At 32.6% G+C, this 57,671-nt stretch carries 46 protein-coding genes and 2 pseudogenes (2 of these 48 cut by a window edge); 23 read left to right on the top strand and 25 right to left on the bottom strand.

Annotated elements, in window-relative coordinates; all coding sequences use genetic code 11:
* The 5 genes from BLQ00_RS13045 to BLQ00_RS13025 form a co-directional block, all read left to right on the top strand.
* Window positions 1-615, top strand: the 3' portion of a protein-coding gene (locus BLQ00_RS13045) for a tetratricopeptide repeat protein (protein ID WP_093144760.1). It extends 366 nt beyond the left edge of the window; the window shows 615 of its 981 coding nt (coding positions 367-981); its start codon lies off the left edge, out of view; it ends in the stop codon at window positions 613-615.
* A complete protein-coding gene (locus BLQ00_RS13040) occupies window positions 608-1,183 on the top strand; it encodes a hypothetical protein (RefSeq protein ID WP_093144759.1) in 576 nt (191 codons plus the stop codon). Before BLQ00_RS13045 ends, BLQ00_RS13040 begins: the two co-directional genes overlap by 8 nt.
* 159 nt (window positions 1,184-1,342) lie before the next feature.
* The gene (locus tag BLQ00_RS13035; protein ID WP_093144758.1) at window positions 1,343-2,167 is read left to right on the top strand and encodes a peptidoglycan-binding protein; all 825 of its coding nucleotides are present in this window, start codon (window positions 1,343-1,345) and stop codon (window positions 2,165-2,167) included.
* 75 nt (window positions 2,168-2,242) lie between these two features.
* Window positions 2,243-4,849: a hypothetical protein gene (locus BLQ00_RS13030; protein ID WP_093144757.1), complete on the top strand. Its 2,607-nt coding sequence runs from the start codon at window positions 2,243-2,245 to the stop codon at window positions 4,847-4,849.
* A 17-nt stretch (window positions 4,850-4,866) separates the two neighbouring features.
* Entirely contained in the window at window positions 4,867-6,198 is a 1,332-nt protein-coding gene (locus BLQ00_RS13025; RefSeq protein WP_093144756.1) for an ATP-binding protein, read from the top strand.
* A gap of 131 nt (window positions 6,199-6,329) precedes the next feature.
* On the opposite strand, the gene BLQ00_RS13020 is transcribed toward BLQ00_RS13025, so the two are convergent.
* Both BLQ00_RS13020 and BLQ00_RS13015 read right to left on the bottom strand, forming a co-directional pair.
* Entirely contained in the window at window positions 6,330-9,200 is a 2,871-nt protein-coding gene (locus tag BLQ00_RS13020; RefSeq protein ID WP_093144755.1) for a M16 family metallopeptidase, read from the bottom strand.
* A 126-nt stretch (window positions 9,201-9,326) separates the two neighbouring features.
* Complete coding sequence (locus tag BLQ00_RS13015) at window positions 9,327-9,821, bottom strand: CAP domain-containing protein (protein WP_093144754.1); 495 nt, start codon at window positions 9,819-9,821, stop codon at window positions 9,327-9,329.
* Window positions 9,822-10,151: 330 nt separating this feature from the next.
* Between BLQ00_RS13015 and BLQ00_RS13010 the strand changes: the two genes are divergently transcribed.
* The 3 genes from BLQ00_RS13010 to BLQ00_RS13000 all read left to right on the top strand — a co-directional run bounded on the left by BLQ00_RS13010 (window position 10,152) and on the right by BLQ00_RS13000 (window position 12,465).
* A complete protein-coding gene (locus BLQ00_RS13010) occupies window positions 10,152-10,928 on the top strand; it encodes a DUF6345 domain-containing protein (protein WP_093144753.1) in 777 nt (258 codons plus the stop codon).
* A gap of 46 nt (window positions 10,929-10,974) precedes the next feature.
* On the top strand, window positions 10,975-12,009 hold the full coding sequence (locus BLQ00_RS13005) for a hypothetical protein (RefSeq protein WP_139149414.1): 1,035 nt from the start codon (window positions 10,975-10,977) through the stop codon (window positions 12,007-12,009).
* Between the two features lie 102 nt (window positions 12,010-12,111).
* Window positions 12,112-12,465 carry a Kazal-type serine protease inhibitor family protein gene (locus BLQ00_RS13000; protein ID WP_093144751.1) on the top strand — a complete coding sequence of 118 codons (354 nt, stop codon included), beginning with the start codon at window positions 12,112-12,114 and terminating at the stop codon, window positions 12,463-12,465.
* A gap of 72 nt (window positions 12,466-12,537) precedes the next feature.
* Here the strand turns inward: BLQ00_RS13000 and BLQ00_RS12995 are convergent, their stop codons facing one another.
* The 5 genes from BLQ00_RS12995 to BLQ00_RS12975 form a co-directional block, all read right to left on the bottom strand.
* A complete protein-coding gene (locus BLQ00_RS12995; RefSeq protein WP_175445452.1) occupies window positions 12,538-13,665 on the bottom strand; it encodes a tryptophan 7-halogenase in 1,128 nt (375 codons plus the stop codon).
* Window positions 13,666-13,667: 2 nt separating this feature from the next.
* A complete protein-coding gene (locus BLQ00_RS12990) occupies window positions 13,668-15,818 on the bottom strand; it encodes a LodA/GoxA family CTQ-dependent oxidase (protein ID WP_093144749.1) in 2,151 nt (716 codons plus the stop codon).
* Between the two features lie 29 nt (window positions 15,819-15,847).
* Window positions 15,848-17,170 (bottom strand): hypothetical protein, encoded by a 1,323-nt coding sequence (locus BLQ00_RS12985; protein WP_139149413.1) that lies wholly within the window; start codon window positions 17,168-17,170, stop codon window positions 15,848-15,850.
* A 338-nt stretch (window positions 17,171-17,508) separates the two neighbouring features.
* Window positions 17,509-18,189 carry a LytR/AlgR family response regulator transcription factor gene (locus tag BLQ00_RS12980; RefSeq protein WP_093144747.1) on the bottom strand — a complete coding sequence of 227 codons (681 nt, stop codon included), beginning with the start codon at window positions 18,187-18,189 and terminating at the stop codon, window positions 17,509-17,511.
* Window positions 18,182-19,189, bottom strand: coding sequence for a sensor histidine kinase (locus BLQ00_RS12975; protein WP_093144746.1), 1,008 nt, complete (start codon window positions 19,187-19,189; stop codon window positions 18,182-18,184). Before BLQ00_RS12975 ends, BLQ00_RS12980 begins: the two co-directional genes overlap by 8 nt.
* 191 nt (window positions 19,190-19,380) lie before the next feature.
* Between BLQ00_RS12975 and BLQ00_RS12970 the strand changes: the two genes are divergently transcribed.
* Window positions 19,381-19,677, top strand: coding sequence for an EF-hand domain-containing protein (locus BLQ00_RS12970; RefSeq protein ID WP_093144745.1), 297 nt, complete (start codon window positions 19,381-19,383; stop codon window positions 19,675-19,677).
* Between the two features lie 91 nt (window positions 19,678-19,768).
* Here the strand turns inward: BLQ00_RS12970 and BLQ00_RS12965 are convergent, their stop codons facing one another.
* The 3 genes and pseudogenes from BLQ00_RS12965 to BLQ00_RS12955 all read right to left on the bottom strand — a co-directional run.
* Window positions 19,769-21,166, bottom strand: a complete 1,398-nt coding sequence (locus BLQ00_RS12965; protein ID WP_175445451.1) for a cytochrome c peroxidase — start codon at window positions 21,164-21,166, stop codon at window positions 19,769-19,771.
* A gap of 220 nt (window positions 21,167-21,386) precedes the next feature.
* A complete protein-coding gene (locus BLQ00_RS12960; protein ID WP_093144744.1) occupies window positions 21,387-21,629 on the bottom strand; it encodes a hypothetical protein in 243 nt (80 codons plus the stop codon).
* A 455-nt stretch (window positions 21,630-22,084) separates the two neighbouring features.
* Window positions 22,085-22,795, bottom strand: a pseudogene (locus tag BLQ00_RS12955) (YifB family Mg chelatase-like AAA ATPase); the annotation flags it as partial.
* Between the two features lie 648 nt (window positions 22,796-23,443).
* Between BLQ00_RS12955 and BLQ00_RS17875 the strand changes: the two are divergent.
* Window positions 23,444-23,575 carry a hypothetical protein gene (locus tag BLQ00_RS17875; protein ID WP_262891372.1) on the top strand — a complete coding sequence of 44 codons (132 nt, stop codon included), beginning with the start codon at window positions 23,444-23,446 and terminating at the stop codon, window positions 23,573-23,575.
* Between the two features lie 171 nt (window positions 23,576-23,746).
* Here BLQ00_RS17875 and BLQ00_RS12950 read toward each other — a convergent pair whose 3' ends face one another.
* A complete protein-coding gene (locus BLQ00_RS12950) occupies window positions 23,747-23,998 on the bottom strand; it encodes a hypothetical protein (RefSeq protein ID WP_093144743.1) in 252 nt (83 codons plus the stop codon).
* Between the two features lie 205 nt (window positions 23,999-24,203).
* Here BLQ00_RS12950 and BLQ00_RS12945 point away from each other — a divergent pair, with 205 nt between their 5' ends.
* Together BLQ00_RS12945 and BLQ00_RS12940 are read left to right on the top strand one after the other, a co-directional pair.
* Window positions 24,204-24,383 carry a hypothetical protein gene (locus BLQ00_RS12945; protein ID WP_139149412.1) on the top strand — a complete coding sequence of 60 codons (180 nt, stop codon included), beginning with the start codon at window positions 24,204-24,206 and terminating at the stop codon, window positions 24,381-24,383.
* Window positions 24,384-24,386: 3 nt separating this feature from the next.
* Window positions 24,387-25,109 carry an SOS response-associated peptidase gene (locus BLQ00_RS12940; RefSeq protein ID WP_093144741.1) on the top strand — a complete coding sequence of 241 codons (723 nt, stop codon included), beginning with the start codon at window positions 24,387-24,389 and terminating at the stop codon, window positions 25,107-25,109.
* Window positions 25,110-26,284: 1,175 nt separating this feature from the next.
* On the opposite strand, the gene BLQ00_RS12930 is transcribed toward BLQ00_RS12940, so the two are convergent.
* Window positions 26,285-26,833, bottom strand: a complete 549-nt coding sequence (locus BLQ00_RS12930; protein WP_093144739.1) for a DUF4468 domain-containing protein — start codon at window positions 26,831-26,833, stop codon at window positions 26,285-26,287.
* A gap of 754 nt (window positions 26,834-27,587) precedes the next feature.
* On the opposite strand from BLQ00_RS12930, the gene BLQ00_RS12925 reads away from it, so the two are divergent.
* Entirely contained in the window at window positions 27,588-29,288 is a 1,701-nt protein-coding gene (locus BLQ00_RS12925) for a recombinase family protein (protein ID WP_093144738.1), read from the top strand.
* 76 nt (window positions 29,289-29,364) lie between these two features.
* Here the strand turns inward: BLQ00_RS12925 and BLQ00_RS12920 are convergent, their stop codons facing one another.
* The 7 genes from BLQ00_RS12920 to BLQ00_RS12885 all read right to left on the bottom strand — a co-directional run bounded on the left by BLQ00_RS12920 (window position 29,365) and on the right by BLQ00_RS12885 (window position 39,694).
* Window positions 29,365-29,964 (bottom strand): recombinase family protein, encoded by a 600-nt coding sequence (locus BLQ00_RS12920; RefSeq protein ID WP_093144737.1) that lies wholly within the window; start codon window positions 29,962-29,964, stop codon window positions 29,365-29,367.
* A 354-nt stretch (window positions 29,965-30,318) separates the two neighbouring features.
* Window positions 30,319-34,548, bottom strand: a complete 4,230-nt coding sequence (locus BLQ00_RS12915; protein ID WP_093144736.1) for a DEAD/DEAH box helicase family protein — start codon at window positions 34,546-34,548, stop codon at window positions 30,319-30,321.
* Between the two features lie 444 nt (window positions 34,549-34,992).
* Window positions 34,993-35,325 carry a hypothetical protein gene (locus tag BLQ00_RS12910; protein ID WP_093144735.1) on the bottom strand — a complete coding sequence of 111 codons (333 nt, stop codon included), beginning with the start codon at window positions 35,323-35,325 and terminating at the stop codon, window positions 34,993-34,995.
* Window positions 35,322-35,795, bottom strand: coding sequence for a 5' nucleotidase, NT5C type (locus BLQ00_RS12905; protein ID WP_229792629.1), 474 nt, complete (start codon window positions 35,793-35,795; stop codon window positions 35,322-35,324). Before BLQ00_RS12905 ends, BLQ00_RS12910 begins: the two co-directional genes overlap by 4 nt.
* Window positions 35,796-35,952: 157 nt before the next feature.
* Window positions 35,953-36,879: a hypothetical protein gene (locus BLQ00_RS12900; RefSeq protein ID WP_093144734.1), complete on the bottom strand. Its 927-nt coding sequence runs from the start codon at window positions 36,877-36,879 to the stop codon at window positions 35,953-35,955.
* A 743-nt stretch (window positions 36,880-37,622) separates the two neighbouring features.
* Complete coding sequence (locus BLQ00_RS12890) at window positions 37,623-38,528, bottom strand: DNA-processing protein DprA (protein WP_093144732.1); 906 nt, start codon at window positions 38,526-38,528, stop codon at window positions 37,623-37,625.
* The gene (locus BLQ00_RS12885) at window positions 38,525-39,694 is read right to left on the bottom strand and encodes a hypothetical protein (RefSeq protein WP_093144731.1); all 1,170 of its coding nucleotides are present in this window, start codon (window positions 39,692-39,694) and stop codon (window positions 38,525-38,527) included. The genes BLQ00_RS12890 and BLQ00_RS12885 overlap by 4 nt, the downstream gene beginning before the upstream one ends.
* 390 nt (window positions 39,695-40,084) lie before the next feature.
* On the opposite strand from BLQ00_RS12885, the gene BLQ00_RS12880 reads away from it, so the two are divergent.
* Window positions 40,085-41,143: an adenine-specific methyltransferase EcoRI family protein gene (locus tag BLQ00_RS12880; protein ID WP_093144730.1), complete on the top strand. Its 1,059-nt coding sequence runs from the start codon at window positions 40,085-40,087 to the stop codon at window positions 41,141-41,143.
* Window positions 41,140-42,243 carry an HNH endonuclease family protein gene (locus tag BLQ00_RS12875; RefSeq protein ID WP_093144729.1) on the top strand — a complete coding sequence of 368 codons (1,104 nt, stop codon included), beginning with the start codon at window positions 41,140-41,142 and terminating at the stop codon, window positions 42,241-42,243. The genes BLQ00_RS12880 and BLQ00_RS12875 overlap by 4 nt, the downstream gene beginning before the upstream one ends.
* A gap of 150 nt (window positions 42,244-42,393) precedes the next feature.
* Here BLQ00_RS12875 and BLQ00_RS12870 read toward each other — a convergent pair.
* The 6 genes and pseudogenes from BLQ00_RS12870 to BLQ00_RS12845 form a co-directional block, all read right to left on the bottom strand.
* Window positions 42,394-43,260: pseudogene (locus tag BLQ00_RS12870) on the bottom strand (YifB family Mg chelatase-like AAA ATPase); the annotation flags it as partial.
* A gap of 131 nt (window positions 43,261-43,391) precedes the next feature.
* Window positions 43,392-43,889: a type VI secretion system TssO gene (tssO, locus tag BLQ00_RS12865; RefSeq protein ID WP_093144728.1), complete on the bottom strand. Its 498-nt coding sequence runs from the start codon at window positions 43,887-43,889 to the stop codon at window positions 43,392-43,394.
* Window positions 43,890-43,942: 53 nt separating this feature from the next.
* Complete coding sequence (locus tag BLQ00_RS12860; RefSeq protein WP_093144727.1) at window positions 43,943-45,103, bottom strand: hypothetical protein; 1,161 nt, start codon at window positions 45,101-45,103, stop codon at window positions 43,943-43,945.
* Window positions 45,104-45,122: 19 nt separating this feature from the next.
* On the bottom strand, window positions 45,123-46,130 hold the full coding sequence (locus BLQ00_RS12855; protein ID WP_093144726.1) for a PKD domain-containing protein: 1,008 nt from the start codon (window positions 46,128-46,130) through the stop codon (window positions 45,123-45,125).
* A 65-nt stretch (window positions 46,131-46,195) separates the two neighbouring features.
* A complete protein-coding gene (locus BLQ00_RS12850) occupies window positions 46,196-47,992 on the bottom strand; it encodes a type VI secretion system baseplate subunit TssF (protein ID WP_229792628.1) in 1,797 nt (598 codons plus the stop codon).
* 39 nt (window positions 47,993-48,031) lie between these two features.
* On the bottom strand, window positions 48,032-48,463 hold the full coding sequence (locus BLQ00_RS12845) for a GPW/gp25 family protein (RefSeq protein WP_093144724.1): 432 nt from the start codon (window positions 48,461-48,463) through the stop codon (window positions 48,032-48,034).
* 233 nt (window positions 48,464-48,696) lie between these two features.
* On the opposite strand from BLQ00_RS12845, the gene BLQ00_RS12840 reads away from it, so the two are divergent.
* The 8 genes from BLQ00_RS12840 to BLQ00_RS12805 form a co-directional block, all read left to right on the top strand.
* Complete coding sequence (locus tag BLQ00_RS12840; protein WP_093144723.1) at window positions 48,697-49,716, top strand: NlpC/P60 family protein; 1,020 nt, start codon at window positions 48,697-48,699, stop codon at window positions 49,714-49,716.
* A 7-nt stretch (window positions 49,717-49,723) separates the two neighbouring features.
* Window positions 49,724-50,656 (top strand): hypothetical protein, encoded by a 933-nt coding sequence (locus BLQ00_RS12835; protein WP_093144722.1) that lies wholly within the window; start codon window positions 49,724-49,726, stop codon window positions 50,654-50,656.
* 11 nt (window positions 50,657-50,667) lie between these two features.
* On the top strand, window positions 50,668-51,546 hold the full coding sequence (locus tag BLQ00_RS12830; RefSeq protein WP_093144721.1) for a TssN family type VI secretion system protein: 879 nt from the start codon (window positions 50,668-50,670) through the stop codon (window positions 51,544-51,546).
* 337 nt (window positions 51,547-51,883) lie between these two features.
* On the top strand, window positions 51,884-52,270 hold the full coding sequence (gene tssD / locus BLQ00_RS12825) for a type VI secretion system tube protein TssD (RefSeq protein ID WP_093144720.1): 387 nt from the start codon (window positions 51,884-51,886) through the stop codon (window positions 52,268-52,270).
* Window positions 52,271-52,359: 89 nt separating this feature from the next.
* Window positions 52,360-52,752: a type VI secretion system tube protein TssD gene (tssD, locus tag BLQ00_RS12820; protein WP_093144719.1), complete on the top strand. Its 393-nt coding sequence runs from the start codon at window positions 52,360-52,362 to the stop codon at window positions 52,750-52,752.
* Window positions 52,753-52,765: 13 nt separating this feature from the next.
* Complete coding sequence (locus tag BLQ00_RS12815; protein WP_093144718.1) at window positions 52,766-54,511, top strand: type VI secretion system Vgr family protein; 1,746 nt, start codon at window positions 52,766-52,768, stop codon at window positions 54,509-54,511.
* Between the two features lie 21 nt (window positions 54,512-54,532).
* On the top strand, window positions 54,533-55,894 hold the full coding sequence (locus tag BLQ00_RS12810) for a hypothetical protein (protein ID WP_093144717.1): 1,362 nt from the start codon (window positions 54,533-54,535) through the stop codon (window positions 55,892-55,894).
* Window positions 55,895-55,917: 23 nt separating this feature from the next.
* Window positions 55,918-57,671 carry the 5' end (the start) of a DUF6531 domain-containing protein gene (locus tag BLQ00_RS12805; protein WP_189342871.1) on the top strand. 2,371 nt of this gene lie beyond the right edge of the window, so the window shows 1,754 of its 4,125 coding nt (coding positions 1-1,754); the start codon lies at window positions 55,918-55,920; its stop codon lies beyond the right edge, outside the window.

The raw sequence follows: 57,671 nt of genomic DNA, 5'->3' as shown, positions 1-57,671 counted from the left end.
CAGAAATCGGCGCATACTTGGGAGTATATCCTACAATCTTTAAGTACCGACGCATATTTTAAAATTCAATTAGTTAAAGATTATATCGAATTACAAAAATATCAAGAAGCATTAGGCGTATTGGAGGAAACTTCAAAAGATGAAAAGCTTTCAGAGTACGTTTGGTATTACACAGCTTTAATTCATTTCAATTTTAAAAACTTCGGATTGGCAGAAATAGCAATTAATAAAAGTATTTTGATTTCGCCCAATTCTGAAACCTTTAGAACCCTCGCAGCTTCTATTTATCTAGGACTTTCCAAAGTTGATAAGGCAATTACACAATGGAATATTATTTTAAAACAGAATCAAAACAATCATAAAATTAGGATAGACAAAGGTGTTACTCTTCTAGCAAATAGGAAGTATACAGAAGCATTAGAGGCATTCAATTTTGTTCTTTCAAAAACGAACAACAGCAAAGCCTTATTTTATAAAGCTTTGGTCTTACTTGAAATGAATTCAAATGCTAAAGAAGCAATTACCCTACTCAGAAAAGTAGTTAAAATGAATGATGATTATACCGAACAAGCTAAAGAATTAATTACACGTATAACAACAAACTCAAATGAATAACAAAGCTACAAACGAATTATACCAAGCCATTATTAAAACAGATGGTATAAATTTTAGAGGTGTTTCTATTGGCGATTCGTTAGAAACTGTTATTGAAAAAGAAGGTAACGATTTTGACAACAGAGGAGGCACTTTACCTAATTACAAATACTTTTTTGAATTAGGCGAAATGGAAGAACTCATCTTGGTATATGCCTATTACGAAGAAACCAAAGCAATATATAATCTTGAAACAACCTTAAAAACCTATCCAAAATATTATTGGGAAGAAGCTGGTGGAACGGACGAAACTGAATTTTATGAAAAAACCAAAAACAATACATTACTTCAGTATGTATCACATTTTACCGCTTGTAAAGAAAAGATAATTGCTCATTTTGAAAAGGAGTTGGGAGCAGCAGAAATAGATTTTAAACACGTTGTATATAACAAACCGTACCATAACTTTTCAAAACACACATGGATTTCAGGCAGATTTAGATTGGTTCTTATGAGTTATTTAAACGACGAAAAAGAACCGCAAGGCGCCACAACAATGGAGCTAAAGTTAATTTTAACAGCGACCTAATTCATTATTACACTTCAGCTTCAGGCGTATGTATACTTCGGAAAGAACCATTTTCAAGTACTTTATTTTCAGAAAAGTAAAAACCCCTTTTATTCATAGGCAATCACCTCTTGCACAACTATTTAACATACTGTAAATTAGTACTTTAAATTATTCATCATGAAAAAAACATCCTATTTAAAAGAGTTAACGATCAAATCCACTCAAAAAAGACGCGGCACCTCAAACAACCGAAAAGATGTTATGAAAATTCAATCATGGTTGTCATTGTATGCCATTCAGCATCCTTCTAGCGGAACTGTAACAGCTATTGATGGAGACTTTGGACCTGCAACCGAGAAGGCGGTAAAAAACTACCAAATCGAAATGAATTTGCCTGTTTCAGGAATTGTAAATCAAGAAGTTTTTTCCAAATTATGCGGCACTATGGAACGCGCTTTCACACTTTCTACTGCCGAAACTGATGTTAGAACTTTGGTCGTAAAAGCTGCCGAAAACCATTTAGCTAGTTTTCCGTATGAATTACAAATTAAAGGAGCCTCCAATTCTGGACCTTGGGTACGTGCGTACATGGACGGACATGAAGGTTCTAGTTGGTATTGGTGTATGGGGTTTGCACAAACAATTATTGATCAAGCGGCAAGTACGGTAGGTAAAAACTTTAAAACCTTATTTCCGTTAACCTACAGTTGCGATACGGTGGGAACAAAAGGACTTGAAAAGGGGTTGTTACATAGATATCAAAAAATTAGAAAAGATCCATCATTAATGAAGCCTGGAGATCTTTTTTTATTGCAAAAATCAACCTACGATTGGACACACACTGGAATCATTACTGCGATTAAAGACGATGTTATTGAAACGATTGAAGGCAACACTAACGAAGCAGGTTCTAGAAATGGAATTGCAGTTATGAAACGGACTCGAAATTTTCAGCGTTCCAAATTAGACGTGTTCTCTATTGATCCGTTAACTTTAGGGTAAATCCCCCTACGATTACAGGACAATCGATTGCGCTACATTTATTTTTATCTGTAAATTAGATGTTTATATGTATTTATGGAAACTGTCAAGACTGAAACAACTGCTTTTGAAAAATTTATAACAGCTTTAAACCATTTTATACGGTCTATAAAAAACTTTGTACGATCGTCCTTTTTAAGTCTTGTTGTGATTTGTATCATTTTATTGTTACTTACGCAAATGGATCAGGCATTTACAATGCTTGTCGATTTAATGGAAGGCAATTGGGTCTCTTTATTTTTATCATTTTTATTTATAAACGCATTGGCTATTGCGCTTTCTCACTTCCCTATTTATACCTATTATGCTGCCGATTTAAATAACTCTGGCGATTATACTGAATGGCATAAGGTTCATCCTATCAAGTTTTGGTTTTTAAAAAAGTTTCCAGTTTTTGTTTTTACCACAAAAAAAGATACGGGTTATGTGCCCGATAATTGGGCGAACTATCTTCGCTATTTCACAGGGATATTAATTCACGGCGTTTGGATTCATTTTATCATGAGCAGCTTTAAACCAAACTTAATCTTTGAAACGTTTCCGTTTAGTGCCGTAAAAATCACTGTCTATATTTTAATACTCATTCCTTTTATACTTTACATTTATTTAAAAGAGAAAATATCAAAACTCAGTATTGAAAAACATGCAGATGGAACTAAATTAGGAGCCATTGAACGCCAAAGAAATATTGATATTCTAAATGGCTTTTACAAACGTCTTGGGATTTGGTATTTGGTAATTGTTATTATAAGTATTTTACTTCTTATCGCTACATTGAGTGTGGGAAATTTTAGCCCTGGCGGATTTGTTTTATTGCTATTAACCAGTTATTCTTTTTTATTCAATTATTTCTTTTTCCGTCTTTTAAGAACAAAACTTTCCGTAGTGAACAAAACTCTTTCAGGATCGTTACATATTGGTTACAGCGTTTTTATAAACAGTATTCGATTTTTCGAAAAATCGGAAAACTACATTTTACTTTTTGCTGTTAATTTTGTGGGTGCCTTTGTCTTCTTATTCTACTGTACGTTAGCTAGTATCTATGATTGGGGACTTTTTAATGGAATTCCTATTTTACTCGCTTTTTTTTACCTGTATTACTATTTAATAGCCAATTTTGGAAAGTACTTTTTTGTAGCAAAACGCATCAATTTATTCGGAAGTCAAACCTACCGTATTATTTTTGGCGCCATAATAACTATACTTCTCTTGGTCTGTATTTCTAACTTTGCAAACGTAGAAGTTCGAGTACACGAATTAGACCTCGTAGAAAACACTAAAAATGAAATTCCGGAAGCTGTATTTATTGATAGCCTGCAAGCCAAAAAAGACAACACTTTATTTTTCATTGCTTCTCACGGAGGAGGTTTAAAAGCAAACGTTTGGACGCTAAATGTATTAAACACCCTTCAGCAAGAAACGAACGGAAAATTATTAAACCAAAGTATTGCTTTATCGGGTGCTTCAGGTGGTTCGTTAGGACTGGCGTTGTACACAGGTTTGTACAAAGAAGATGGTAACAATACACAACGCATTCAGCATAAAATAGACACCTTAGCTCATCAAAACTACACCTCTCTTGACTTAACACTAACCTTCGGATTGGATAGTTATCGGAAGCTTTGGCCGTTTAACCAACGTATAGGATTACGCGATAGGCCTTATTATGCGATGGTAAAATATCAAAATAACATTCAGAATATAAAAAACTCAAAACTCTCTGAGACTTCTTTTAGAGATTATTGGAAGGAAGCTTTTAATAGAAATGGGTATTTCCCATCATTAATTATGAATACGGCTGCAACCAACGGTAGTAGAGGTATTTTATGGTCGGTGAAACAACATAATTTCAATGATATTTTCCCGTATTCTGAAAATCTAGCCGATTTGTCTAACAATAAAACATTGCCTTTTTACCAAGCTGTTTCTACAACAAATCGTTTTCCCATGCTTAGTCCCGCTGCAAAAATACCAGGTTACGGTCATTACATAGACGCTGGCGCTATAGACAATAGTGGTTTATTGGGCTGTTTAGACTTACATAATTATTTACTACGAGATCAGCGTGTTTTGGGTGACAAACAAATAGCCTATATCGAAATCATAAATAGTAAAACATTGTACGTAAATTATTTAATTGAAAAATTTAAACGCGAAAACAAGCTCACACATATTGACAAAAGGGAGAATGAAGCCGATAATATCATGGTCGATTTAGAAACAGGCTTGAACCTTGATAAAATTCCGGGCTACCTAAGTGATTATCTAACCAATTGGGAAAAAACATCGAATGGTGGTGTTCGTTATTTCAAAATATTTATGCCGCATAAGGTTTCGTTAAGTGATGTTGAAAGCTTTTTTAGCGGTGAAATTTCAGATGAAACAATTGAAAATAAACTAGTTGATTTTCTAGCGATTGAAAATACATTAATTTTAACCCTTACTGAAAAGCCCGATAAAGACTTTTTTGACCCTTGGGAATATTACGAGCCAACGCTTTCTAGACACCTCAGCAAAAGCAGTGTAAATTACATCAAAGCGATTTTGAAGCATCCTTTGTTGCGAGAACAATTTACAGAAATTGAAGGATTGATAAATACGCATAAAATTGAGAAAAATGAAAATCCTGAAATAACCTTTTAATACAAAGCAAACCTCACATGAATACAAAACTCATAAACACAGAATTAACGCTTCTTTTTTCTTTTCTGAAAGAACTAATTGCGTGGCGTATTAAAAATCCAAATGGAGACATTACTACTGACGCCCCTGTCCTACCTATTGAAAAACTAGGAAAGTCTGTTACAGGTCAATTTATAAAAGATTCAAAACTATCGCAGTTAGAAACAATTGTTTTTTTGGTAGCGTTAACACCACATGTGCTGCCCCAATTTCTATTGAACTGCATTGCGGAAGCGTATCCGTCTGGAACCGATTTACCACAATTTGGTGGCGTGAAAGGAAAACAACACCGCGGAATTTTACCAACAGGTGAAACCGTTCAATTTATACTTGCAGGGAATAATTTACACCAACGATTAACATGTATTCAATTATTTTCTGAAAGTAACGTCCTAGAAAAAAATAAAATCCTTTACTTAGAAACAGCTCCTGCTGGAGAACCTATTTTTGCAGGAAAAATAGCGCTGTATTCTGAAACTTTTTATTTGGTCACTACTGGTGAGGTTCCGACACCAAAAATGAGCGCGCAGTTTCCTGCTGAAAAGTTAGAAACCGCTTTAGAGTGGGAAGATTTAGTATTAAACCCTCGAACAAAAGAAGACATTAAAGATCTTGAAATCTGGTTGCTTCACAATCCGACATTTCTTGAAAGCTGGGGAATGAAAGACCGTGTAAAAGCAGGGTATCGTGTATTGTTTCACGGACCTCCAGGTACCGGAAAAACACTTACCGCTTCCTTATTGGGAAAATACACCAATCGCCCAGTGTACCGAATAGATTTGTCTACAGTCGTTTCAAAATACATTGGAGAAACAGAGAAAAATCTTTCCAGCTTGTTTGACAAAGCGGCACATAAAGATTGGATTCTCTTTTTTGATGAAGCCGATGCTATTTTTGGAAAACGTACCAACGTTCGAGACGCACACGATAAATATGCAAATCAGGAAGTTTCCTATTTATTACAACGCGTAGAGTCGCATCCAGGTTTGGTGATTTTAGCTTCCAACTTTAAAGATAATATAGACGATTCTTTTTTAAGACGGTTTCAGTCAGTGTGTGAGTTTCAGTTACCTTCCGCCAAAGAACGCTTGCAATTATGGAAAACTAATTTGCCTAAAAAGCTGAAATTAAGTCCAGAAATAAACTTGGAAGAGATTTCAGAAAAGTATGAACTAAGTGGTTCTAATATTATAAATATCATTCAGTATTGCAGTTTGAAAGTACTGAGTAAAAAGAGTAAAATACTTCCGCTAGACCTTTTTACAGAAGGCATTCGTAAAGAAATTATTAAGGAAAACAAACTCTTCTAAACCGTAAACCTTTCCGAAGAAAACAAAAAAAAGAGATTGTCAAAAAAGTAGATGTTATTCGATTTGTCAGGTCGAATAGACATTAAGTATTACTTTTTAAACAATCTCTTTTGTAAGCTATTTGAAAACAATTACATCTTCACATTTTCAAGTTTAACCTCTTCCCCATCTTTATCGACTAAGAGTACTTCATCAAAATCCATTTTCTTGAATTGTGAAAATTGGGTCGCCGCATCACCAACTACTACATACGCCATTTTAGAGGCATCTAAGTATTTATTTGCAAGTTCTTTGTGACGTTCTAAGGTCATTTCGTTAATTACTTTCTCTTCACCTTCAATGTAATTCGCTGGTAAATCGTACGCGCTCATTTCTTGCAACATACGTAACAAATTAAATTGTGTCTCGAAACGACGTGCATTCGATTTAACCATTGCGTTTTTAGTAAATTCTAAATCCTCTTCAGAAATACCATTTTTATAGGCTTCTATTTGCTCCTTGAAAATTTTTACAGATTCGCCCGTTGTATTGGTACGAACACTAGACGATGCTGTAAACTTTCCTGGAATTTTACTTCCGCTAAATCCAGTTCTAGCGCCGTAGGTATAACCTTTCTCTTCACGCAAAATAAGATTTACATTGCCAGAAAAAGAACCCCCTAATTTGTAATTCATCACTTCTGCAGGATAGAAATCGGCGTCTGTTCTTGGCATTGCGATGTATCCAATATTAATAACTGATTGTTTAGCTCCTGGAATATCTACAAAGTAAAGAGATGCTTTGTCTCTCGTATTTGCGATTGGATATTCTGGAATCACAACTTCTTTGGCTGCCCAACGCTCTTCTAGATCATGCAGACTTCGCAATGCTTTTTCTTGATTGATTTTTCCTACTACTTGAAAAGTACTTACTGAAGGAGAAAAATTCTTAGTATAAAATGCTTTTAAGTCATTAATTGTAATTGCTTCTACAGACGCTTCAGTACCGCTCGCTGGCAGACTAAATATGTGATCTTCTCCGTATAATAATTTATTATAAACACGTCCAGCAACAGCATTTGGATCTGCTTCAGAACGTTTTATCTGATTGATTGTTTTTGTTTTAATACGTGCAAACTCTTCTTCATCCCATCGAGGTTCTAATAAGATTTCCTCAATTAATTTGATGGTTTTATCAAAATTTCGAACTAAGGTATTTCCACGAATAGTAATAGATTCGTTTGTTGTGTACATATTGATAGAAGCGCCTAACAATTCGATTTCTTCTTCTAACTGCTCAGGGGTTTTATTAGCAGTTCCTTCCATCATAATGTCGGTCATTAAGTTGGCAACTCCATTTTTATTTTTATCATCTAACAAGTGACCTCCTTCAATAACCAAGCTAAAATTAACGGTCGGAATCTCATTTTGTTCAATTCCATATACTTTTATGCCATTTTTAAGTTCCGACTTCCAACTTGTAGGTATATTCAAAGCTGGAGACGCTCCTTGTGCAGGTTCAATAGATCTGTCGAATGACGAAGGTGTTTTTACTATTTCAGTAGTAGCATCTTCCACTTTCGTTTCAACATTTTCTTTAATTTCTTCTTCAACAACAGGTGCTTTTATAGAGTTGTCTGCAATTAACGCTACTTGTCCTTTAGGCACAAAACTGGTCATTACATAAGGTTTTCCTTTTATGTAGGTTTCGTATACACGAACGACATCTTCCTTAGTTACCTTTTTAATATTTTCGATATCTGTTTCAATAAAACCTGGATCTCCAGCAAACACATTGTATTGTGCTAATTGAAATGATTTCCCTAACACGCTACTAATTCCGTTGTAAAATTGTGTTTCCAAACCAGCTTTAATACGTTCAATATCGCGATCGGTTACGCCTTCTTTTTCAAAAAGAGCAAAAGCTTCAAAAATGGCTGCTTCTACATCTTTCAGACTTTTACCATTATTCGCTGTAATTGAAATTTGAAATTCGCCGGCAAGTTCTTGTGCATTTCCATAGGCAACCGTTCTAGACGTTAAATCTTTCTCTTTTACCAGGACTTTATATAGCGGTGCTTTTTTTCCGCTAGATAAAATTTCGGCTAAAAAATCCAGCGCATACGCATCATCCGTATATTGCTCAATTGTTGGCCAAACCATATTTAATTGCGGTGCTGTTGCAAAGTTATCTTCGTGATAAAAACGTTTTGTTTCAGAAAGAGAAACCGGTTGTGGTTTCATTGGAAGTACTTCTTGACGACGTTTAATTTCGCCAAAATACTTCTCAATTAATGCCTTCGCTTCTGCCGTTTCAAAATCACCTGCCAATACTAATGTTGCATTATTAGGACCATAAAACTTATCGTAAAACTCTTTTACATCATCTACAGTCGCATTTTGAAGATCGACCAATTCACCAATTACTTGCCAATTGTAAGGATGCCCTTCTGGATATAAATTTTTATCCAACACCCAACTTGTATGTCCGTATGGATTATTATCTACGCGTTGTCTTTTCTCGTTTTGAACTACTTCTTGCTGATTGGTAAATGCAGACTCGGTAACAGTATTAATTAAAAAGCCCATACGGTCACTTTCCATCCATAAAACCGTTTCTAGCGCATTATTAGGAACAATTTCATAATATACCGTACCATCTTTCCAAGTACCTCCATTTAGGGTTCCACCAGCATCTTGTATTTTTTTGAAGAATTGATCTTGTGGTACATTTTCAGATTCTTGAAACAACATGTGCTCAAATAAATGGGCAAATCCAGTTCTTCCTGTTTTTTCTCTATTTGAACCAACTCCATATTGAATGGCTACGGAAACTATGGGGTCACTCTTATCTTGATGTAGAATAACATCCAATCCGTTTGCGAGTTCATATTTTTCAAATTCTACGGAAAGTTTCGCAGAATCCTCAACTTTCGTGGTCGCTTTGTCTTTACAAGATGTAAAACAAAAAGCTAAAATGGCAGCCCCTATTACGGAAGCTCTTAAAGTAGTTCCTAATTTCATTGATTATAGTTTTTTTCAAATCTAAAGATACAATTGACAGTATTCCAATATCTTAAAATGCTGTTAAATGTAGTTGCTTCTTTTTTAAAAGTATGCAGCAATTCTACGGTAATACATTCCCTTTAGTTAATATGGAAACGTACCGTACATATTCCCCGAAGGAGCATAATTAGCTACAATGATATAGCTCCCATCTTCACACACTCCTACTCCAACACCAACTTCTGTGGTTTTTTTCCATACCATTTGCGTGTAATGATTATAGTCGGTATCGCTATAGGTATAATCTGCTAGTTCTGAATACCAACTCTTAGAAGCATCAAGCGCGGTATAAACAGTTCCATTGCCCATAAAAACATTTTCTCCATAATTTTCATTTCCACTATGCTTGAAAGAACAATTGTCTGCCGCTAGAAAGTTAGCAAATTCCTGAGCAACTTTAGCAATGGAAGCATTCCATGAAAGATTGGATACTCCCACTTCACTTCTTGCCATATTATGGTGTTTTAAAAATTCTGTGGCTTCCTCTACCGTCACATCACTTCCTGTTTCGGTGATGTCCTGTCCTATTGACAATTGACAAAGTAACACGGCTACAATAAATAGATAACTGGTTTTCATAATCGTAAGGTTTTAATTTTTTTATAGGTAATTAAAGATACATGAAGTTTGTTTAATAAAAATTACGTAGTAACACGTAAATTACTACTAAACAGATTATTAAACACGAACCCGTAAAATTAATTATTGAACATAAATCTTACACCAATAGTAGAAAAACCCTTGCAGAAGTTTAGGGTAATAACCCCTTTGATTTGGGTTTTTAGACTTCAAAAAAAAATGAACCTCAATCTTATATTTGCATTGTAATTAATTGTCTATCAAAAAATTACATAAAAACAAACTTATTGGAAACACCAATAATATTTAACAACCTTAATATTTTTTATTATGATTAACAATCTCACAAAAAATTCAAAATGGGTGCTAAGTTTAGCATTTATTTGCATTTTCAGTTTTACATCCTTTACAGGGAATCGTGAAATTGGAGGCTATGTAGATCAGGCAGAAAGCCGATTCGTACGAAACGTATGGAATTTTATTAAAAATTTCAAAACCTATCAAAATGTTGGTGCTCATAGCTACAAATACACACAGTATTTCTGGGCAGAACCTTTCCAATTTACAGGAAACTCTCATGATGATTATGTAGATTCAGTAGATCTTGCATATGTCGCAGGTCATGGAAACTACCATTACATTCAAACAAATCAAAGTCAAGGATTAGGAGTTAATTTAAAAAATGTTCCTGCCTATGGTGATACCGGTGACGATTTAGAATGGCTTGTAATTGAATCTTGCTATACTGTATCGTCAAGACCCGAAAAATCCAATTGGTGGAGTGATTACTCCGGAATGTTTGGAGGATTACACCAATTAGTAGGGTTCCACACTTTAAGTTGGTCGGACAATGGAATTCCTAACAATTTTGCAGGAAAATTAAAAAGTAATGGTGCTATTTGGCAATCTTGGTTTGACGCTGTAAATGAAGAGCGTTATTGGATATTTAATCCAAATATTTGGGATCCACAATACGGTAGTGATATTCCGTTTCCTGGCTTAGCTAGTGTTATTGTTGCCAATGGATGTACCAATGACAGATTAGGGTCGTATGCAAATGATCCATCTCCAGGAACTGGTGGAATGTATACGTACTGGCAATACTAAGGTAAGGCTAGCAACTAAATTAAATTAATAAACAAAATACAAGAAAATGAAAACGCAATATAAAACAGCAGTATTCATGGTTTGTACCATAGGATTTGCGATATTTTTAATGTCATCTACGCCAAAATTAACTTCAGTCGCAATGGATGATGCAGGGTATGTACAACCAACAGCATACAAAAACCTAATTACATATCAACAAAAAGATATGTCTGTCTATCAAACGGTAGCTGCAAGTGAAAGGAAAGCAGAAGGTTTCAAAAAGAGTGTGCGAAATGCTACAAAATCAAGACTTTCAATTCCGACTGGCAACAAAAATTCGTTAGAGTTTCAGAAAGAAGATCCTACTGCATTTTTTGAACAAGATTTAGCTTCAGGAAAATTAGCATTCAATAAAGGAATGAACGATTATTTAAAGTCTGGCGGACGCAACTTACCAAAACAAGAAGCTGCAAATGCTATCGCCATGCGCTTTATAAATGAAAGTGGATTGGCTCCAGCAAATAAGGAAGAAATTAAAATGATGCATTCGGGTGGATTGCGTCTTGCCACTGCCGGATCTGACAAACAAGTAGATGTATTTAGAACAGTTTCATACGGACGTTTCTTAGACGGGGTTCCTGTGTACGGACCTAGTTCTAAAATAATTGTGCATGTTGGTAACAATGGTGAAATTGTAGGTGCTAATGCGCTTTGGAAAGAAGTTTCTGCTAACAAAGGAACTACTGTAAAGAAAGAAGCTATGAAGTCTGCTAAAGAAGCGGAACTAGAAATGAACAGACGTTTGGCTACCGACTTCGGAAAAGGTGCTAGAACTAAAATTAAAGAAATGAGCCTTGCGTATTATGATGGTGGTAAAAGCTACATTCAACCAGCGTATTACTTTCAAATAATCGTTTCGCTTCCTAAAATGAAGGACACTCCAGCCACTCAATTTGAATATTTAGGAATTGTTCCAGCCCTTAGAAAAACTCCTGAAGCTTTTGAAGTATTACAACAAGCTCCACCAGAAGCTAAGAAAGTAATTGGAAAAGCTTCAGAAAAGGAAATGAAAAAAGATCCTAGACGTGATATCGAATAACCATCACAACATACTTATAATCAATTATTAAACAATTGAAAGGCACTAAACACAAACCGTTCTTCGTTATGTATTTAGTGCCTTTTTTTTAAACACATTGTTATGAAACTAAAAAATACTTTTACCATTCTCTTTTTTTCATTGCTTGTAAGTATTTTACTTATCAGTTTTTCTGGCTGCGGAAATTCACCCAAAAGTCAGGAACCTAAAAATGAAACAACACCTCAACCCACAACTTCTGAAGTTCCTGAAGGCTATACAAAAGGCGAAACTCCCGTTCCAATTGCTTTTGAAGATTTAAGTGAAGACTGTTATGAAGTAAACAAAAAAGCGGACAAAACATTATGCGCCGATGTGTACGATCCTGTTTGTGGTTGCGACAATCGTAATTATAGCAATGCCTGCCAAGCTGAAAAAGCAGGAATTAAAAAATGGACGAAGGGCAATTGCAAGTAGTTCCATTTATAAAAACAATATAAGCACTAGTTGCTATTTGTATATGAAACATGCTTTACAAAACCGCGCTAATTATGTTGGCTTCTCTCTTTGTGACGTAGAATCTTGAATTGTTTTCCAAAAGGCACTAGTAGGCCAACGTTTTTCTAAATGATAAAAGTATTTTCGTGATTCTAGGTATTGTTTGTATTGTGCTTTTACTTCAGTCTCAAAATAAGGCAATGCAGTTTCAATTCCACTTACATAATGCGTAATAATTTCTGCTGCACGAATGCCTTGCGTTACCGACTTAATAATTCCCTGAGAAGTAATAGGATCGAAACAAATAGCTGCGTCTCCAATTGCCATCCAAGAATCACCTACCACTCGACTTAAACAAAACGAAGGCGCTTTAAAACCAATTAGTTTGCTTTCTACAGGTTCCATTCCACGAATCCAATGACTTGTATTTGGTGCTTGTTGTAATAGTTTCACCCAATTCTCTAAATGATGTAATTCTAGTGTTTTGACAACTTCTGAAGTCGTGTAAAGAGTCACTAGCAACTGTTCTCCCGGAATTCTAGCAGCATACCACCAACCGTTTTCAACAGATTCTAAATGCGTTAGCTTAGAGACTTCTCGTCCTCCTTTATTTCTGAAACGCACTCCTAAGCATACCAAAGACGTATCTTTAATTTGAGTACTTCCATATTCCGAAGCAAAAACACTCCTTGTTCCTGAAGCATCAATCACGAAATCGGCTTCAATAGGATCAAATTGCTTCTTTTTTACTTCCATAAAAAGCTGATAGCCGCTTTCCGTTTTAACTGAAGATTTATAGGTGCAATTTCTAAAAATTGTTGCCCCTAATTTTTCTGCTTCTTCCACCAAGAACTGATTAAAATTTTGCCGATCTAAATGCCATCCGTGACCGTACGGATTTAAAAGACTGTCATTGTAGCCTCTCAATTCACTTCCCCAATAGGAACAACTTCCGTAGCAAGGTTCGTGTGTTTCGGCTAAAAAAGAGTCATAGACTCCGAGTTTTTTCAGCAATAAATTCATGTCTGGAGGTATGCTTTCTCCAATATGAAATTTCCCAGTTTTTGAATTATCTAGTAATTGAACTTTAAAACCTGCTTTCAACAAAGCAATGGCGCAAGAACTCCCTGCGGGTCCTGCGCCAATAATTGCAATAGTATAAATGGTTTTATCCTTCAAGTTTACTGCTTTGGAGGATATACCTCATCATCAATTACATTGGGCCAAAACACAACTTGATTACTTTCATCTATATCAAATTTACTTTCAACTTCTAGGTAATAATCTTTGCTAAAATCTGACGGATAATTCTTTATAGCAGGCCCTTGAATAATGGTTCCTACTTTTACCCATTCGGTCAAGAAGTTTCTGCGATTTTGATAACGTCCAACATTCATGGCCTTCATTTCAAACTGATTCTTCTCTTCTTTTTCACACCCTACAGAGTGCATTTTTTCTGTAGCTGCAGTCCCTTTCCCTCTAACAGAATAGCGTTGCTCTGGCAATTCTCCTCTATCTGTATTCGAAACTAAATCATCAAACGTATATACTGCCACTGGACGTTGTGCAGGCCAAGACCAAAATAATGTGGTATTTACATCACCACTAAAAATATTTTCTTTTGTTATTTTTCCTCCTGGATTTGGAGCTGGTGTATGCGTGGCGCAAGAGTTATAATCTGTATGCCAAGGAATAGACATGAACTTACAAATATCGCCAGGTTCAACTTTATACGATCGTAAGGGTGTATACCCCACTCCAAGAAATGGTTTTTCTGTGTTCGCACTCGAATAGTCTAACGTTTTTGCATCAATTCGGAACGGGCCAATGGCTGGATCTTTCCAATTTTCATTGTACAAGTTTACATCTCTAGCTATAAATGTCATGTCAATTCCTGGGCTAAACCTACCTCCCAAGCAGTTTACTAATATCGTTTTATCTAACTGCTCTCCGGCGCCTAGAACCGTCTCTTTTGCACCCACACTCATCCCTTTATTCCATTGCTTCATGAAAAAGTATTGTTGTCTAGAAAGCGTTAAGAATGATTGATTGGCGTCTCCCAATGAAAGTGGCATTAAAGGAGCGCCAATAGTATCTTGACTTCCGTCTGGGTTCCGGATGTATTGTAATATGTCGAAGGGAGGTTTTTCTTCCGTTAAAGTCATCATCCTTTTATGTCCATTAATGGCTTGCTTAGGTAAATTAGTGTTCCACATTTGCATGTGCGAAGCATTTAATGTTGGAAACACTTCATCATTAAAAGAGGGCTTGTAATTTTCATTGTACGTGCCATTACGATAAATCTCTGGCTGCAAATTGAAGTTTTCGAGCCACGTGTTATAAATATCGTCCCACAGAGAAACTGCGTTAAGTGTTTGAGGCGCATACGCTGGATCTGTAGCCACAACCCAAGCACTTCCTTTAATAGGTTCTTTACTTCCATCTTCATAAACAATAACGGCAGTAATAGGCCCATCGGAAGTATCGTCCAACCAATTATCATTATCTACATCAAAGCATAAAGTTTGCGCTGTATTGTAATTCCCTTCATTGTCAAAACCAGCAGCGAGTCCATATCCGCCTAAAACTAATAATCGACCATTGGGTTCTGTAAGAATTTCACCTAAATACGAAATAGGATCACTTCCGTCTTTACTTTTTCCTTCGGAAGCTGGAAACTGAATCGGATAATTAGATTGCTCGCTAATTTCTCCTGTAGAAGCATCAAAATAGGTTGCTGGTGTTTTTTTATCAAATTTTATAGGTGTGTCACTCCCTTTACTCGCCATTATGGTTCTAGGTCCCGCATCAATCACCAAGTTTTTTAATCGCACAGGATCTGACGGATCTACACTCTTTGGATCTTGCGGTGTGGTTTGCATAAAGTCTGGGTTTCGCATTGGCGGAAACTCATTGTTTTTATAAAGAGCAATTCCAAGATTTGCGTCTTCGTCAATCTCCCAGCAATTTGCTTTTTTGTTGGCGAGATGTGCTGTCCAAATAATATCGACTACTTTTTTGCCATTCACGACAGAACCAATGAGGACCTCTTCACCACCTGGTGTTGGGTAGCTTACTTGTCCAGTTTCGTTTGGATATTGATATATTTTAAATCGGGCAGCTTGTCTTTTTAATCTTCCCTGATCATCTCGAAGGTCTTCACTAGTGATGGTCGTATTTTCAGTACCTGGTTTTATTGGTAATCCGCCCGTAATAACTGTCCCTTTTTGAGGGGATGCAGCCATTGTTTCTGGTCCGAGATAATAATCAGTACTATTTCCTACTCTGGCCATTCCAATAGCAGGATGTATTCTTAAGGTTGTATTTTCCATAATGTTATATCTTAATTGGTTCGCTAGTATTAATTCTGAAGTGGTATTTCTTTTCCGCCTATGTAGTTTTTCAAAAGTATATGACTAATATTCACATTTTTACCGCCTAGTATTTTCATATCCGTCGGAACACTTGTTAAAGCATTTGTATTGTGACAGCTGAAACATTCGTTTTGAGATCTTACTTTCTGCGTAAAGGTTTCAATCGTAGCATTTGACAACTTCAACGAGCCTGTAACCATACTTGGATCTACATTTGGGTTCCAATCAGGTTTTAAAGATCCTTTTGAAGTATTGAACCAAATGGCGCCTACTTCAAAATAATTTTTCCAAACTGAAGCTGAAGGAAGTTGGGATTTTACACTTTTATTTAAATGGGTTATATTTTCTTGGTTGGTTGTACTTCCGCCTCCATTTACATACTGTCGTGCTACTTGTGTGATCGGTGCTAACAGTTGTTTTTCTTGATTGGAAAATTTTAAGGTAGTTGCATTATCTGCGTTGGTTTTTCGTGCCGGTGTGCTTGCCGCATAAAACATCCAATCGGCAACGGAAACTGCTGCATCAGGATTTTGATTTTCAGCAAAGTCTGGCGCATTGTCGTCAAACTCAAAAGTCGCCCAGATAAACTCAGGATGTCCTTCCACAACAACAGACACATGGAGCGCAACCAAAGCAACCTCTACATCTTTTTCAACATTAGGGTTGTTCTTATCTATTCTTGGTAACCCATCTACTAAGTCTAATAATTCGATATCAGCTTTTTTTGTATAAAGCTTGCTAACGTCTTCATTAGGTTGGACAATCTTCCAGCTTGTTTTAAGCGCTATAGAACCTACAGGAAAGTTTGTGTTAGGATCAAAGTTTAAAAGCACCTCTGGATCGTACAGTTGATTGTCTAATACAAAATCTCGATATACATCATTGATAATTATACTACTATACACGGCTCTTCCATTTTGATCTACAAGCATTCCTTTCGACAATGCCTGTTCTACAATATCTAAGACATGATAGGTGTCATCTTTAAATTCTGGATAAATCGCCTTGTTGGTATACATTGTTTCAAAGCGTAATTCTCCGTTTACTTCTTCCGTTAGCCAAAGGAAATAATTCCATGAAACTAGATGGAAATCACAATTTGTAACATCTCCCTGCGGAAACACATTTGGATTCGGTGTTGGAACAGCTCCATTAAACCATGCTACGGGAGCAGCACACAAGGTGTCATTCGTTTGAACAAGTACCGTTTCAGAAGTTATTTGCCCATTACTCTTTTTTGGGGTCTCTTTACAAGCTACCAGCATCAGTATCAAAACGAGCCAATAACTTAATTTTCTTATTTTTTTCATAATTGTTGCGTTATATAATTAATAGTTGAAAGCGTATTTAGAATTGCTGAAACAGCAAAAAATAAATTTGGGGAAGGGATTGAATCAAATGTACAACAAACTGAAATACAATCTATTACGTATAAATACGTAGTTTTCAGAGAATCTGAAGTTTAAATAAAAGACAGGGACTGTTTTAGGATAGAATAAAACTAATTTAATAAGAAAGACACGCTTTATAAAAGCGCGTCAGTTTTAAGAGAAGAAATTCTCAAAATGTGATTATTTAAAACGTAAGCCTATAAATTAGAGAGGAAACAAAGAAGGCTAGAATTAAAAAGAAGTTGATTTTAAAAGACTTAATTATTAAACAAATCTTTTTTAACGGTCACATAGTAACTATCACTCACCGGTATTTTATGATCCAATAGTAAGAGCTCTCTGTTTTTCAATCCTGTTACTTTTTCTTTGTTTACTATATACGATCGGTGAACTCTCACAAATAGATTTGGTAGTGAAAGCTCTAATGCGCGTAACGATTGGTTTGCCATTATCTTTTTATTATTTTCAAGATAGTAGACTACATATTCACTACTACTTTCAATATATACAATATCCTGATACATAACTTTGTGTAAGTCGTAACCAGATTTAATGACTAAAAAACCTTCTTCTAATTTTTCTTGCTTCGGAAACTTTTCTACTGCGCTCAAAAACCGTTTAAAATTGATTGGCTTTACCAAATAATCTAGCGCGTTCAATTCGTACCCTTGAAGGGCATATTCAGAATAAGCGGTTGTGAAAACAATTCGAGTATCGGTAGCTTTTATGAGTTCTGCGAATTCAGTTCCTTTAATATCTGGCATCTGAATGTCTAAAAATAACAAATCTATTTTTTCGCTTTTCAAAACTGTTAATGCATCCAAGGCACTTTCAAAAGTACCAACACATTCTAAAAAATTCACTTTTTGAATGTATGCTTTGATAAGCTCTCTTGCTAATTCTTCATCGTCTACAACTACACATTTTAAATTACGCATCTAGTAAAATTTTTAATTCTATTTTAAAAGTAGTCAAACTTTCAATAGTAAGTTCGTGTTTATTAGGATAGGTAATCTCTAAGCGCTTTTTAGCATTTTGTAATCCGATGCCACTAGCGCCATCTTTTACAATGGTCTCTTTTGGCAAGCTATTTTCTACTTTTAATGAGATGTCATTTTTAGTAGATTGCAACGCTATATTTACAAAAGCATCTCCCCCTTTTTCTATCCCGCTATGCTTAAATGCATTTTCAATAAAAGTAATAAAAAGCATTGGAGCTACTGCTACGGAAGAGTTTTCAATTTGATTTGTAAATGTTATATTGAATCCTTTGCTACTTCTTAATTTAAAAAGGTCTATGAAATTTTCTATATAATTAATTTCTTTTTCAATTGGCACTTTCGGGTTTTCACAATCGTAGATAACATAACGTAGCATTTCAGAAAGAGAATGAATACTCTCTGGTGTTCTTTCAGAATTTGAAATAGACAAGGCGTAAATATTGTTTAAGGAATTAAATAGAAAATGAGGATTGATTTGCATTTTCAGAAATTTAAGTTCACTTTCAATCAAGGCTGTTTTTTGCATTTCTAATAATGCTTCCTTTTTCTGACTATCAATAAAAGTCATTACCAGCGTGCTAATAATATAGGCAACTGAAAGAAGTAACGCATGAATTGAAAATGGAGAGGGTGGCTTTGGACCTCTATTCATTCGTGGAAAACCTCCAGGCGGATTCATACTAAAAATTGACGATGACACATATGCACAACCCACAATTAAGACAACAGATATGATACTGAAAAGCAAGTATTTCTTTGTAAACAACCATTTTTCAGCTATGTAATATGACACTAAAAGAATGAGAAAGATCTGAAATAAAAAAGCTGCCCAGTTTTCAGACAAAAACCTTTCAAAACTTCGTTCGTTAAGTCCGATAACCAACCACACTGTTAGCCATAAAACAAGTTGTACTAAAACTATTATTCGTTTACTCATGGTACAAATAAAACACATTTTTTTCTCTTTGTAGGCTGTAATAGCCCTATTTACCGCTCGTAAACTGACGTTTCACAGAACAGATGCCTTTATTCGCTTAAAAAATGAAGACACCTACTTAATTCGCCTATTTATAATTAAACGAAGTACCACCTTTGTACTATTAAAGTTTAATTTTAAAACGCATCAAAATGAAAAATATAAGCTTAAAAAGAGGTATTGTAACCATGGTTATTGCGTTGGCTTTTACAAGCTATGCAAGTGCACAATCTGAAAAAGGACAACCAAAAACCCCGCCTTCAGCTGAAGAACTACTAAAACAGATGGACAAAGATGAAGATGGATTACTTTCAAAAGAAGAAATAAAAGGTCCTCTAAAAGATGATTTTGATAAAGTTGACAGTAATGAAGATGGGTTTCTTTCAAAAGAAGAATTAGAAAAAGCTCCAAAACCAAAAGGAAATAAACCTCCTAAAAGAGAGCATTAATTGCAACTCCAAACATCTATCTGAGCATTTGGCGTTTCAGAAAAAAAAGGGACTCATATAGAAGTCCTTTTTTGTTTTTTAAACTGAATTATTAGTTGACAATCATTTTTTTAATTACTGAAATGTCACTAGACAGTATCGTAATAAAATAAAGTCCTGCAGTATACCCTTCAATATTTAAAGTTACCTTGGAAGTACTTTCCAACTCTTGATTAGAAATTCTCTGAACTATTTGCCCCATGCTATTTGAAACTTCTATTGAAACCTTGGAAGTAATTTGATTATGTAAACTTACAAACACAACATCTTTTGCTGGATTTGGGTAAATAGAAACAAAAGGTGCAATACTTTCTTCTGAAATTCCCAACGGACCTCCAATTAATGTGATAGAACCATCTGCTTCAAAAGGGTCTGCCCACTTTTCGTTGGTATAAATATCTGAACCTGTTAGTGTTTTCAGAAAGGCTACAACTTCATGTTTTTCGTCTTCGGTCAAATTAAGCTGCTGTGGTTGTCCGTTAAGATCTGTTAACCGACCGTCCAGAGTAGTATTTTCAGGGTTATTAGGAATATGATTGTAATGATTTACCACATCCAAAAGGCTGTTAAAACTTCCGTCGTGCATTAGAGGACTATTTAAAATACCGTCTGGATTTACAAGATCTCTAAGAGAGGGCGGATTCACATTCGTTAAATCAATCACACCGGGCATTCCAGCGACAGTAATCACCCCGTTATTTTGAGTGTGTGAAGCGATGGTAAATTCTGGAGGAATATGACAATCAGCACATCCAATACTGTTTACGAATAAGTCTTTACCCCTATTCTCTTGTACTGTAAAATTTGGAAAAGGCTCTCCCAAATGGGTTACTTGAGGCATCCCTTCATCAAACCGAGAATCGAAAGATTGCATGCTTCTTATAAATTGAGCTAAGGCCAATTGCATACGATTCTCTGTTATTTCTGAATCGCCAAAAGCAAACTCAAAAAGAGGGCTGTAATAGTCTATGCTTTCCAAATGACTTATAAGATCGGCTAAATTGGGATTTCCATTAGTACCACTAAACCCCATTTCTATAGGATCTTGTATGGGCTGGGTTACTTGAGCTTCTAGGCTTTCAGCACGCTCATCCCAAAAATAATGGTCCTCGCGTGAAAACCTTGAGTTTACAAGCCGCATAGAATGTCTTCCGGTAAGTCCGTTCACACCAATACTCTGAACGTTCGGATCACCAAATGCGTGCGCTTGAATGTGACAGCTAGCACATGCAATCGTACCATCGGTAGAAAGATTTTTGTCATAAAAGAGAACGCGCCCTAAAGTTGCTGCTTTATCATCTATGATGTTACTATTCGTATTATCAATAGTAATGTAGTCGGGAATGTCTTGATTGGCGTAATTAAACAAGTTGTCCAAATCTATGGTCGCACTTATGAATATAAATCCAAAAGCGAATAGTAGTAAAAAACGTACTAAATTATTTTTCATGAAATTGTTATCGACAATACTATAGTTATATCTAAGTCACTTTTTAAATGTCGTGGATACATTCTACAAATAGAGCCTCAAGATACTAATTTTAAAAACTCTAAAAAATTAAGTGATTCTAAACCCTTTTATAAACTACTTGTTTCTTTGAAGCGCATTGCAAAAGCATTTGAAATGTGAACATAGGCTCTATCTAAAGGATTTTGTCTCCTTTTATTTATCAACCACTAGGTTCTGGCGATAATAAACTTTCATCAGTTTTCTGTTGTTTCGAATTAAAGACTGTTTGTTTATGAAAATTCTTTGAAACAACTTTTAATGCATTTGTACCTCTAGTAGGAAAGAAGAATACCAGTATTATGCTAAAAAACCACTTGAGAAACTCAAATAACCCTAAAACCATTCTGGGCAATGCTAATGCCGCCCCAATTATTATACTAGTTTTAAAAATTATATTTTCCATTCCTAATCGTTTAATATTCAATTTTATCTTATGTTATATCAAGTACTGAAATCTCCCATTTAAAAAAAAGGACATCAATATTCCTACTACTTAAACTAGGTTTAAATTCTACCTAGACACCACCAGAACCAGCAAAAAAGTCTTTACTTTATGTATAGTTTGACCCAACATATAATATAAACGTGAAGAGGGTTTTATTGTTACTACTTTTCTTTGTTGATAATCAGTATGGTGAAGCAAAAATACAAGCTATAAACTAACTTTGTTTTCAAATCAACATCTCGATATCCACTGGTAGTTAACAATATATTTATTGATAAATCCCTTAATGGTCCTAAATGACACCAAATAGAAAAACCCTATACAATTAAGTATAGGGTTTTCTTTTAAAGCCGTGTAAGTTACTAATATTCGTTTAGCGTAATTTACAAAAGCGCGTCAATTTTAGTTTTCTACTAACCCAACCACCCATCACGGTCCAAACTTCTGTACTGAATGGCTTCGGAAATGTGATTGCCGTTAATCACCTCGGAAGCATCCAAATCGGCAATAGTACGTGCTACTTTTAAAATACGATCGTAGGCCCTAGCTGAAAGATTTAAACGTTCCATCGCATTTTTCAGAAGTAACAATGACGCCTCATCTAACTTGCAATACTGCCTAATTTGCTTCACACCCATTTGCGCGTTGTAATGAATGTTTTCAAACTGTAAAAATCGCTCGGACTGAAGCATTCTTGCGTTAGTAACACGCTCTCTAATAACAGTACTCGCTTCTCCTTTGCGCTCTTCACTTAACTTTTCGAAAGGAACAGGCGTCACTTCTATATGAATATCAATGCGATCTAACAACGGGCCTGAAATTTTACTTAAATACCGCTGCATTTCTGCCGGGGAAGAACTTACAGGCGCGTCAGGATCGTTAAAATAGCCTCCTGGACTCGGATTCATACTTGCCACCAACATAAAACTGGAAGGATAAGTTACCGTAAATTTTGCGCGTGAAATGGTGACATCTCGATCTTCTAAAGGTTGCCGTAATACCTCTAACACACCGCGTTTAAATTCGGGCAATTCATCTAAAAATAAAACTCCGTTATGTGCTAATGAAATCTCTCCAGGTTGCGGATACGTTCCGCCGCCAACGAGGGCGACATCAGTCATTGTATTAAATGTGGAGGTCAGTTTTATTGATATAAATGTATTTTAAGGATACTTCATTCTAAAAAACTCAAAAAAAATATCGTTCTATACTTATTAATTTAAATAGGCATCCTATAAAATAAGAGACCCCTCAATTAAGAAGGGTCTCACAAACAAAATTATTAAATTAAAACAAAATTATGAACCAATTTTTAGTAGTTTCCTACTTATCACGAGTGGATTTCCACTTAGTGTGAGCATCGTCTATATTGGCAATAGATATTAAAATAGTACCTAAAGCCGCTAAAACTAAACCCCCAAATCTGATTGTTCCCATTTTTAATTAATTTAAAGTTAAATAGCAATCTACGAACTTTAAATATTACTACCAACTTTTTCTAAACTTCGAAATCATCACTGTAGTTGTGAAGGTTAAAAGTATCTGTTCCATCTTCAGAATTGTTTTTAATATGAAAACTTTTTAGTTTAACTCTTATTGGACAGACTATTCTAATACAGAAAATTTCCAACCAAATAAACCTCAAATTCCAATTTTTCGAAAATGATTGGTATATTTGTATTGAATAATACCAAAGACGGCAATTCTAAACGTGAGAAAAGTGTGTTTTAATTTCTGTTTTTCAAACTTTTTCTAAACTAAAAAGCTACAATATGAAAAATTTTAGTAATAATACTGAACCTAATGAATTAGAAGAACAATTTAATAAGGAAAATGAAGAACATGATGACCGATGTGGTTGTGGTGAAAACGCTAGAGATTGCGAAAGAACCAGTCCAAATTAAGTAGTTATTTTTGATGAATTAACCTCAAATCAAATCAGCCGGTAAGTCCTATTATAAGACTTCATAATCCTTTTTGTCGGCAGCCTCAGCGAAATCACTAGTTTTTAAAAAAAGTTCGATGAACGGCTTTTAAGGCTATCGCTGATAAATTAAATAAACTTCAATACTGTACTACCCTAAATTGAGTAATATTGAAATTATGGTTTCTTCTCTGTTTTGAATTATGTTTTCGTTTAATTCAGTTGAATGTTGTTCTGTTAAACCTAGTTCTAATGAATCCGAATAATCTACACCTTGATTGATTAATTCTTGAATAAGTATATCTTTTTTTATTGATTCAATTCTATTTGGGACTCCAATAACTGTTTCACATTCTTTTGTGTAATATTCATTACGAATATTTTTAATTCTCACTATTCTCATATTGTTTTGTTTATTAATTTAAGTCTTATAGAAGTAAATAATAATAAAGTTTAATAAAATACGAACAATTTTATTTGAGTGTGTTTTGAATTGGAATTATTCCATACTTTTGGATTATTTCCAAGTTATGATATACGCTGAATATTTTAGTTTACAAGTTAAGAGTTTTGGAATACCAAAGTTAAGTGTTGACCAATATAAACGTATGATGAATATAATCCATATTGAAGGTATTATTCTTGGTATGCGTGAATCTAATGAACCAAACAAGTATTACACCCAACGTTACAGACATACCAAATCGTTTAATGAATTAACTAAAAGATTACCACCAGAATTATTATATTCGGAAATGATTAAACTATCTGAATCATTCTATAAATAGATTATGTGTTACGAAACAACACTCACTAAAGCTAAAGAACAAATTGAAGATTACTCACAAGCTAGTTTTCAAATACCACTTGAATTTAAACCGTACTATCATTTAAATGGTTTCTCCTACCCTAACTTACAAATTATAAAGATTGATGAACCTAATGCAATTTATCCTGCTTCTTGGGGTGTTGTTCCCCAATGGGGTGTTAAAGATATTGATGGGTTTAGAAAAAAATACAATACGCTTAATACTAAAAGTGAAACCTTATTTGATGGAGTTTCAAAAGACTTAACCAGTAATAGATGTTTAATTATTGCTGATGGTTTTTTTGAACCGCATAAATCAAACGGTGTAAGCATCCCACAATTTTGTTATATACCTTCAACTGAATATAATGATGGAAGGGATTTATTTTGTTTTGGTGGTATCTATTCTGAAATAGATAAAACTGCCAATGCTTATAGTTGCTCTATTCTTACAATGGAAGCAAATAATTTCTTTTCAGAAGTTCATAATGTGAAGAAAAGAATGCCTTTAGTATTGGATGAAGAATTACATAATGAATGGTTTAACGAGCATTTAAGCAATGATAATTTAAAAGAGTTAATGAAGCATAGCTTTACATCTAAAACGTTTAATTCTCACGCTGTAAGCAGGGATTTATATAAACGAGGGATTAACACAAACAAAGAATATATTCTTCAACCAATTCAAAAAGATACTTTATTCTAAAATAAACTACTAAAACAAAGAAAATAGAACGTAAAATTTAGGTTAACATTCAATTTTACGTTCTATTTTTTAAAAAATTGAGGTGTTATTTTGTTGAAAAATATTTCTGAAATAAGTTCGTAAAAAGTCTGTTTAAGTACTGTGGAATGGAAGAATTTAAAGCTTTTAAACGTAAATTTTTAAAATTGTTCATAAGGCATCAAATTATGTTATAACCCCTTTATTTTCAGTATCTAACAAGAATTGTTTAACAAGAAGTTAAGAACAGTTTAAGATGTTGAATGTTGAAAACTTTGTTGAAAACCGAACACCATTTTTTTGTCTAGTAGTCAAGTATATAGGTATCTTTGGAAAACAGAAACGGCTACCTTTTCAGATAGCCATTTATTAAGGTTGATTCTTCATTAAGAATCGTAAATGAAATGAAGTAACAATTGAATATTACTTCCAACTTAAAACCACATTAGAGTTATTAAGTTGCTCATTGAATTAAAGAGGGTGTTCGTAGCATCCTCTTTTTTTATTATAATTGTTTCTAGTTGTTCAACAATGTTCGTAAATGTTCCCCAATGTTCACAACAAATATAGTATGATTTTTCCCTTAAGTAAAAATCTAAGGTATTTATTTATACACACATTATGCACATACTATACACGAACTTAATAGTAAAGCTTCACCAAATCTTCATTAAGGTACTAGTAATGTAGAACTAAAGGATTTTTAAGGAGTTCATAATTATCAACAAAAAACCCCTAGAATAAATTCTAAGGGTTTAAGTAACTGGGAGTTGACACAGCTAATATAATAAAAATAATTTAAAATGTTACTGATGTTTCAATAACACTTACATTACTTGAAACTCTATTGATTTCATCAAGTGTACCACCGTTAGTAAATCTAACACCACCACCAGCGTCATTAATAAAAAAATAATGATGTTATGACTTATTATAAGCTCGAAATAAACAATTTCTATCAGCATAAAATAGACTAATAACTAACTTAATGTAAATGACATTAGATATAAGAGCTTTATCAAATTCACTAATAGCTTTAATATTAAGAATAGTATTAGTTAAGCATTTACCATCTAATATTTTTATAATCTTCAATTTCTTTAAATTTTCTATTTCTCTCCAAGTATCAAAGTCGATTAAATTGATTAATTCAGGCGTTACCAATCATCCTCTGTATTTTTCTTGCTCAGATAATCGTAATGACTTAAAAATACATCATTTACAATTTTAACAGGCTGATTCAACAAAAGAACAACTTCTTTTTTTTTTGTCAATCTTAAGTCCTCATCCCCGTCATTTATTTCTTTTTTTCTTTTAATAATACTTGGTATCCATTTATCTAATACTGACATGTAATTGTAAACCTCAATTGGCTCAAATTTATACCTCCCATTTTTGAAGCTTAATACAATTATGTATTTGGAATCATCACAAACACCTAGAAAGCAATACGATTTTGGAATTATGCTTTCAATTCTTAATTTATTATTTTCAATTGACATCTTTATAACTTCATCGGGTTGCTTATAGGTTTCTTTTACCCAACGAATTGATTTGTTATAAAGTTCTTCAGCAGAAAGGCTATCTATTTTTACTATAAGGTAATCTTGCATTTTCAAATCTTTTTGTTGCTCAAACACTTCATTTTGAGAATAAATTGTATTATAAATGATTGATAAGAATAATAGAATAATGTTTCTTGACATAATTAAAAGCTTTGAAATAAGAATTATTAAATTGGTTGCTAATTAAGTTATTTTCTACCACATAATTTTTTAAAATCATCTCTAACATCTTCAAAACTTGGAGCTCCAATTGCAGATATTTTTTTATATGAATCAATTCCGTTGTCCGTAGCCATTGCACTCCAAAAATACTGTTCAACCTTTTCTGAACTAACTTGTTCATTTAATCTTTTTCAAGTAAAATCGACTTTCTTTTTTATTGTAGAATCAGCTTTAGGATTACTTTCAGTAGGAGTTAAAACCCTTTGTTCTAAAAAATTTAGTAATTCTTGTTTTGTCGCATTCATATAATTTGTATTTAATATCAGTCTAGGTTTTCAATAATATTTATTTTGGCTAATACCCTACTTAATTCACTTAAATTTAAACCAACAAAATTAAGAACAAGAATTAATAAATTCTAATCTATCGTTAATTCTTTTGGCTTGAATTACAGAGAGTACCATTATATCCAAAGTGCTCATATCTATACATGGCTACTTTTATAGTCATATCTTTTACATCCAAAAGATAGTCGGTTTATTGATTTTTAAACATAAAATTATTCAACCTTCTTTCCACACTAATTTTATTACATTTCTACTTTATAGACTTTATTCCAACATGTTTTTCATAAATTTTACTTAGTTATTGCATTCAATGTTCACCCCTCTCTTATTCTCTTTTATACTGTGGGATTTGTATATTGCATTTTTTAAAAAAATAATTATGTACCATGTTAGCAATTTACACTCGATTAAGTAGAGAGGACGAGGATTCAAATTCTATTGAGAATCAAACCAGAGAAGGCAAAAATTTTGCTTCATCAAATGGTTATACAGACTTCGAAATATACAATGAAGGGGAAGGGATTTCTGGTGCTGCTGAAATTTATCTACGCCCTCAATTTGAGAGAATGATTAACGATATGAAATCTGGGAAAATTAAAGTTATTTACGCCAGAAAGCAGGAAAGGCTTGAACGTAACACAAGAACTTGGGGGGAATTTTTATCTATAGTTTTTGAAAAAGACATTAAAGTATACTATTCGGGTAATTTACAAGACCTAAACACAGCAGAAGGAATTATGCTTGCCAATATTGTAAGTTCATTTAACACTTACACCATTGATAAACAATCTTACCTAACCAAAAAATCACTGCTTGATAATATAAAGGAAGGTAAATCACATGGTATATTAGCATATGGTTATACCAAAGATGAGAAAGGTCTTATGATAATTGAGGAAGAAGAAGCTAATACTATTAAATCTATGTATGAACTACACAGTGATGGCGTTGGTTCTAAAAGAATTGCTGAAAAACTTAATCATGATAAAATTAAAACTAGATATGCAAAATTAAGTGGTATTAGAACATATAAAAACAAACATAATGATATTATTATTAAAAATAAAAGTGAAATAAAATGGACTGATAAACAAGTTCAGGATATTCTTAAAAACCCCCTTTATAAAGGAATAAGAATTTGGAAAGGTGAAAATTATAAAGCTCCAAGAATAGTTTCAGATGACTTATGGGATGCATCAATGAGTGCATTTATAAGCAATAAAAACAATCGAGGAAAAAAAGTGTTTCATAAATATCTTTTGAAAAATTTAATTACTTGTGGTGTTTGCGGTCGAAATATATATGGTAGAAGTAGAAAAGACAAGTCTGACCATTTCTACATGTGTAGTTCAAAACGATTTAAATTATCAGATAGAGACTGTGATACAAAAACATCCCGAAGTGCCAATATTGATGGATTAGACAATTTCGTTATAGGTATAATGAGAAGAGAACAAGGAGGTATGAATACTCTTGAAAATTATTTTAAAAGCAGGGACATTAAATCTGATATTGATATTATAAAGAATGATATTGAAAAAAACTATGAAAAATTGTCTAAAGAAAAAAAACGTTTAAATATTGCAACAAACGCACGCTTAGATGAAGAATTTTCTAAAGAAGAATTCTCTGATATAAAAAAAAGGTTAGATAATAAAATTCAAGAAATACAAGAAGATATCAAAATCAAATCAAAAAATCTAATAGAACAAGAAAAAACAAATCAGGTTTACACGAATAGTAAAAATTTGAATTGGAGTTATTCAGACCTTGAAACATTAGATTTTAACACACAAAGGAAATTGATTCATCAATCTATTGAACGAATATATATGTATTTTGATTTTGAGAATAAAAAATATAGAATAGGATTTAAATGGCATGCTATACCAGAAATTCAGTATTTTGTAGCTTCAGTTAAAAAAAGCGGACATTTAAGTTTTGAAGGAAGTGCGGGTTCTATAAAATCTACAAATAAATTAGAAGAAATAAAAGAAAACTTAAAATCTAACAAAAATTTCGAAGTTTTATACAAAACATCTTTTGCTATTTTCACACCTGACCCTGTTATGTATGATACATTTTAAAATTAAAAAAATAAAGCTTTAAAAAACTATTCACCTATTATAAATTTTCACAATGATTTAAATCTAGTGTTTTCAACTAAGAAGCTCTTATTAACTTAGCTACTTTCTGAACAGTAGGTAAAGATATGTCGTTAAGTTTTGCTGTTTTTCTTTGGGAAATACCTTCATTTAGATGTTTTACCACTTTTTTATAACGATTTAATACCGTTTTATCATCTTCAGTTGAACCAGTTACTCTTCCTTTGTACCTTCCCTCAGCTTTTGCTATTAATATTCCTTGTCTCTGACGTTCTAGAAGTGTGTCTCTTTCCATTTCAGCTACATTTGAAAGTACCGAACAAATCATTTTAAATGCCGAATTAGGTTTGTCTTTAATTAATGATTCTATTCCAATATTCTCAACCTTAACAATACATCTAGATTTTTCCATCTTATCTAAAGTTGTTAAAATATCTAATACATTCCGTCCAAGTCTATCGATAGCATCAACATATATATAATTAATTTTGTTTTTTTTCACATCTTCTAACAATTCTCTTGCCTTGTCTCTTTTATGAAATGGAATTGAGCCACTGCATATATCTATATATAATATCTCATCTAGATGATTTGCTAATAATTGTCTTTTTATATTCTGGGAAGCTGAACTGATTCTAATATACCGTGCTTTTTTCATAGTGATTAATTAATATTAAAGATATAGTTTTCAAAACTAATGACCAAAATTTAGGGTGGTTATAATTTATACACTTTTACTCAGCTAAAATCATTAAAACAACGTTCTGAATTTGACTAACGGTTAGAGTATACTCTAAAAAATATACACTACTTCAACAGTTTTGTTAGAAATCCTTGAATTGCTCCCTTATGTGAAATTTCAATATTATAGATTTTAAATACTAACATCTAGACTATATATAATATATAGCTATTATAGCCAAATTTGTCCTTTTCCTTTTCTATTTAATAATATAGAAGAGACAAAAAGGACAAATTTGGTAATAACTATGAATATCTATTTTAAACTAAATTAATTAAGTTCTACTGGAACTTTTGAGAAAACAGTATAATTCTTACATTTCTTATAATGCTTTCTAAATATCCCATAATCTGTAAAATCATTAGTACCAATCATTTTAATAAGAGCACCAACTTCATTTAATTTTTCATGAAGTTCTTTAATATTCCTTCCTAAATAAATCTTACCTGTATTATTATATATAATAGCCGCTATATTTTTACCTCTAAACCTACCTTCTATCTCAGATAAATATTTTTTAATTTCTTTATCAAATTTTTGTCTTACAACTAATACATCATTTAAATCTATATTACAAAGGTTATTGTCTGAAATTAAAAAATAGTCTTTAACTTCTTCGAAATCAAATTTTATATGTAAGTTCAACCTTTCCTTTGAAAACTTATCATTAAGTTCTTTTAAGAGTCTTTCAAATGAATCTTCATTTTCAAGAGTATTGTACTTTAAATTAAATAATCCCATATTTATTAAAGCATTATCAATATCATTTTCACGTTCCTTAGTCACTTCAACATCACAATAATTAGAGTCATTAGATAATATTAATTTTTTAATCAATTTAAATTCACCCTTTTTAGTACGTTCTTTCTTCCATAGTTTATCAAATGAATTTTCCACTCTTTCTAATAGATGTTCTTTAAAGAATTGTTGAAACTTATAATTATTTAATATTTTAGTATTAATAACACTGTTGATACTGATTTTATCTAATAGATGTTCATCAAAGTGTGATATAATTTCATTTACAATACTTCTATTAATAATATCAAGTGTAATCTTATTAATCTCATTATTAATTTTTCCCATCTTAGAATCAACAATTTTAGTGATTAGAGACTCATTTTGAATACAATCATAAGTTTTAATATAATCTAACATACTTCTATCTATAACTCTCTTACCACTGCCCTGAATAATAAAATTTAGAACCTTTTTTAAATCCCCAATATCTTTATAGTACCAGGAAAGTTTGTTGTAATAACGTTGAATTTTCTGAACTAAATTATTGAAAGTAGCATGATAATTAGCCTTATAGATTCGTAATTGTGAATCATCCTGCTTAAGTGGATATGGAATTAAATTAAAATCAGGCTTAACAATACCAGAGGTCGATTGGTTTTCATTGATAACCTTAATTTTTTTGCCAACACCTAAATCTAAAAAAGATTTTAAAACGTTAATTATAAAATCATTGGTATCATTTATATTATCAGCACCTTTATCTTTTACATTATCAGAATTTAAAAAATAATTTATTTTACAATCATTTTTTTTAGCCATTTTAATAAATGCATTCAACTTTTTTTGTGATGGAATTAAAGACTTTTCTAATTCTTCAGTTGCTATAGCAACTTCTGAAATTTCTTTTGATTGACTCTCTGGTAGACCTGAGTTTGAATCATACTCTATACCTTCTCTCTCGGCAATATCATTATAATTAAAACCTTTTGTTTGGCTTCTATTATATTTAAATTTATCAAAAATTTGATATGCATCTAGTTCTTTTTTATTTATGTTAAAGAGACCATCTTTTGTCAAATGAGCGAAACAATGAATCGTTGTATTTCGGTTCCTATTTCTAAAATACAATTGTGTTGCTCCATGAGCTGAATCATGTCCTTCTTTTGTACTGTAATTAAATATAACACTCAAACCGTTTTCAACACCCTTTTGAATGTTCAAACCTACATTAAGAATTGAAGTAGTATAAAGTATATCAACATCAATTGATTCTTTTTGCACAAGGTTTTTATAAGATTTTAAATCCATGCTACTACTAGTTATTTCAGAGCGTTTTGGGGACTCTAATACATTATTTTCACAATACTGTTCCAAATTTTTCCAGTGTTCTCTTATTTTTTCTATGTTCTCACAAAAAACGATAACCTTTTTACCTTGACTTATATCAAATAATATAGTTTTAAAAATCTGGTTTTCCTTTTTCCGCTTATCAGTACTAATAAAATCATGAACATTAACTTCTGGATTAATAATATAAGATTTTTCAATATTGATAAAATAAAAGCTCTCTTTGTAATACTCTGACATAGATACTACTTCACTAGATGGAGTAGCGGAAAGAAAAATAAATTTAGTAGCAACAAAATCAGCATTGATGCTTTCCATTTTACAGAATATTTTTCTAATTATATCATATCTAAAACTATCTGAAGAAATAAGGTGTGCCTCATCAAAAACAATGTAATCATACTTATTCAAAATATTGTTATTTGGCAAATTAGCCATCTGGTCATAGGTAGTTATGCAGGATATTAAATTGCCATCCCCATCTAACAAGCTATGGTAATCTTTACCTACAGACTTAATATAAGTCACATCATTAGACACATTCATATGTGAATCACCTGTAGATGCTATTATTTGAATTCCTTTATAAGAATTACTTTGTTGAGATACTATTAATTTTCGTGGACTAACAAATAATATTTTTTTTCCATCATTTACAAGTCCCGAACTTCCGATAAAAACAGAAGTCTTACCAGTCCCACATCCAGAAGCGATATAATTGATTTTTGATGTACATTGATTAATGATAATATCTTTTGTAAGATAATCACTAATATAAAAGGTGTTGCCATCATTGATTAATTTTTCATGAGGACTCTGGAAACCTTTGTAGACATGTTCATTATTGAGTGCTAACGATATAACATCATCATCATAACCTAATAATTCAATTGCTGAAATTTCTTTATAATAGAATCCATTTTCATTTAAACCATATTGATGAAAGATGGAATCTGAATTTATAGCTTCATTAATATCTGTCAATGTATATTTGTATTGCTTATATTCATAATCATATAATTCATCAGAATCATTATTGATAGAATTTACATCAAAATCATATTTTTTATTTATAAAATCTAAAGCTATATCACTATTACCATTAAATTTTAATTGACTTAATAAATGAAATGGACTGTTTCCTTGAATTGAACTTGTAAAACATTTAAACCTATTTGAAGAAAATACAGCAATTGATTTATTATGTTTCCCTTTTTTTTGATATCTCAATATATCCCCATCCTCCGAGCATAATTCATAGTCATCTAATAATAAGTCAGAACATTTTACATTTTTATTATACCTCTTAACTATCGCCAAATAGTCATATTTATTTAAATTAGTATCACCTGAACCTGTTATAAGTGAATAATTCTCATATACGTCATTTTCACAAAACACTTTTTCTTCAACTTTAACTTCAACTTCCTCACTTTCAATGTGAAATTCAACATAATTTTCATTTATACTTATATTTTTATGTTTCATTAATGGATTACCAACATCATGCTGCACCGCAAATGAACGACCTTGTGTAATCCTATTTTGTGCTTCGTCCCATTCGATTTTGATTGGCATTTTCATTTTTGAATTGATGAACTCACAAACACTCTTACCCATTGGGGCATGAAATTGATTAGTATTTACCTTAGATAATTCTGGCACATAGAAATAACCACACATACCCTGTCCACTGGCAGACCGTACTACTATCAGACTTATGGTTTTAAGATATTCAAATACTTTAAAATTCAATTCATTAATTGAACCATCTTCAGTATAGAGTTTTGAGTTCTCTTCTGGTTTAACATCAATATCGAATGCTAGTATTGGTGATGAATCCCCTATCATATTTTTCGTTGGTGAAATACCCCCAAACATTAGCAACTTAGAAAACACTAAACCTTGTGTTTTGAAATTTAATTTATCTGGTAAATGAAATTTTGTACATTCTTCAGTTGGCACCCAATTAGTTTTAAATTCTTCAGCTCTTTTCTGTAATTCTTTATGCCATTCAGCATTCTGAAATGAATTATTATTGATGGCAGTTATAGCTTCATTAAAAGTAAGATGTGCATAGATACCGTCCTTTTCAAAATCCTGAGAGTAACGCCCTTTTCCTTTATTTAGCATGGGATTTTTAATAGAATTAGAGTCAAATTGAGATAACTTATCCAGCTTGTCTAAAGTTGAAGTATCAAATTGATTTTCTAATATATCCCTACCAAAATACAGGGTACGTTTTCTAGTAAATGCATCTTGATTTTTTACTTTAATTTTATTAGAATATCTATAGTGATAGTCAGTGATAATTTTTTTATCCATATCAAAAGGTGTTCTATCTGACCCCTCTCGACTGGATACTTGGAATTTTTTAATTGTTTTTGTTCTTTTAATTGTTTTTGTTCTCATGATTAATTTTTTTAATAAGGTGTCACCATAACCCTTAATTTGATATACTGAAATAAAAAATCTGCTTGAGAAAGAACCCTGACATGAATCAGTTGTACGTCTTTCTAAGCAGATTATTTAAATCTTATTTCCTTTCGGTTTAATATGTTTTTGTTTTATTAATTCTATATAATACCGTACAAGGTAATTTTAGAACTTTATATCATTTTATATATCTAAACATTTAGTTAATGAATTAAATTTTAAAAACCTTGCAGAGAACTTTTACATGAATTCAACAATTTAAGAGGAGTGGTGACTTTTAAAATTGCAAGGTTTTCTTTTTAAAAAATTCTAATTTTACACCAATGATATTAGAAAGAATGCTTTTAGTATATATGTTCTAAATTAAGATAACGATTAAAACTAAATACTGTAACAAGAGTTATCATTTAGCTTAAATTTTTAAATTGAAATTAAGTTTTCTTGGGGTATATAAAAACTAGCAGCAAATTGAAGGTCTCTGATGTTTAGTTTACAAAACTCTTCAAAAGCTTTCCAATACCACCTAGAATTAGTGGACAGTTTATCATAATCTTCAAAACATTTTACATCAAAATATTCGCCATTTTGCCATGGTTCTATACCAGTTAATCCAATTCCTTTTTCCTCTACCCTTTTTAATATAACTTGAAAATCATTTTCGGAAAAGTAATAAATACTAGGAGCATCAAAACCTGTATTAAGGTTTTTTAATCCTTGATATATATGTTTATTCAAATATTCTTCTTTTGTCATAAAATGATGTTTTCTTTTCTAAATAAATATTCCAAAACTTTATCCCAATTTTCCATTCCTTCAGTACCAAAATGGATGTGTTCACCACTAAATTTATCGACACCATTTGCAGTTCTATCATCAATTATATAATCACCAACATTTAGATGCTTATTATGGCTAAGTATTAAATTCTTATACGCCTTAGGAATATACTTTTTAACCCATTTTATTTTGTCAGTCCAAGCACTGTCATTATCCCAAGGACTTGTACTTAAAATATAGACATCAAAATGGTCAATTATCTTATTATAAGATTCAATTGCTTTTGGTATTGGCTCCATTAACGAAAATATGCCATCAATGTCATCCATGTTGTTTTTAAACTCATTTTTTTGCTTTTCAGTTAAGTGTTTAAATGCAGAGACAAAATCAACAAGAACATTATCCATGTCGATATATACGATTTTTTTATTTTTTATTTTTCTCAATAAATTTTGATTTAAGTGTTTTCATAATATAATTAATTAAAAATAATTACTGGTTTAAGATTTTGTTAATTATTAATAAACTTGCTTTTCTATTATAATTGTAACAAAAAAAGCATCCAATTTTGGATGCTTTTTTGAAGTTAACTGAGTAGGTTTGTTAGTAACTTTTCTTGACCTCAAAAAATCGTTTATAAACTCTATCTAATCTACTACTATATTCAGAAATGGTTTTATCTCCCCCAATTTCTCTAAATAAAAAAATGTCTTTCTCAAAAATATAATTGTAATCTAAAAAAGACAAACCATTATTGACAGTATCTATTTTAATTTTTTGGGAAAGTAAATCTTTATTAGTTATTTTTTTTCTCATATATTGATTTGCAATCTCTACCATTTCTACATTAGCAAAATTTTTACTTTCTACATTTCCAGATTTGTCTCTAATAATAGTTTTAACTAAGATGCCCTGAGAATTGAATTCTAAATCAAAAATGTCATAAGTATCTTTAAAAAGATATTTTCCAACCATAAAACCTTCTGGACTGAGTGTAAAAGAAACACCTTCCTTATCTTCAGCATTTTTAAATTTAGTTTTTCCTGTAGCTATACCGTTTTTAAAATTAGTCTCAGCATATTCAGTAGAATAATCACTATACTTTGACCATGTATATTTTTCAAGTCTGTAGTTATAATCCCTTGTTCTCCATGAGCTACTAACTTTCCATATCCCATTAGGCAAACCATTTGAATATGTAAGAGTTGCAGATGTTATTTTTGTTGTATAAGTCCCCACATAATTTGGGTAATCTTTAGTTTTTATATTATATTGGAATGTTCCATCACGTAAACCATCTTTAAAATTTCCAGTTATTAAATTAGTTAAAGTACCATTAGTTCTCTCACTAGTCAATTTTTTTTCATATTTAAAATTTCCATGTTTAACCATTTCTGATGTTTCATTGTCTATATAGTAACTATAAGTCAATTTTCCATCTTCAAAAGTATCAGTAAATACCTTAGGTGCTTTTTGAGCATTAGTAAAAGTTGAGATTAATAAAAAAGTAATAAGTAAAATGTTTTTCATAAAATTTGGGGTTTTGACTATTAAGTTTTCTAAAGCGTAAAGTAATACTTTATTTTTTTTAAGTCATTATGGTTTTCCGTAATCTCAAATTAATTAATACATCATGAGGTTAGCAAAACAAGTTAAAATAAATTCCTTTTTTTAATTTAAAACCAATTAAAAAAGTTCAAGAAAATACTTTATTTTAATATATTTATATACACCTAATATTCAAGGTATTAACCTTCAAAAATATCCTGTTTTAAAATCTCTCGAATGAACGCAGAACTAACTAAATTTTATTCGTGAAAATATTTACTAATGTTATGGCATTGAAAATTTAATGTTCTGTTCTGATGAAATATCTAATAAATATACTTGCAGTTTAATTGAAGTAGCTTTTGACAGTGGAATTACATTAATCGAATGGGAAGAATTAGTATGTGGTTATTTATTTAGAACTCTTCAAGACCCTAGATTTATCATAGAACAAACTAATAAGGCTTCTATATTTTACCAAGAAACTTATGTTTAACACATTTTAAATTATTTAAAAATTGAATTTGAGAGTCAATATCCAAATAGTAATGAGTTATCCCGTGCTATTGAATTATCAATGGAAGGTGCAATTAAATAAATAAATTGATTAGGGATTTTAAATTAAAGGTTAAAGCTAAAGAGACTAAAACAGCAATAGAAAGAAAAGCGATGAGAAAGTGACGATTAGAGTTATTAAATAAATAGGTGTTGTTTTATTTTGAATATCACATATCCATCCTTGTTTGAGATTGCTCTTTCTTATCTAAATCTTTATCGATGCTAGCCTTAAATGAAAGGTAATTGTTGAATAAAAGTATATCCTTTTTAGATTCAATAAGCGAGTTTATACCTTCATATTGGGGTAATTGTTTAAGCATTTCCGTAGGTTCAAAAACTAACACCTTTTTTGAATACCGTTTGGCAAAGTTTACTGTGTGCATTGTACCTGAATTAATTCCCATTTCGACTGGTATAATTACACTTGACAAAGCTGCTTGAATTCTATTACGCTGTACAAAACTTCTTTTACCTCGATTTATATTAAATATATTTTCTGAAACCAATGAACCACCCATATCCAAAATTTCACTAGCTAGACCATAATTTTCTTTTGGATAAATAGAATCTAACGAATGCGGAAGTACTGCTAAATTATAAATATTATTCTTGCAAGAGTGCTTGTGTGCGAAAGTATCTATACCTAAAGCTAAACCCGAAACAACACCAAAACCTTCTTCCTCAAGCCACTTTACAATCTGATTAGTGACTTTTTCAGCATATTTAGAAACATCTCTACTTCCTATCACAGCAGATAATTTTTCTGGAAATTCAACTTTTCCTTTCACGTATAGAATAGGTGGGAAAGTTGAAATATTTTTTAAGGATTTAGGATAATTTTCTGAATAAAATGGAATTGCTTTTATATCGTAATATTTAAGCTTATCAATTGCAGATTTTGTGTCTCTGACTGCAATATTAATTTCTTTTTCACTTATCCTTTTAAACTCATATAATGCACTAAATACCTCATCACGATTTTTTTTATCTTTAAGGCAATTAAGTATAATTTGAATATCATAGTTAGTTAGATATACAAGTAGAATTAGGTCATTTATAGAAAGTTCTATCATAAAAAAGAATCTTTTAAAGAATCCAAAAGTTCACCAGAGGAATCGTTATTTAAAACTCCATGATTTTCAGTATATGTCCCATTTCGTTGAAATGTATAAGTGCTATCATATACGTTTCCAGATAATGTATAATCATAGGTTTTATAAGTAACCTTATATTTACCTAAAGCAATAAAAACTACTTTACTAACTCCTGCATGATTTAAAAGGTGTCGAACGGTTTCACAAGATGTGCCGTGAGTACTGAAATCATCTATTATACAAATACTTTTACCTTCAATTTTGCCTTTATAGTAGGGGTTTAAATGTATAGAATTAAATTGGTTATCACATCCTTGGTTTGCTCTTGTATTAGCCCCTTGATTACTCCTTTTAGGAGAAGGCTTATGTCTTATAAATAAATCCTTGCTCGCTCTAGAACCAAAAGATTTTCTTAAAATTTCTTTTATTGCTAATAATGGCTCATCTGGTAAACCAGTCGAAGTCGGGTAACAAGCCCATAAATAAATATCATCAATCTCAGGAAAAATCCTATAAGCACTTAAAAGACTAAATATTCGAAATGGATTTTGACCTTCATCATGACCATCCTTTAGATGTTTCTTTAAATGATTGCAAATTTGAATTTCTGTAGAATTTGCCATTAATCCAGTCATTGCATTTGTAAGTCCATAAATCTTACAATTATCACTAATATCATAAGAAAAAAACCAAGGCTTTACTATATCAATGTAATGGTCAAAAAAATACTGTAGACGTATATTATCGTGAATAGCAATACCATATTTATCTTTATAAATCCTATCTTCAAAATTATTGATTTGTGCATAAACTGCTGTAAGTAGTATTAGTTTTGTATTTGCTGCGAGAATCATATCATCGTCCTTAGCTCCTAGAATTATAATATCCTCAAATTCAACTCCTAGTTTTTTCGAAATTATCGTAATGAGTTTAGGGCTTTTCCTTAAGCGTTTATAAGGAGAAAGATTTATTGCTGTAAAATTCTTTGGAACGATTTTAAGTTTACTCTCATGATTTGAGATAAGCACAATTTCGTTGTCATCAGAAGCATCTCTAAAACTATTTAATGCATCAATTATTCCATTAAAGAAAGTTTCATTATACCAATCGTAAATTGCATCAGGTGACGTTATTAGTAGTTTCAAGGCTTTTTTTATAAAGATAATAAATTGAAGCGGAGTCTTTGCTTTCTAGCAATTAAAAATAGGCTAATTTGCGAAAAATCAATTAAAATCTTAATGAAGATAGTAAGAGTTAAGAATATTAGGGGAGATTATTACAAATAGAATTTGAAACATCAAGAGGTTTACCGAATAGAATTTAATCTATAAAAAAATCAACTTTTAGTAAGTTTAGGTAATGCTGGTTTTAATTATAAATCTTCTGTAGATATTGGTTTTAATACAATACATGCTTTAGAATTAATGTATTTACAAAATCAGAAACTTAATGACGGTTTTGATAAACAAGAAAATTAAAAAAATGACGTCCAAGGCCTGGGATTTTACTATTTTTAGAGTCAAATCAAATTATTAATGGCACAAACGGAAGCTTCAAACAGAAACTTACACAGAGCATCAAAAGCAAAAAAAGATGAGTTCTACACTCAACTATCTGATATAGAGCGAGAATTAAAGCATTATAAGTCGCATTTTAAAGATAAAATTGTTTACTGCAACTGTGATGACCCGAGAGTAAGTAATTTTTTCCACTACTTTTCTTACAACTTTGAAAAACTTGGCTTAAAGAAACTTATAACAACCTGTTACAAGAATAACGATATTGACCTTTTCAGTCAGAATGATTCAGAACAGGCTGTATATCTTGAATATGAGGGGGATAAAAATGGCAATAACGTTCCTGACATAGAAGAAATAGGTATTAAACATTTAGAGGGTGATGGAGATTTCAGGAGTAAAGAAAGTATTGAATTACTAAAGCAAGCTGATATAGTTGTAACAAATCCTCCATTTTCGTTATTTAGAGAATATGTAGCCCAACTAATAGAGTACGACAAAAAATTTATAATTGTCGGTAGTTTAAATGCGATAACATATAAGGAGATTTTCAAGCTGATAAAGGAAGATAAATTATGGATAGGTTATGGTTTTAAAGGTGGAAACGCATATTTTAAGACACCACACTCTAAAGAATTTGCAAAAGGAGTTTATGACGAGGAGACAGGTTTAGTTAAATTTAGGAATGTTACTTGGTATACCAATATGGATTTAGCAAAACGTCACGAAGATTTACTTTTGTATTTACCATATAAAGAAGCAGAGTACTTGAAATATGAGAATTATGATGCTATTAATATAAATAGGATAAAAGACATACCCATGGACTATGAAGGTCATATGGGAGTTCCTATTACGTTTCTTGACAAATACAATCCCAAGCAATTTGAAATAATTGGACTTGGTATATCAAATTCTGGTATAGAAATAGGTGTAAAACCTTATACTTCTGAACATAAAAAGTACAGAAAAGAAATACAAAAAAGAGGAGCTGTTGACGGTGACCTTTATACAATGGTCGATGGTGAGGTGACTGTTCCTTATGCTAGAGTCCTTATAAGAAATAAAAAAATATGAAAATTGAGCTCAAAGAGATAACTGTTCGTGAACTAACAAAGGGATATCAGGACAATGAAGAAGCTGGTGTAGTAGGTTATTATGGCAAGTTAGACATAAGACCACCTTATCAAAGAGAATTTATTTATAAAGACAAACAAAGAGATGCTGTAATAGATACTGTAACAAAAGGTTTTCCGTTGAATGTTATGTATTGGGCTGTAAGTGATGATGGTGATTACGAGCTTATAGATGGTCAGCAAAGAACTATTTCGCTATGTCAATATGTTGAAGGTGATTTTTCAGTAATGGTTGGTGATTTACCTACAAAAAGAGCATTTCACAATCTACAAGATGATGAACAAGAAAAAATCCTCAACTATAAATTGATGATTTATATATGTAGCGGAACAGATAGTCAAAAGCTCGAATGGTTTAAAACAATTAATATAGCTGGTGAAAAACTTACAGAACAGGAATTAAGAAATGCAGTTTTTACAGGCTCTTGGGTCACTGATGCAAAAAGGTATTTCAGTAAAAATGGTTGTCCAGCTTATACTATTGGAAGTGACTATTTAACTGGTTCGCCAATACGTCAAGATTATTTAGAGACAGCTATCAAATGGATTTCAAAGGGTAACATTGAAGTTTATATGTCCAATCATCAGAATGACCCTAATTCTCTTGCCTTATGGAGGTATTTTCAAGATGTAATTTCTTGGATTGAAGGAACATTTCCCGAAAAAAGAATCAAATTTATGAGAGGTATTGATTGGGGTGAACTCTACGAAAAATTTAATGATACCGTTTTCGATACAGCCAAACTTGAAAAACAGATTGCTGAATTAATATTGGATGATTCCGTTAAGAATAAAAAAGGAATATACCACTATGTCCTTACTGGGAAACAAAAGTACCTTAACATTAGGTCCTTTTCCGATGCTGAAAAACAAAAGGCCTACGAAAGGCAAAAGGGGATTTGTCCTATTTGCAAAGAAAAATTTGACATCTCTCAAATGGAAGGAGACCATATAACACCGTGGATTGAAGGAGGTAAAACAAATGAAGAAAATTGTCAGATGCTATGTCGAGAAGATAATAGAAGAAAATCGAGTAAATAATTGTCAATACTCTTGATGTGCTAACAAAAATAATTAGTCAAAATAAAAAAACTCAATTCAAAATTCGATATAATTATTTTATTTTAAGAAACTTATATTAAATATAGATGTGGAAATAATTAAATTTGTAAGCCAAAACAAAAATATTACACCCCCCACATTATATACTATCACATCGCTTATCGTGTGGTGCGGACTTCGAAAAGGCCTTGAAGTCATAATCCCTCCTTTTGAAAGGGTACGTCCTGCAACGCTATGGATTTTTGTAGTTTCTAACGATTCATTTAAGCTCATGGGCGGTAAAATACTTGGCAATCGCTTGGCAAGCATTGTTTTTCCAGAGCCTGGCGGACCGATAAGTATAATGTTATGTCCGCCTGCAGCGGCGATTTCCATACAGCGTTTGATAGACTCTTGTCCTTTCACGTCGGCAAAATCGAATTCGGGATTGGAAAGATGCTCGTAAAACTCCGCCTTTATATCGACTACGGTAGCTTCAATCGGACTTTCTTCATTAAAAAAACTGATGACTTCTTTGATGTTTTCTACACCAAACACATCAATACCTTGGACAATTGCTGCTTCTTTTGCGTTTTGCTTCGGAAGAATAAACCCTTTAAAACCTTCTTCACGCGCTTTAATCGAAATGGGCAACGCACCTCGTATGGGCTGTACTGTTCCATCGAGAGAAAGCTCACCCATGATAATGTAATCTTTCAGTAAAACTGTTTCAGAAATCTGCCCTGTAGCGACTAATATACCCATGGCTAACGTAAGATCGTAGGCAGCACCCTCTTTCCGAAGATCGGCTGGAGACATATTTAAAATGAGTTTCTTTCCTGGAATTTTATATCCGTTATTTTGAAGCGCGGCAGCAATCCGAAAATTACTTTCTTTAATGGCGTTATCTGGAAGTCCGACTAAATGATAGCCTATTCCGACATCGACATTTACTTCGACAGTAATTGTAGTTGCTTCTACACCAAATACGGCACTCCCATATACTTTTGTAAGCATATAATTAGTATTGTGGGAGTTGAGTGCAATTGTGAAGTTACTGAATTAATCTAAAAAGCAAGAAGTTAGGAACAAAAAAAAAGCGCATTTATTACAAATGCGCTTTTTAAAATATATGCAATTTAATTTTTCTAATTTCGAGAGCGTAATTCTCTTTCAGCTTGTTTTAAGTCTTCTCTACATTGCTTTAACGCATCTTTGTATTCTTCAATTGTGCCTTCAGCATCACTTAAAGAGCGAAGTTTTTCTTTGTTATCCATCATTTCAACATACAAATCGACAATACTTGTATGCATGTCGTATAAGTAGGTCGAATCTGCCGTTGGAATCGATTGTTGCATTTCTACCAACTTACTGCTTATCAATTTAGATTCGTAGTTTATTTGCGCTCCAGGAACCTCTAAAGAATCGATCATTCTTTTTACCTTTTTCATCTCTTCGAAAAAGTTCCCTTGAAATTCCATTTCTTGTTTAATCACTTTTGATTGCTCTCGTAAAAGATTGTTTTCTTTTGAAGGTACTTTAAAATTAAAGTATACAGCGAGAAGAATCATAGCAACTGTTACTATAAATAGTCCTAAAAATTTTAAAAAACTAGTTCTTCTTTCTTTACTATTTTTTGGTTTCATAGGTTTTGTAGTTTTCTGTATAGCGTTTTTGTTTTTTATTGAATCTATTTTATTTAATCTAATAAGAAGCTTCTTCTGCTTTTCACTTCTGAATTATCCACCACTTCTTCTTTTACAAATATTCCTGAATTTGATTTTTTACCAATATAATCTAATTCATTTAATTTTTTGAAGAGCGACAACATTAAACGTGTAAATGAAGATACTTGTGTTAGTGCACTATTAATATCGTTGTGGTTGTATTCCATTTCGATGGTACTAATCAATACTTTTTCAAAAGCGCCTTGATTTAAGTCACACCAATCTGTTAGATAGTTCAGGAAATCTTCCTTTCCTGTTCCTGCATATACATCTAAGCTACTTTTTATGACTCTTCCAAGGTTTACAATTTTGGAAATCATCATAATTGGTGGTTCATATCTATCTTTAAACCTGAAGTCTGAAATGCTCCCGTTAAGGTAACGCATTACTTGTTCAGAAAGATGCAACGCCATACGCGCTAAATCGTTATTTTGTTTTTTCTGATGTATTTTCTGAATGATGTGAATTGAAAAAGCTTCCATCTGATTTAAAAACGTACCTACTTCATTGTATGTAAATTTTAAATCGGGATGACTCTGAATGGACCTACATGGCGGAATAAAATCTGGATCTACCACAGGTTTTCCATCTTCAAGAATTACTTTTCCTATGGTAATGTGGTGCAACCCTAATTCTTGATTAGAAGTTTCGCTTTTGGGTAATACATCCAGCTTGTATTCTGAAAACACATGAGGATGCCTTGGTGGTTCTTCTTCAGGATCTGCATTACCGACAGGAATTCGTTTAAATGGATTCACGGTAACTACCACAAACCATTCTTTCTCTTCCTTATCAATTGCGTATTGTTCTTTTAAAATATATCCTGTCTGTTCTAAAAGACTTTTTGTGTTTTTAGTAATCTCTATTTGATGTCCGCCTAGTGTAATCGCGCGACATGTATTTAATACAACTTCTATCGTTTCTTGTCCATCTACAGATATAGAGACATCCATGGAAGTCATATCTTCAGACAATTCGGGTAGAAGTCCGAAGTTTGTAGGATTACAATTTTTCTGTTCCGATTGTTTTACCAATTCTAATATAGAGTTTTCCATTTCAATGAAATGATCTTTATTGATCTTCATTCCATCAATCCAATTAACTCTATAGTGATTTTTATCGTTAGATTTCATACATCTCTTTCCTATTGGCTTAGAACAAACCTGTTTTTTTATAGTCTACAATAATTGTTTTAATACAATTAGACCCTTTATCTCTAAATAAATTTAGTTTTTTAATTTTAATCCCTCTATCTCTAATTTTCTCACAGAATACTAGAAATGTTGTGTTCTTACCATTCACAACAACGGGTTTATTAATATCGCCGCAGAAATATTCTGAAAAGGCTTGCGGCGTAGTTTTCTCTTTTGAGATTAAATTTAATTTTATTTCAAAATCGCGTTCGTTAATGTAAGGCACAACGGTTGGTTTGTGTTGTCCTGCATCGCCTGGTTTATCTTTAATCATGGCATCTTTTGGTGCCCGTTTGATATTCCATCCTTTTTCTCTTTTCGGAACATCGATTTCTGTAATATTTTTCTTTTCACCAGGGATTGGCGTAACATTGATACGTTTTTTTGTAATGTATGTTAAATCGCCGTTTACCACAAGAGAAACTGTTTTAAGCCCTGCTTCTTCATACACATATTCTGCTCTTTTGGTATCTGCATCAATCGTTGCACTTTCCCCAAAACGCCATTCCCAAGTGGAAGCATTGTCAGTTTCATCTTTTACATTTAGGGTTTGCCCTACACGAATAGATTCTGGCAAAGTAAACACTGGAAACTTAGTAGAATCTAAAAGAGTAAGCTTTTCTTTAATAACGACTGTTTCTACACGTTCACAAATGTTATTTACAATTAAGCGTACTTTATATTCTCCTTCTTTTTTAAATACATGTAATGGGTCTTTTTGGTATGAGCTTACTGTGCTATCTCCAAACTCCCATTTCCACTCTGCAGCTCCAGTGGTATTGTCTTTAAATTTGATCATCTCACCAGCTCTGAAATCTTTCGCATTTACAGTAAATAGTACTTCATCGCAAGGTGCATACTTAGAGTATCTAAAGGCAAATGTTCCTGCAGAAATTAAAAAAGCGGCAATAAATAAATAGATTACTAATTTATCTATGTGATTTGTCATATTCTTATCTGAACTCATAATACTATTATTTGAAAGAGGTCCCTTTTACGGTATAAAGGTACACTACAATTAAAACTAGTCAATTAATTTAATATTTTTATTTTATACGGAAACACATTTATTGAGTTTTTTTCTAAAAAATACAATAAGTTACTGTTTATAGCTTCCCATTCTTCTTCTTCTGTAGCAACCTGACTACTAGGATGTAAAATAACATCTATACACTGCACCAATCCCTTATTTAGATCAATCGCTTTGGTATATCCTCTTTTAATTTCTACACTTTCAATTTTATCACCATACAATTCGTAACACAATGCTTTTACATCTTCTTTGGTGACAATTCGGTCTCTAGAGAGTAGGGATCTTCGATAGGAATTAAGTCTATCTTTCATACTCAAATCATCTTTGCCCCCAAAACTAGTGGTCATGAAATAAGCATTTTTATTATTTACTCCGATTCCTTTATAAATAGATAATTCACTTCCTGTTTTTATGTTGTTGCCTTCAACTCCATTGGTGGTCCAATAATCTACAATTAAACTCTCATTAGGTTTGTAAGGCTTCAGCACAACATAATTAGTTTGTGTTACATCATTAGAAGACTCCGAAACTTTTTTCTCTAAAAGTGAAATTAATTGATTGAGTCCTTTCAGATTGTTGTGTAAAAAGTCATTATTCAAAAAAGAAAAAGAGGCACTTTCATCTTTCAGAAGTTCGATGAGATATACAATATACTCTTTTGCCTTCCTTTTATCTAACTTTCCTACATTATCACTACGCATCACAAAGGTACCTTTGTCCTCGTTCGAGTTATCTTTACTTCTTGCTTTGTACTTTTTGCCGTCGGTATTAACGATTGATTTAATATCAAAAAATAAATCTTCCGTTTTAATCGGCAATATATTTATGTATTCCTTAATTTGATAGGTAAAGTTATTAAGCTCTCTGTTTAATGCTGGGAACGAATTTAAAGAGCAATATACATGCTCCAATATCGAATGATCTACAATACGAGGAAATACAATTTTAATCCATCGTAACGACTCATCCGTTTTAATTTTATTTTTTTCAAAAAGTGTTTCTACTTCTTCAAATGAAGAATCTTTAACTCCTTTTGTATCTTTTATAGTACAATAGTTTTTACTGAAACTATTTACTATTTGATTACTTGTGTTGTTTGTTTTGTTTGAAACATCTTCAAAAATAGATTTTAAATCAAGGATTTGTTCTTTATTACTTGTAGACATTCCATTTATAACCTCTAACTTTCTTCCTGCCACAAACCATTCCGCATTTCGTAAATGATGATAAAACAACTCTTTTTTTGTAGCTCCGCCTTGTAGTTCAAAATAGATTGAAATATTTTTAAATGAAAGTGTTTTAACCTCACTTGAAATTCCTAGATATAATGTAGAAGGCGGAAGGTTTACCTTTTTACTGTTTTTTAAAATCACCTTTCTACTTTTCTTTTCTCCTTGTTCTACAATGGTATCCCCCATTGCTAAAAACTGAATATTTCCGTTGAGGAGTTTAAATTCTTGAACTGGAGAAAAGTATACATCTTTATACTGAACAGAGGTGTTCTGATATGTGTTCCTTTTTCTATAATTAAAAAGGAATTCAGGTTTTATTAAAACGGTATCTTCTATAGGTTCTGCATATAAAATAGCTTGAGCTGGTTTTGGACCATTCGCTGTTTCTGGAGTCATTAACTGAATTACTTTTTCCGTAATTCGAGTTTGCGACTCGTCAACTTCGGCAGATATTTTTTCTATTTCTGAAGCGCAAGCTGAAATAAGTAGCGACACAATTGGGTCGAAAGACATTTCAATCTCATTGGCTGCAACACCCCACATGGCTGCCGCTTTAGCTATCATTCTATTCTTTATTTGTTCCTTACTATTGTCTCTCATTTTTTAATACGATAAAGGACCAATATAGAAATACTCTACATATGAAAATGCCTCACTGGTTTTAGTAACTTTCGCATTGATTCTAATATCAATGCGTTTTTTTATTCTATTCAAATCTCCTGTACCAAAAATTTCTTCCTGTTTAATTTTTACATCTACTCTAATTTTATGGAGTCTTTTCTCGTGACGTACTAAAGAGTCCAGTAAAGAATTTTGAATTAAATCGCGAAGGCGGGTAGTACTTTTTAAATTATCAAAATCTATGATCCATATAGAGCACCCAAAGGTTTCATCAAATGTACACTCTCCAAAATAAGAAGTGTTAATCAAATGAATGTAATGGGAAATAGACTCGTTTAGATTGCATGTAGCATGCGCATCACTACTAATAAGTTTTTTAGCATTTAGAGGTAATGCATAGTAATTATTATTCATTTTTTAATTAAAAAGTGAGATTAAATGAGTTGTAAGAGTTTTCTTATTTTCAAAAAACCTTACTAACTTATTAGTGTAAATATAGTGATATTCATCCTTAATTTTAAAAATTGAAATAATATATATTTTAAAGATTTATTTTAATTAGAACTCAATTTGAAACCACCTTTTTAGTACCTTTATACCCCCCATAGTAATATTTGTAAATAACCTACACACCAAACCTATTGATTATGAGTAAAATACTACTATCTGTATTCTTTTTTAGTTTTTCCCTATTTACTTTTGCACAAACTGAAACTTTTGTTGGCTCTGTTGTAGAAGAAGAAACAAATTATCACATGGCGAACGCTATTGTTGCTATTGAAGGAACTGCGCTTGCACAAACTACAAATAACGAAGGAAAATTTTCATTTCGCGACAAAATCCCTGTAGGAGAGCACATTGTGACAGTTACCAAAGAAGGTTATGAAGTAAAATTTTTCATTATTAATATTGAAAATGGAAAAAAAGTAATAGTAGATAAAGTAGAAATTTCATTGACAAAAGATGAAGAAAAAAGAAGAAAAAAGCTTTTAAAAGAACAAAGCAAAGAAGAGAAGAAAAAAGAAAAAGAGCGCGAAGAAAAAATAAAAGAAGCGCAGAAGGAGCTTGAAAAACGTGAGAAAAAACTTGCAAAAGAAAAAAAGAAGCTTAAAAAAAGTAACAAAGATGTTATTATCAGTTACGACGATGCAACTCCAGCTGCAAACACAAGTACCACCCCCACTGTAGATCCAAATATTGTTACTCCATTACAAGTTAAGTACGCCGGTATCTTAGGAGTAACTCCAGAAGAAATAACAAATATTCCATTGTATGAATTTATAGATGAATGGATGGGAATTCCGTATTTAATGGGTGGCGCGACTAAAGACGGTATTGACTGCTCGTCATTTTCGCAACGTTTATTCACTACTGTTAATGGCCAATACATTGAACGTACGGCTCAAAAACAATTTGACTCAAATTACACAGATAAATTTCAAGGAAAAGAATTTTTAAAAGAAGGAGATTTATTGTTTTTCAAAGGTGTTGGAGATTATAGCAACGATATTAGCCACGTTGGAGTCTATCTAGGAAACATGAAGTTTGTAAACGCAACCTCTAGAAGAGGAACTAGCGGAGTTTCGGGGGTTAAAATATCAGACCTTTCTGAACCTTTTTGGACCAGTCGTTTTGTTTCAGCAGGAAGAAGAATAAACAACAATTAAATAAGACATGAAGCCAAATGCTGAAGTCCTTGAAACTATTTTTGCTGAATTAATTTCCGTTTACGAAAATTTAAAAGCAGAAGTACTTATTGCTGAAATTCAAGAGAAATCTGAAATTACAGTAGACGACTTTGTCATTGCAAATAAAAGTACTTTTTCAAGGCCTTTTAGAAGAGATATTATTAGTGTAGACAACCTAATAAACGAAAACATGCTAACGCTAAATTTGTCTCGAAACGGCTTATATGACACCCTTCCAGAAGGGTTATTTCACTCCCCAAGTTCGAGTGATAGTGCAACGTCTTATATATCAAAAAGAAAGAAAGTAAAGCAAGAGGAACAAGATGCTAGATCTTTTTTCTCTCCAATAGAAAACGAATTTTTTCATCAAAGACTTGGAATTGAGTGTAACGAAAGAGAGCTACTTGATAATTTTTATAATTTAAATGATGATTTTTTAATAGATTTTTGGAATATAAATGAAGACATTCCAGAAGATTATGTTCTTAAGCTAGTAAAATTACTACCGCATTCATACAAAATTGCCGGTAATTTTGAATTGACTAGACTTACTTTAGAAAAAATCTTGAACGAAGATGTTACTTTCAAAAGAAGTTACAAAAATAATTTAGCTTCAGAAATAGAAACAGATAGTGAACATCGAGAAAATGGGCTTCAGCTTGGCTTTAACACCATATTAAACAGCTCAAAAAAAGAAGTTTACAGTCCTGTATTAGAAGTTACAATTGGACCAATTTCAGAAAAAAAAATAAATATTTTTTTAAAAAAGGAGGGAGTCTTAAAATTTATTAATACATTTTACGATTATTTCATACCTATAGAAATTGAAGTTGTTACTAAATTTACAATGGATACTGAAAATGGTTTTTTAATGAACGGAACAAATAGTTCTATAATGGGGATTTCAACACAATTATAACATAAAAAATAATGGGCTCGATAGGTAATATCGCAAACGGGGAGATTTTTAAACTAAGCATAGGACTCATGATTGTGAGTTCATTAATCATGATGCTTGTTACAAAATTGCGTAAACTTTTCACAAAAAATAAAAAACGTGCTATACTCTATGCACTTTTTGTATTAGTCACTTTTGCTTTAACAGGTCTTTTAAGCTCTAGTAAAGTACTCAACGACACACCAATAAATAGCTTTTTTGGCTTTCAAATCATCTTCTTTGGTTTAGGTGTATTACACCTGTATGTTTTAAGAAAATACTTCCCCGTATTATCTGAAGACAAATCTGAATTTTTCCCAGAATTCTTATTTACACTTGCCTACACCTTTCTTGGACTTATCGCCTTTATTCAAATTGTAAACAGATTTAAGTCTCCTTTCAGTTATATCTTCATGTCATCAACAATTTTATTTTTGTTGCCTACATTATTTTATAAGATGTATGAATTTGCAATGCAAATAGCAGTGCCTATTTATGACAGTTGGATGTTTCCTTTAAGCAAAGAAATAAAAGATCCTACAAAAGAAGAACTTGTAAACCCTAGAGTTATCAGTTTTGAGTTTAGAAAAAACCAAGACAAAAACGACATCACTAACTTTAGAGTAAAGGCACCTCAAGGAATGGAGTTTGGAAGACTATTCTATTTTTTCTTAATAGACTATAACGAGAGACACCCTGAAGCACTAATTGAAATACTAGACAACAAAACGCAACAACCTTGCAATTGGGTTTTCCATGTTAAACCCAATTGGTGGAGTTCGATAAGACACATCAACTTTAACCAAACAGTTGCTGCCAATAACATCAAAGAGGATCATGTTATTATTTGTAGAAGAACTACAACTACATAAACATTTTCAATACAAGAAATTGTAGCTGACCGTAAAATCAATAAAATCTTTTACTAAAAGCCAATTTATGGTATCAAAACGCCTCTTTTTTACATAATTAAGTCACCTCCCCTGTTACCCCCATTAAAGAAAAAAGCTTGTTTTTAATACAACTCTAGTTTGTTTTAAAAGTGTTCTTATACATTGTATTTCATCCCCCAAAAAAAACGGATAATCTATTCAATTTAAGAAAACTAACCGTTCGCTTGCCAGTCTTACAATAGTTCTTTAATTTTAGTACTTACATATTTTTATATATATAGATATCTATTTTTTTTAACAATTAAATTTTAACATTATGTCTTTTAAAGCAAAATTAAAAGTAAGTGGAAATGAGTACAACGTATTAAGTTGCTCATACGACTTACATCAAGAAACTGATGCCACAGGTAGGCCATCTTCAATTACTAGAGGAGGGAAAATTAAACTAACAGTAGAATCTACTGCTGATGTTAGTTTATCTGATTGGATGTTCAATAACTTTGAACGCAGAGATGGATCTGTTGTGTTTCTTAAAAGAGATACTGATGCCACTTCAAAAGAATTAAAATTCACAGAAGGTTACATGGTAAAATATCACGAAGGTTTTGATTCTACAGGAAAAAACCCAATGTCAGAGTCATTTGTCATTTCAGCTAAAACAATTAGCATTGGTAATGGTGAGCATGTAAACGACTGGGTATAAGCGATAACTTTCTACAAAAGTAATACAAATTAGGGAGTGGTTTTAAACACTCCCTAAATTGTCTATTTGTAATTTAACAACTTTATACTATGTCTTTTTTAGCGAAACTTACAATAGAAGGTGAAGAGATGAATGTTTTAGAATGCTCTTTTGAATTTAATCAAAAAGTAGGCTATAATGGTCGTCCCATTGAATTGCCAAGAGCAGGTCTTATTCAAATACTAATAGAATCTACTAGTAACACCGACCTCTTAGCGTGGATGGTTATGCCTCATACTTATAAAGAAGGAGAAATTATTTTTTATAAACGAGACAATATGTCAAGTAATAAAACATTAACATTCCACGATGCGTTTTGTATTTCTTATAAAGAATTTTTTAATGCAGAAGATGCTCTTCCCATGAAAACAAGAATCGAAATATCGGCCAGAGCAATGGATATCAACGATGTAAGTTTCGAAAATACCTGGGATATATTTTAGTAATAAAAACATTATGGCTTTACTTACAAAAACAACGGTTATGATTGCTGGCGAAGATTATTCTTCTTTTAGAAGACTTAATCTTGAGCAAGAAATTGATGCACATCATACATTAGAAATTGTTTATCGAATGGATGTCTTCGATAAAGATGATTCAGAAATAGGCGCCAAAAGTAAAAATGTTCTAGGTCAGACAATCACTATTAAAGTGGAATCTCTTTACGACGAAAATAATAGCTTCGAATTTAAAGGAGTTATTGCTGAAGTTAAAATAAGCAAAGGAGATAACACTGAGGCTGGAAATGAAGTCATACTCATCGCTAAAAGCCCAACCATACGAACAGATGATGGCCCACATTTCAACTCATTTGAAGAAGAAAGTCTTACCGATATTGTTTCTGATGCCTTAAACGCATACAACATTGATAATACGATAAGCCCTAGATTTTCTGGCACTTTAGAATATTGTGTACAGCACAACGAAAGCTGTTTTCAATTTGTAAGCAGATTAGCAGCGCAATATGGGGAATGGTTTTACTACAACGGTGAAAGATTAATTTTTGGAGCCCCTGAAACAGAAGAAACGGAACTCAAATACAATTCAGATTTAATTGAATATAAAATAAACCTCTTACCACAATCTCAAAATTTTAGTTATCATTCAAACGACTATAATTCTACTAAAGTACTTAAAGCCAAATCTAAGCCACATAACTCAGGAGGTGCTTTTTCTGGAGTTGTAACAAATGTATCTAAAGATTTATTCGGAATTCCAACAGAAGTATGGAACAATAACAACGTTACAGATGGTAAAGAAATACTTAAGGCAAAAGTAAAATCACAAAATGAAGCCAGTGCGATACGGCAAGTAAAATTAACAGGATCTAGTGATAACCCAAGTGTAAAACTCGGAAATATCGTAAAAATAGATGGTGAAGGATACCGTATAATTCAAGTAACGCACAAAACAAATAGAAACGGACAATACGAAAATCATTTTGAAGCGATTACTTCAGCTTCTGATGCGTATCCGAAAACAAATATTGAAGCGTTCCCATTTAGTGATAGCCAAATTGCTAAAGTGATAGAAAACGAAGATCCAGAGAAACTTGGTCGTATTAGAGTCGCTTTTCCTTGGCAAGAAGAAATGGGGCTAAAAACACCATGGCTGCGTATTGTATCGCCACATACAGGAGGAAACGAACAAGGTTTTCATTTTATTCCTGAAGTCGACGATGAAGTATTGGTAGATTTTGAAGGTGGTAACGCTGAAGTTCCCTATGTATTAGGAGGCTTATATAATTCAAAAAACAAACCACTTGGCGATTGGGCTTCTCCCGATAATGACATTAAAGCCATACAGACAAGAAGTGGTCACGTTATCGAATTTAGTGACAAAAAAGGAGATGAAACAATTACCATAAAAGACAAAAAAGGAAACTCAATTATATTAGACTCTAAAGAAGGATCTATAACAATAAACGCACCTGACAGCCTTACGCTAACCTCTAAAGACATTAATATTACTGCCTCGAACAACCTTAGTATTGATGTCAAAAATAAAATGGACATCAAAGCAATGGAGTACAAAAGCGAAGCAAAAACCAATCATTCAGTAAAAGCTGGTGTGAAGTTAGACATGAAAGCTGTTCAGTTTGGTGTTAAAGGAGACGCTAGTGCAAAAATAGAAGCTCCAATGGTCGATATTGATGGGAAAGCAATGACGAATATAAAAGGTGCTATCGTTAATCTGAATTAAGAATAAACAACTAGATTAAAAATGAGTAATGAGCACAATCCTATAGCCCAACTTATTGCACAACTACAACATAAGTGGAATAGTGATGTTACACCCTACCCTGAACTATCATTAGTACGGTGGCTAATTATCCCTGAACAAGCAAGACTTTACGAAGGGTTTTTAAAACTAGAATCAACGCCACACGGAAGTTTACCCGACATGGTTATAGTGTTGCTTACACAGTTTACTAACAAAAAACTTCACAGTCAACACCTTATCAATGACTGGATTGAAGCGTACAAAAAAGATGAAAAAACAGTAAAAGCCCTCTCTGAAGAACATTCAAACTTTACATGGGACGTAGATTCATTCGAAGCTAAAATCACAGACGATACTTCTAGTAATAACAAACTGCTCGTAGAAATGCTACAAACATTTCAAGAAGCACTGCCCGATAAAAATAGAGCCTTAACACTTGCTTTGTTCCCATACAGTGTGGAAAGTCCGAAAGAATACAGCAATTGGTTAGACAGCCTACTAAAACTTGGGTTGCCTACCAATGTGCGTTTTATGATTTTCGACTATTCCGACGAGCGTTATTTTGATCCGTTAGTAAAAACACACGAAGACCAAGCAAAATCGCTTTCTATCCCGTTAGATTTAAACGGAGCTATTTCAAAAATAACAAGTAGCGGCGACCCTAATAAACCCGATGTATTATTTAGACAATGCATGTTAAAAATGTCTAAGGCTGTTACCAACAATAGCCTTACAAACCTTAACAAATGGGGAAACAAAGCATTAGAAGCAACACAGCGTTCTGGAATTAAAAGTTTGTACGCTACCGCACATATTGTCTATGCCGGAATGCTTTTCAGCTTTAAAGAATTTGAACGCATTGACGATTTGCTTCAGAAAGGACTTGCAATTTCAAAACAAGGGCTTAAAATGGGAGACGATGCCTGCAAACCTGTATTAATTCAATTCTATGGGTTTCAAGCAAGTTCGAAACAACTTCAGAAGAAACAAGAAGACGCTGCAAACTTATTTTGTAAACAAGCCGATATTGCCTTAGAACACGGATTTGCACAACAACCGCTAACTGCTTGGTGGATGGCTTCCAGCGCTATTAAAAAGAAAGACAAGCAACAATACAAAGAGATTGTTACCAAAGCGTATCACTACGGAAACAAACAAGAGAAAGAAACGCTTCAATCGACCTGTATGAGCTTCATCGCTTCAGATTACTACACCCTTTTAGACAATGACAATCTAAAAGAAGAATGCATTAAAGTAGACGATTTTATGAAGGAGATAGATGGTGATAATTGGCGTGATGAAATTGAAACTAGAAAAAAAGAAATGGAAAAAAGAAAACTCTCATTATTTAACTGGTTTTAATTATGATGCCAGCAAATAAACATATGGACCCCGTAATGGGAATTGATATTCATATCACAATGATACCTTCTCCGGCAGGGCCCATACCAATACCTCTTCCCTATCCATTTGTTGGGATGATTTTTGACCCTATGGATTATGTTCCATTTATTGGGTCTACCATTAATGTAAGCAAAGTACCAAGGGGAAATAGTACCACATCTGGAATGCTAGGAACAATGGTTCACATTCCGATGGGAGGTCCATTACTAATGAATCCAACCATTGGTCACGATTCTGCAAACTTTTTTGGAAGTTCAAAAGTAGTTACCGAAGGTTCGTACATGAGTCCTTCTGGATACATGGTAATGTCCTGTAACGATATTGGAGTACCGCTAACAGCCTCTCCTGGTAAAAAAATGAAACCAAAGCTAGGAATGTATTTACCTTCCTCTGCTACCATTCCAATTCCGAGTGGTCCTCCTGTTATGGTTGGAGGTCCTTATACACCCGATTTTGGCGCTATGCTAATGGGATTGGCAATGTCCTTCGGGATGGGCTCTCTTATGAAAGCCGCTGGAAAAGGATTAAAAAAATTAAATCACGCCGTCCTTAAAAAATTTCCTGGAACTCAAGGACTCAGCAAAAAACTCTGTAAACTTGGATTCGAGCCTATCGACTTAGTAACAGGGAGAATGATTTATGAAGGAGAAGATTTTTCAATTCCTGGAATTATCCCTGTAGAATGGGGCCGAAATTGGTATTCAGATTCTGAATATCGCGGTATCTTAGGGTATGGAATGCACAGTAATTACGACATTGTATTACACATTGAAAATAAAGACCAAGCCATTGTGATGCGTTTGGCAGACGGACGCGTTACAGATTTCCCTTTGCTTATTGCAGAAGGTGATAGTTTCTACGATCGTACAGAAAAACTAACCCTTACCTGCATAGACGGAAATACATATACCGTAAAAGAACATGAAACCGACCGTATAAATACCTTTACAAAAGTTTCTAATACGCTTTTAAAACTTACGTCCATAAGTAATGTGGACGATTTTAAAATCCAATTTCATTACAACGGTGCTCATAATTTAGTAGAAATTATAGATACCGCAGGACGTAAAATAGACATCACTAACGATAGCGAAGGCCGAATCGTAAAAGCAGTAGCACTCCACGAAGGAGAACAACGCTTGCTGGTTGAATATGCGTATAACGAAGAAGGCGACTTAATAGGCATTACAGATGCACTAGGCCAAACCACCAAAATGGAATACAAAAACCATTTAATGGTGAAAAAGACCGATCGTAACGGACAAGCGTTTTATTGGGAATACGACGGTAAAACAACAGGCGCTAAGTGTATAAAAACATGGGGAGATGGCGGCATATTATCTGGTACGCTTCACTACGGAAAGGGACAAAACCTAACCATAAATTCGTTAGGAGAAGAAACCATCTATTATTACGATAGCAACAACCTTTGTACGCAAGTAACAAATCCTGAAGGCGGCCATATTTTTCATGAATATACCGAGTTTATGGAACCCTATCGCGACATTGACGAAGAAGGAAACATTACTGGATATACGTACGACCAACGAGGAAATTTAGTTGGAATTCACCATCCCGATGGTACCGTTACTTCTTTTGTTTACAATGAGAATGACAAACTAATACTTACCAAAACACCTGCAGGAACTTCAATGACCAAGGTGTATGAAGATGACAAAGTTTTTGCAACGATAAACCCTGACGGAGCCGTTACTTCTTTTATCTATGGTAAAAA

The organism is Ulvibacter litoralis (assembly GCF_900102055.1).
Classification (GTDB): domain Bacteria; phylum Bacteroidota; class Bacteroidia; order Flavobacteriales; family Flavobacteriaceae; genus Ulvibacter; species Ulvibacter litoralis.
Note: the sequence above shows the minus strand (reverse complement) of the source record. Positions and strands in the feature narration are given on the sequence as shown.

Coding starts and splice junctions, on each gene's coding strand:
- BLQ00_RS12875 (WP_093144729.1), top strand. CDS start 41,140: ATGAAAATTGAGCTCAAAGAGATAACTGTTCGTGAACTAACAAAGGGA.
- BLQ00_RS12985 (WP_139149413.1), bottom strand. CDS start 17,170: ATGAAAAAAATAAGAAAATTAAGTTATTGGCTCGTTTTGATACTGATG.
- BLQ00_RS12960 (WP_093144744.1), bottom strand. CDS start 21,629: ATGGAAAATATAATTTTTAAAACTAGTATAATAATTGGGGCGGCATTA.
- BLQ00_RS13025 (WP_093144756.1), top strand. CDS start 4,867: ATGAATACAAAACTCATAAACACAGAATTAACGCTTCTTTTTTCTTTT.
- tssD (WP_093144719.1), top strand. CDS start 52,360: ATGTCTTTTTTAGCGAAACTTACAATAGAAGGTGAAGAGATGAATGTT.
- BLQ00_RS12945 (WP_139149412.1), top strand. CDS start 24,204: ATGATGAATATAATCCATATTGAAGGTATTATTCTTGGTATGCGTGAA.
- BLQ00_RS12975 (WP_093144746.1), bottom strand. CDS start 19,189: ATGAGTAAACGAATAATAGTTTTAGTACAACTTGTTTTATGGCTAACA.
- BLQ00_RS12860 (WP_093144727.1), bottom strand. CDS start 45,103: ATGAAATCTAACGATAAAAATCACTATAGAGTTAATTGGATTGATGGA.
- BLQ00_RS12980 (WP_093144747.1), bottom strand. CDS start 18,189: ATGCGTAATTTAAAATGTGTAGTTGTAGACGATGAAGAATTAGCAAGA.
- BLQ00_RS12930 (WP_093144739.1), bottom strand. CDS start 26,833: ATGTCAAGAAACATTATTCTATTATTCTTATCAATCATTTATAATACA.
- BLQ00_RS13030 (WP_093144757.1), top strand. CDS start 2,243: ATGGAAACTGTCAAGACTGAAACAACTGCTTTTGAAAAATTTATAACA.
- BLQ00_RS12950 (WP_093144743.1), bottom strand. CDS start 23,998: ATGAGAATAGTGAGAATTAAAAATATTCGTAATGAATATTACACAAAA.
- BLQ00_RS12840 (WP_093144723.1), top strand. CDS start 48,697: ATGAGTAAAATACTACTATCTGTATTCTTTTTTAGTTTTTCCCTATTT.
- BLQ00_RS13035 (WP_093144758.1), top strand. CDS start 1,343: ATGAAAAAAACATCCTATTTAAAAGAGTTAACGATCAAATCCACTCAA.
- BLQ00_RS13005 (WP_139149414.1), top strand. CDS start 10,975: ATGAAAACGCAATATAAAACAGCAGTATTCATGGTTTGTACCATAGGA.
- BLQ00_RS12810 (WP_093144717.1), top strand. CDS start 54,533: ATGAGTAATGAGCACAATCCTATAGCCCAACTTATTGCACAACTACAA.
- BLQ00_RS12900 (WP_093144734.1), bottom strand. CDS start 36,879: ATGAAAAACATTTTACTTATTACTTTTTTATTAATCTCAACTTTTACT.
- BLQ00_RS12850 (WP_229792628.1), bottom strand. CDS start 47,992: ATGATAGCTAAAGCGGCAGCCATGTGGGGTGTTGCAGCCAATGAGATT.
- BLQ00_RS12845 (WP_093144724.1), bottom strand. CDS start 48,463: ATGAATAATAATTACTATGCATTACCTCTAAATGCTAAAAAACTTATT.
- BLQ00_RS17875 (WP_262891372.1), top strand. CDS start 23,444: ATGAAAAATTTTAGTAATAATACTGAACCTAATGAATTAGAAGAACAA.
- BLQ00_RS12835 (WP_093144722.1), top strand. CDS start 49,724: ATGAAGCCAAATGCTGAAGTCCTTGAAACTATTTTTGCTGAATTAATT.
- BLQ00_RS12830 (WP_093144721.1), top strand. CDS start 50,668: ATGGGCTCGATAGGTAATATCGCAAACGGGGAGATTTTTAAACTAAGC.
- BLQ00_RS13000 (WP_093144751.1), top strand. CDS start 12,112: ATGAAACTAAAAAATACTTTTACCATTCTCTTTTTTTCATTGCTTGTA.
- BLQ00_RS13010 (WP_093144753.1), top strand. CDS start 10,152: ATGATTAACAATCTCACAAAAAATTCAAAATGGGTGCTAAGTTTAGCA.
- BLQ00_RS12925 (WP_093144738.1), top strand. CDS start 27,588: ATGTTAGCAATTTACACTCGATTAAGTAGAGAGGACGAGGATTCAAAT.
- BLQ00_RS13040 (WP_093144759.1), top strand. CDS start 608: ATGAATAACAAAGCTACAAACGAATTATACCAAGCCATTATTAAAACA.
- BLQ00_RS12970 (WP_093144745.1), top strand. CDS start 19,381: ATGAAAAATATAAGCTTAAAAAGAGGTATTGTAACCATGGTTATTGCG.
- BLQ00_RS12990 (WP_093144749.1), bottom strand. CDS start 15,818: ATGGAAAATACAACCTTAAGAATACATCCTGCTATTGGAATGGCCAGA.
- tssD (WP_093144720.1), top strand. CDS start 51,884: ATGTCTTTTAAAGCAAAATTAAAAGTAAGTGGAAATGAGTACAACGTA.
- BLQ00_RS13015 (WP_093144754.1), bottom strand. CDS start 9,821: ATGAAAACCAGTTATCTATTTATTGTAGCCGTGTTACTTTGTCAATTG.
- BLQ00_RS12890 (WP_093144732.1), bottom strand. CDS start 38,528: ATGATAGAACTTTCTATAAATGACCTAATTCTACTTGTATATCTAACT.
- BLQ00_RS12910 (WP_093144735.1), bottom strand. CDS start 35,325: ATGACAAAAGAAGAATATTTGAATAAACATATATATCAAGGATTAAAA.
- BLQ00_RS12940 (WP_093144741.1), top strand. CDS start 24,387: ATGTGTTACGAAACAACACTCACTAAAGCTAAAGAACAAATTGAAGAT.
- BLQ00_RS12815 (WP_093144718.1), top strand. CDS start 52,766: ATGGCTTTACTTACAAAAACAACGGTTATGATTGCTGGCGAAGATTAT.
- BLQ00_RS12880 (WP_093144730.1), top strand. CDS start 40,085: ATGGCACAAACGGAAGCTTCAAACAGAAACTTACACAGAGCATCAAAA.
- BLQ00_RS12965 (WP_175445451.1), bottom strand. CDS start 21,166: ATGAAAAATAATTTAGTACGTTTTTTACTACTATTCGCTTTTGGATTT.
- BLQ00_RS12920 (WP_093144737.1), bottom strand. CDS start 29,964: ATGAAAAAAGCACGGTATATTAGAATCAGTTCAGCTTCCCAGAATATA.
- tssO (WP_093144728.1), bottom strand. CDS start 43,889: ATGAAACCAAAAAATAGTAAAGAAAGAAGAACTAGTTTTTTAAAATTT.
- BLQ00_RS12855 (WP_093144726.1), bottom strand. CDS start 46,130: ATGAGTTCAGATAAGAATATGACAAATCACATAGATAAATTAGTAATC.
- BLQ00_RS12915 (WP_093144736.1), bottom strand. CDS start 34,548: ATGAGAACAAAAACAATTAAAAGAACAAAAACAATTAAAAAATTCCAA.
- BLQ00_RS13020 (WP_093144755.1), bottom strand. CDS start 9,200: ATGAAATTAGGAACTACTTTAAGAGCTTCCGTAATAGGGGCTGCCATT.